This is a genomic window from Citrobacter amalonaticus, from assembly GCF_002918555.1.
Classification (GTDB): Bacteria; Pseudomonadota; Gammaproteobacteria; order Enterobacterales; family Enterobacteriaceae; genus Citrobacter_C; species Citrobacter_C amalonaticus_A.
The window spans coordinates 1-57,671 of sequence record NZ_PQMB01000003.1; the positions used below are offsets into that span (position 1 = coordinate 1).

General features: G+C 50.7%; 44 protein-coding genes, 1 rRNA gene, 1 other RNA gene, 6 pseudogenes and 1 other annotated feature. Of the genes and pseudogenes, 27 read left to right on the forward strand and 25 right to left on the reverse strand.

The annotated features are described in order from the left end of the window. From C3432_RS12555 to rluD, 4 genes are all read right to left on the reverse strand, one after another. Positions 1–207: ribosomal RNA gene (locus C3432_RS12555) — 16S ribosomal RNA — on the reverse strand; the annotation flags it as partial. Between the two features lie 464 nt (positions 208–671). Then, entirely contained in the window at positions 672–3,245 is a 2,574-nt protein-coding gene (clpB, locus tag C3432_RS12560) for an ATP-dependent chaperone ClpB (protein WP_103776972.1), read from the reverse strand. A 129-nt stretch (positions 3,246–3,374) separates the two neighbouring features. Then, positions 3,375–4,106, reverse strand: a complete 732-nt coding sequence (gene yfiH, locus C3432_RS12565; RefSeq protein ID WP_103776973.1) for a purine nucleoside phosphorylase YfiH — start codon at positions 4,104–4,106, stop codon at positions 3,375–3,377. After that, entirely contained in the window at positions 4,103–5,083 is a 981-nt protein-coding gene (gene rluD, locus C3432_RS12570) for a 23S rRNA pseudouridine(1911/1915/1917) synthase RluD (protein WP_103776974.1), read from the reverse strand. The genes yfiH and rluD overlap by 4 nt, the downstream gene beginning before the upstream one ends. 131 nt (positions 5,084–5,214) lie before the next feature. Here rluD and bamD point away from each other — a divergent pair, with 131 nt between their 5' ends. The 4 genes from bamD (at position 5,215) to pheA (ending at position 7,972) form a co-directional block, all read left to right on the forward strand. Then, a complete protein-coding gene (bamD, locus tag C3432_RS12575; RefSeq protein ID WP_103776975.1) occupies positions 5,215–5,952 on the forward strand; it encodes an outer membrane protein assembly factor BamD in 738 nt (245 codons plus the stop codon). 270 nt (positions 5,953–6,222) lie between these two features. Further along, positions 6,223–6,561 (forward strand): ribosome-associated translation inhibitor RaiA, encoded by a 339-nt coding sequence (gene raiA, locus C3432_RS12580; protein WP_103776976.1) that lies wholly within the window; start codon positions 6,223–6,225, stop codon positions 6,559–6,561. A gap of 102 nt (positions 6,562–6,663) precedes the next feature. Then, positions 6,664–6,789 (forward strand) — a sequence feature (Phe leader region). After that, complete coding sequence (pheL, locus tag C3432_RS12585) at positions 6,665–6,712, forward strand: pheA operon leader peptide PheL (RefSeq protein ID WP_100249759.1); 48 nt, start codon at positions 6,665–6,667, stop codon at positions 6,710–6,712. (Overlaps the previous feature by 48 nt.) 22 nt (positions 6,790–6,811) lie before the next feature. Next, the gene (gene pheA / locus C3432_RS12590) at positions 6,812–7,972 is read left to right on the forward strand and encodes a bifunctional chorismate mutase/prephenate dehydratase (protein ID WP_103776977.1); all 1,161 of its coding nucleotides are present in this window, start codon (positions 6,812–6,814) and stop codon (positions 7,970–7,972) included. A 52-nt stretch (positions 7,973–8,024) separates the two neighbouring features. Here pheA and tyrA read toward each other — a convergent pair whose 3' ends face one another. Beyond that, positions 8,025–9,146, reverse strand: coding sequence for a bifunctional chorismate mutase/prephenate dehydrogenase (tyrA, locus tag C3432_RS12595; protein ID WP_103776978.1), 1,122 nt, complete (start codon positions 9,144–9,146; stop codon positions 8,025–8,027). A 10-nt stretch (positions 9,147–9,156) separates the two neighbouring features. Next, entirely contained in the window at positions 9,157–10,227 is a 1,071-nt protein-coding gene (gene aroF / locus C3432_RS12600) for a 3-deoxy-7-phosphoheptulonate synthase AroF (protein ID WP_103776979.1), read from the reverse strand. A gap of 214 nt (positions 10,228–10,441) precedes the next feature. Between aroF and C3432_RS12605 the strand changes: the two genes are divergently transcribed. The 4 genes from C3432_RS12605 to C3432_RS12620 all read left to right on the forward strand — a co-directional run bounded on the left by C3432_RS12605 (position 10,442) and on the right by C3432_RS12620 (position 13,207). After that, positions 10,442–10,816 (forward strand): DUF2799 domain-containing protein, encoded by a 375-nt coding sequence (locus tag C3432_RS12605; protein ID WP_103776980.1) that lies wholly within the window; start codon positions 10,442–10,444, stop codon positions 10,814–10,816. Between the two features lie 158 nt (positions 10,817–10,974). Further along, positions 10,975–11,493, forward strand: a complete 519-nt coding sequence (locus C3432_RS12610) for a YfiR family protein (protein WP_103776981.1) — start codon at positions 10,975–10,977, stop codon at positions 11,491–11,493. Continuing rightward, a complete protein-coding gene (dgcN, locus tag C3432_RS12615; RefSeq protein WP_103776982.1) occupies positions 11,486–12,709 on the forward strand; it encodes a diguanylate cyclase DgcN in 1,224 nt (407 codons plus the stop codon). The genes C3432_RS12610 and dgcN overlap by 8 nt, the downstream gene beginning before the upstream one ends. Positions 12,710–12,724: 15 nt before the next feature. Then, complete coding sequence (locus tag C3432_RS12620; RefSeq protein WP_103776983.1) at positions 12,725–13,207, forward strand: OmpA family protein; 483 nt, start codon at positions 12,725–12,727, stop codon at positions 13,205–13,207. Between the two features lie 143 nt (positions 13,208–13,350). Here C3432_RS12620 and rplS read toward each other — a convergent pair whose 3' ends face one another. The 5 genes from rplS to ffh all read right to left on the reverse strand — a co-directional run bounded on the left by rplS (position 13,351) and on the right by ffh (position 17,051). Further along, the gene (rplS, locus tag C3432_RS12625) at positions 13,351–13,698 is read right to left on the reverse strand and encodes a 50S ribosomal protein L19 (RefSeq protein ID WP_000065253.1); all 348 of its coding nucleotides are present in this window, start codon (positions 13,696–13,698) and stop codon (positions 13,351–13,353) included. Positions 13,699–13,741: 43 nt separating this feature from the next. Then, complete coding sequence (gene trmD / locus C3432_RS12630) at positions 13,742–14,509, reverse strand: tRNA (guanosine(37)-N1)-methyltransferase TrmD (RefSeq protein WP_103776984.1); 768 nt, start codon at positions 14,507–14,509, stop codon at positions 13,742–13,744. A 112-nt stretch (positions 14,510–14,621) separates the two neighbouring features. Then, positions 14,622–15,170: a ribosome maturation factor RimM gene (gene rimM, locus C3432_RS12635; protein ID WP_103776985.1), complete on the reverse strand. Its 549-nt coding sequence runs from the start codon at positions 15,168–15,170 to the stop codon at positions 14,622–14,624. An 18-nt stretch (positions 15,171–15,188) separates the two neighbouring features. Beyond that, entirely contained in the window at positions 15,189–15,437 is a 249-nt protein-coding gene (gene rpsP / locus C3432_RS12640) for a 30S ribosomal protein S16 (RefSeq protein WP_042325918.1), read from the reverse strand. 252 nt (positions 15,438–15,689) lie between these two features. Further along, the gene (gene ffh / locus C3432_RS12645) at positions 15,690–17,051 is read right to left on the reverse strand and encodes a signal recognition particle protein (RefSeq protein WP_103776986.1); all 1,362 of its coding nucleotides are present in this window, start codon (positions 17,049–17,051) and stop codon (positions 15,690–15,692) included. 165 nt (positions 17,052–17,216) lie between these two features. On the opposite strand from ffh, the gene C3432_RS12650 reads away from it, so the two are divergent. Continuing rightward, positions 17,217–18,008, forward strand: a complete 792-nt coding sequence (locus C3432_RS12650) for a cytochrome C assembly family protein (protein ID WP_103776987.1) — start codon at positions 17,217–17,219, stop codon at positions 18,006–18,008. Positions 18,009–18,142: 134 nt separating this feature from the next. After that, positions 18,143–19,429, forward strand: coding sequence for an HlyC/CorC family transporter (locus C3432_RS12655; RefSeq protein ID WP_146050924.1), 1,287 nt, complete (start codon positions 18,143–18,145; stop codon positions 19,427–19,429). A gap of 59 nt (positions 19,430–19,488) precedes the next feature. Here the strand turns inward: C3432_RS12655 and grpE are convergent, their stop codons facing one another. Further along, positions 19,489–20,082 (reverse strand): nucleotide exchange factor GrpE, encoded by a 594-nt coding sequence (grpE, locus tag C3432_RS12660; protein WP_103776988.1) that lies wholly within the window; start codon positions 20,080–20,082, stop codon positions 19,489–19,491. Between the two features lie 122 nt (positions 20,083–20,204). On the opposite strand from grpE, the gene nadK reads away from it, so the two are divergent. From nadK to bamE, 3 genes are all read left to right on the forward strand, one after another. Next, positions 20,205–21,083, forward strand: coding sequence for an NAD(+) kinase (gene nadK / locus C3432_RS12670; protein WP_103776990.1), 879 nt, complete (start codon positions 20,205–20,207; stop codon positions 21,081–21,083). An 84-nt stretch (positions 21,084–21,167) separates the two neighbouring features. After that, positions 21,168–22,829 carry a DNA repair protein RecN gene (gene recN / locus C3432_RS12675; protein WP_103776991.1) on the forward strand — a complete coding sequence of 554 codons (1,662 nt, stop codon included), beginning with the start codon at positions 21,168–21,170 and terminating at the stop codon, positions 22,827–22,829. Positions 22,830–22,978: 149 nt separating this feature from the next. Next, complete coding sequence (gene bamE / locus C3432_RS12680; RefSeq protein ID WP_103776992.1) at positions 22,979–23,323, forward strand: outer membrane protein assembly factor BamE; 345 nt, start codon at positions 22,979–22,981, stop codon at positions 23,321–23,323. Between the two features lie 52 nt (positions 23,324–23,375). Here the strand turns inward: bamE and C3432_RS12685 are convergent, their stop codons facing one another. Both C3432_RS12685 and ratA read right to left on the reverse strand, forming a co-directional pair. Next, the gene (locus C3432_RS12685; protein ID WP_103776993.1) at positions 23,376–23,666 is read right to left on the reverse strand and encodes an RnfH family protein; all 291 of its coding nucleotides are present in this window, start codon (positions 23,664–23,666) and stop codon (positions 23,376–23,378) included. Next, entirely contained in the window at positions 23,656–24,093 is a 438-nt protein-coding gene (gene ratA, locus C3432_RS12690; RefSeq protein ID WP_219816727.1) for a type II toxin-antitoxin system RatA family toxin, read from the reverse strand. Before ratA ends, C3432_RS12685 begins: the two co-directional genes overlap by 11 nt. 170 nt (positions 24,094–24,263) lie before the next feature. On the opposite strand from ratA, the gene smpB reads away from it, so the two are divergent. From smpB to C3432_RS12740, 11 genes and pseudogenes are all read left to right on the forward strand, one after another. Beyond that, entirely contained in the window at positions 24,264–24,746 is a 483-nt protein-coding gene (gene smpB / locus C3432_RS12695) for an SsrA-binding protein SmpB (RefSeq protein ID WP_090048647.1), read from the forward strand. A gap of 801 nt (positions 24,747–25,547) precedes the next feature. Further along, the gene (locus tag C3432_RS12700; protein WP_103776995.1) at positions 25,548–37,031 is read left to right on the forward strand and encodes a BapA/Bap/LapF family large adhesin; all 11,484 of its coding nucleotides are present in this window, start codon (positions 25,548–25,550) and stop codon (positions 37,029–37,031) included. Positions 37,032–37,102: 71 nt separating this feature from the next. Next, positions 37,103–38,512, forward strand: coding sequence for a TolC family outer membrane protein (locus C3432_RS12705; protein WP_103776996.1), 1,410 nt, complete (start codon positions 37,103–37,105; stop codon positions 38,510–38,512). Next, positions 38,509–40,695 carry a type I secretion system permease/ATPase gene (locus tag C3432_RS12710; RefSeq protein ID WP_103776997.1) on the forward strand — a complete coding sequence of 729 codons (2,187 nt, stop codon included), beginning with the start codon at positions 38,509–38,511 and terminating at the stop codon, positions 40,693–40,695. Before C3432_RS12705 ends, C3432_RS12710 begins: the two co-directional genes overlap by 4 nt. 7 nt (positions 40,696–40,702) lie before the next feature. Then, on the forward strand, positions 40,703–41,866 hold the full coding sequence (locus tag C3432_RS12715) for an HlyD family efflux transporter periplasmic adaptor subunit (RefSeq protein ID WP_103777855.1): 1,164 nt from the start codon (positions 40,703–40,705) through the stop codon (positions 41,864–41,866). Positions 41,867–41,938: 72 nt separating this feature from the next. Beyond that, positions 41,939–42,301: a transfer-messenger RNA gene (ssrA, locus tag C3432_RS12720) on the forward strand. 165 nt (positions 42,302–42,466) lie between these two features. Beyond that, positions 42,467–43,696 carry an integrase domain-containing protein gene (locus C3432_RS12725; RefSeq protein ID WP_103777856.1) on the forward strand — a complete coding sequence of 410 codons (1,230 nt, stop codon included), beginning with the start codon at positions 42,467–42,469 and terminating at the stop codon, positions 43,694–43,696. A gap of 14 nt (positions 43,697–43,710) precedes the next feature. After that, positions 43,711–43,914: pseudogene (locus tag C3432_RS27980) on the forward strand (integrase); the annotation flags it as partial. A gap of 209 nt (positions 43,915–44,123) precedes the next feature. Continuing rightward, on the forward strand, positions 44,124–44,564 hold the full coding sequence (locus C3432_RS27985; protein WP_258041611.1) for an AAA family ATPase: 441 nt from the start codon (positions 44,124–44,126) through the stop codon (positions 44,562–44,564). Beyond that, entirely contained in the window at positions 44,497–45,354 is an 858-nt protein-coding gene (locus C3432_RS12735; protein WP_258041612.1) for an AAA family ATPase, read from the forward strand. Before C3432_RS27985 ends, C3432_RS12735 begins: the two co-directional genes overlap by 68 nt. Before the next feature lie 10 nt (positions 45,355–45,364). Beyond that, positions 45,365–46,018: a hypothetical protein gene (locus C3432_RS12740; RefSeq protein ID WP_103776998.1), complete on the forward strand. Its 654-nt coding sequence runs from the start codon at positions 45,365–45,367 to the stop codon at positions 46,016–46,018. Positions 46,019–46,455: 437 nt separating this feature from the next. On the opposite strand, the gene C3432_RS12745 is transcribed toward C3432_RS12740, so the two are convergent. Next, positions 46,456–46,767 carry a conjugal transfer protein TraD gene (locus C3432_RS12745; protein ID WP_103776999.1) on the reverse strand — a complete coding sequence of 104 codons (312 nt, stop codon included), beginning with the start codon at positions 46,765–46,767 and terminating at the stop codon, positions 46,456–46,458. Positions 46,768–47,572: 805 nt separating this feature from the next. Between C3432_RS12745 and mobQ the strand changes: the two genes are divergently transcribed. After that, positions 47,573–49,069: a MobQ family relaxase gene (gene mobQ / locus C3432_RS12750; protein WP_103777000.1), complete on the forward strand. Its 1,497-nt coding sequence runs from the start codon at positions 47,573–47,575 to the stop codon at positions 49,067–49,069. A gap of 88 nt (positions 49,070–49,157) precedes the next feature. Then, entirely contained in the window at positions 49,158–50,210 is a 1,053-nt protein-coding gene (locus C3432_RS12755; RefSeq protein ID WP_103777001.1) for a hypothetical protein, read from the forward strand. Positions 50,211–50,359: 149 nt separating this feature from the next. On the opposite strand, the gene C3432_RS12760 is transcribed toward C3432_RS12755, so the two are convergent. From C3432_RS12760 to C3432_RS12770, 3 genes and pseudogenes are all read right to left on the reverse strand, one after another. Beyond that, positions 50,360–51,010: a hypothetical protein gene (locus C3432_RS12760; protein WP_103777002.1), complete on the reverse strand. Its 651-nt coding sequence runs from the start codon at positions 51,008–51,010 to the stop codon at positions 50,360–50,362. A 16-nt stretch (positions 51,011–51,026) separates the two neighbouring features. After that, positions 51,027–51,242 (reverse strand): annotated as a pseudogene (locus C3432_RS12765) (DNA-directed RNA polymerase subunit beta); the annotation flags it as partial. Between the two features lie 18 nt (positions 51,243–51,260). After that, positions 51,261–51,542 (reverse strand): annotated as a pseudogene (locus C3432_RS12770) (integrase core domain-containing protein); the annotation flags it as partial. A gap of 1 nt (position 51,543) precedes the next feature. Here C3432_RS12770 and C3432_RS12775 point away from each other — a divergent pair. Next, positions 51,544–52,572 (forward strand): annotated as a pseudogene (locus tag C3432_RS12775) (IS110 family transposase); the annotation flags it as partial. Between the two features lie 199 nt (positions 52,573–52,771). Here C3432_RS12775 and C3432_RS12780 read toward each other — a convergent pair. From C3432_RS12780 to C3432_RS12810, 7 genes and pseudogenes are all read right to left on the reverse strand, one after another. Beyond that, positions 52,772–53,610: pseudogene (locus C3432_RS12780) on the reverse strand (IS3 family transposase); the annotation flags it as partial. A 79-nt stretch (positions 53,611–53,689) separates the two neighbouring features. Beyond that, a pseudogene (locus C3432_RS12785) lies at positions 53,690–54,049 on the reverse strand (DUF2514 family protein); the annotation flags it as partial. Next, entirely contained in the window at positions 54,028–54,576 is a 549-nt protein-coding gene (locus C3432_RS12790) for a lysozyme (RefSeq protein WP_103777004.1), read from the reverse strand. The pseudogene C3432_RS12785 and the gene C3432_RS12790, both read right to left, overlap by 22 nt. After that, positions 54,548–54,817 carry a phage holin gene (locus tag C3432_RS12795; protein ID WP_103777005.1) on the reverse strand — a complete coding sequence of 90 codons (270 nt, stop codon included), beginning with the start codon at positions 54,815–54,817 and terminating at the stop codon, positions 54,548–54,550. The genes C3432_RS12790 and C3432_RS12795 overlap by 29 nt, the downstream gene beginning before the upstream one ends. A 161-nt stretch (positions 54,818–54,978) precedes the next feature. Further along, positions 54,979–55,677, reverse strand: coding sequence for a hypothetical protein (locus tag C3432_RS12800; RefSeq protein WP_103777006.1), 699 nt, complete (start codon positions 55,675–55,677; stop codon positions 54,979–54,981). A gap of 538 nt (positions 55,678–56,215) precedes the next feature. Further along, complete coding sequence (locus C3432_RS12805; RefSeq protein WP_103777007.1) at positions 56,216–56,584, reverse strand: antiterminator Q family protein; 369 nt, start codon at positions 56,582–56,584, stop codon at positions 56,216–56,218. A gap of 162 nt (positions 56,585–56,746) precedes the next feature. After that, positions 56,747–57,460 (reverse strand): phage antirepressor KilAC domain-containing protein, encoded by a 714-nt coding sequence (locus tag C3432_RS12810; RefSeq protein WP_258041621.1) that lies wholly within the window; start codon positions 57,458–57,460, stop codon positions 56,747–56,749. Between the last annotated feature and the right edge of the window lie 211 nt (positions 57,461–57,671).

Consider the following 57,671-nt stretch of genomic DNA (forward strand, 5'->3'; position numbering starts at 1 on the left):
GGTCCCCCTCTTTGGTCTTGCGACGTTATGCGGTATTAGCTACCGTTTCCAGTAGTTATCCCCCTCCATCGGGCAGTTTCCCAGACATTACTCACCCGTCCGCCACTCGTCAGCAAAGCAGCAAGCTGCTTCCTGTTACCGTTCGACTTGCATGTGTTAGGCCTGCCGCCAGCGTTCAATCTGAGCCATGATCAAACTCTTCAATTTAAGTTTGATGCTCGTAGAATTAAACTTCGTAATGAATTACGTGTTCACTCCAGAGACTTGGTATTCATTTATTGTCCGAAGACATTAAGAATCCATGTCACTTTGAGTGCCCACACAGATTGTCTGATAAATTGTTAAAGAGCAGTGCCGCTTCGCATTTTCTCAGCAGCGCGGGGTGTGYATAATACGCTTTCCCGCTTGAGAGTCAAGCATTTATTTTGCTTTTCTCCGGTATCCGTCGGCGGCTTTCGCCGGGAGGACCCTGCTGACCCGGCGGCTTGCRTGCCGTTGTTCCGTGTCAGTGGAGGCGCATTATAGGGAGTTATTTCAGGCTGACAAGCCTAAAATACGAAAAAACAATCAACTGCTCACTTTCCAGGCAAAACATCGTTTAAAGCGGCTATTGCGCCTGGTTTTTAAACAAAAAAGGCCCCTGACGGGGCCGTTATTTATTTCATGCGGGTTTACTGAACAGCAACAATCCGATCGCCGTTAGATTCAAGGCGAATTGTTTTGCCTGGAATCAGCTCTCCAGACAGAATTTGCTGCGCCAGCGGGTTTTCAATCTGCTGCTGGATTGCACGTTTCAATGGACGCGCCCCATACACCGGATCATAGCCATTTGCACTCAGCAGTTTCAGCGCTTCGTCGGAAATGTGGATTTCATAACCACGCTCTTCCAGACGTTTGTACAGACGCTGCAGCTGGATCTGCGCAATAGAAGCAATGTGTTGTTCACCAAGTGGATGGAACACCACCACTTCATCTATACGGTTGATGAATTCCGGACGGAAGCTGTGGCTCACAACGCCCAGCACCAGCTCTTTCATATGGCTGTAATCCAGCTCGCCGAAACGCTCCTGAATCAAATCGGAACCCAGGTTAGAAGTCATAATGACCACCGTATTACGGAAGTCGACCGTTCTCCCCTGCCCGTCAGTCAGGCGTCCATCATCCAGCACCTGTAAAAGAATGTTGAACACGTCAGGGTGCGCTTTTTCAACTTCATCTAACAAAATGACAGAATAAGGACGACGGCGAACAGCTTCTGTCAGGTAACCCCCTTCTTCATAGCCCACATATCCTGGAGGCGCCCCGACCAGACGAGATACAGAGTGTTTCTCCATAAACTCAGACATGTCGATACGAACCATTGCGTCATCACTATCAAACATAAAGTTTGCCAGCGCTTTACACAGTTCGGTTTTACCTACCCCGGTAGGCCCAAGGAACAGGAAGGAACCGATGGGACGATTCGGATCGGCCAGACCAGCACGACTACGGCGGATAGCGTTCGATACTGCTTCAACAGCTTCATTCTGCCCAATCACGCGGCTATGCAGTTCCTGCTCCATACGCAGCAGTTTTTCACGCTCGCCTTCGAGCATTCTGGCAACCGGGATACCCGTCCAGCGTGCCAGCACTTCAGCAATTTCCGCATCTGTCACTTTATTACGCAGCAGACGCATAGTTTTACCTTCAGACTGGGTGGCCGCTTCCAATTGTTTTTCCAGTTCCGGAATTTTTCCGTACTGCAGTTCGGACATCCGCGCCAGGTCACCGACACGGCGTGCCTGCTCAATGGCGATCTTCGCCTGCTCCAGCTCAGCTTTAATGGTTTGCGTACCAGAGAGTGACGCTTTCTCTGCTTTCCACTCTTCTTCTAACTCGGAGTACTGACGTTCTTTGTCATCCAGCTCTTCGTTAAGCATATCGAGACGTTTTTTACTCGCTTCATCTGACTCTTTCATCAACGCCTGCTGCTCCAGTTTGAGCTGGATGATACGGCGGTCGAGTCTGTCCAGCTCTTCCGGTTTAGAGTCAATCTGCATACGAATGCTGGATGCCGCTTCATCGATAAGGTCGATGGCCTTATCCGGCAACTGGCGGTCGGCAATGTAGCGGTGAGACAGTGTCGCTGCCGCTACAATCGCCGGGTCGGTTATCTGCACATGGTGGTGCAGTTCATAACGCTCTTTCAGACCACGCAGAATAGCGATGGTATCTTCCACTGAGGGTTCAGCCACAAACACTTTCTGGAAACGACGTTCCAGCGCCGCATCTTTTTCGATGTACTGGCGATATTCATCCAGCGTCGTGGCCCCCACGCAGTGCAGTTCACCGCGTGCCAGCGCCGGTTTCAGCATGTTCCCGGCGTCCATTGCGCCATCGGCTTTACCCGCCCCAACCATGGTATGCAGCTCATCAATAAACAGGATGACATTGCCTTCCTGTTTCGAGAGATCGTTTAACACGCCTTTCAGACGTTCTTCAAATTCACCACGATATTTCGCCCCGGCCACCAGCGACCCCATATCCAGCGCCAGAACACGGCGGCCTTTTAAGCCTTCCGGTACTTCGCCGTTAATGATTCGCTGCGCCAGCCCTTCAACAATTGCCGTTTTACCGACACCAGGCTCACCGATTAACACCGGGTTGTTTTTAGTACGACGTTGCAGTACCTGAATGGTGCGACGGATTTCTTCGTCACGGCCAATAACCGGATCGAGTTTGCCCTGTTCGGCACGCTCGGTCAGATCGACCGTATATTTTTTCAGGGCCTGACGTTGATCTTCTGCCCCTTGATCGTTCACGCTTTCACCTCCGCGCATTTGTTCAATTGCCTGAGTGATATTGGCGGTTGTCGCCCCCACTGATTTCAGCAAATCGGGCAGTGTGCCACGAGACTCAAGCGCCGCCAGAACGAAAAGTTCCGACGAAATAAAGTTGTCCCCACGTTTTTGCGCCAGCTTGTCGCAAAGATTCAGCACGCGCATCAGATCCTGAGACGGCTGTACGTCGCCGCCGGTGCCTTCCACCTGCGGTAAACGGCTCAGCGCCTGATCGATGGCGGTGCGTAACTGACCAGCATTAATGCCGGCGGACGTTAATAAAGGACGTACCGATCCCCCTTCCTGATTCAGCAAGGCGCTCATTAAATGAAGAGGTTCGATGAATTGGTTGTCGTGCCCCAGTGCAAGCGACTGGGCATCGGCAAGAGCAAGCTGGAATTTATTAGTAAGACGATCCAGACGCATAACTCCTCCCATAACAGGTCAAAATTGCTACTGGAGATTAAATGAGGTCATCCCTCAATTATTCAAGGTTAATGACCTGAATTATGTGAAAAGAAAACGACGCGTACCGGATCGTCTTGATTCTATAGGTTATATCAGCCAAATAAAACTTGCCATACGACCGGTAGTCTTGTCGCGACGATAAGAGAAGAACATCTCACTTTCGCTAAACGTGCAGCGATCCCCTCCATAGATGTGCTCAACACCAACATTCGTCAGCCGTTGGCGCGCAAGTAGATAAATATCCGCCAGATATTTATCACCACGCGGCACAAAAGCCTGGTGAGCTTTTTCATCTTTCGCGATGAACGCTTCGCGCACTTCCGGCCCTACTTCAAACGCATCAGGGCCAATCGCCGGACCTAACCAGGCAATAATGTTTTCAGGTTTATCGGCAAAGCAAGCGAGAGTCTCTTCCAGTACACCTTCACATAATCCGCGCCAGCCCGCATGGGCCGCCGCCACTTCCGTCCCCGCACGATTGCAAAACAGCACAGGCAGACAGTCCGCCGTCATCACCGCGCAAACGGTGCCCGGCGTATTACTGTACGAAGCATCCGCACGTTTGGAGGCATAAGGTTCACCGATAAGTTTCAGCACATCCTTACCATGAACCTGTTCGAGCCAGACAGGTTTTGAAGGCAAATTTCCCGCAGCAAACAGTCGTTTGCGGTTCTCTTCCACATGTTCAGGGTTATCGCCACAGTGGGCGCCCAGATTCAGTGAGTCATAAGGCGGTAAACTCACACCGCCAGTACGGGTGGAACTGCACGCCGCCACACCTTGCGGCAACGGCCACTGCGGGACAATCAGCTTACTCATAACCAGTCCACTTCATCCTTATGCTCTTCAAAATCAGTGCGCATCACTTCAATAAGTTTCACCATATCCTGTGGAATTGGCGCATGCCATTCCATTTCGATACCAGAGACCGGGTGATACAGACGCAGCATAGTGGCATGCAGTGCCTGACGGTCAAACTGACGCAGCGTGGAGATGAATTCGTCTGATGCCCCTTTTGGTGGACGAGGACGGCCGCCATAGACCTGATCCCCCACCAGCGGGTGTGTGATATGCGCCATGTGCACGCGGATCTGGTGCGTACGTCCGGTCTCCAGACGCAACCGCAGACGCGTGTGCACACGGAAATGTTCCATAATGCGATAGTGGGTCACCGCAGGTTTCCCCATCGGATGTACCGACATATGGGTACGCTTGGTCGGATGGCGGCTGATTGGTTCATCCACCGTACCGCCCGCCGTCATATGCCCAATAGCCACTGCTTCATATTCACGGGTGATTTCACGCAGCTGCAAAGACTCCACCAGACGCGTTTGCGCCGGAACGGTTTTCGCCACCACCATCAATCCCGTTGTGTCCTTATCCAGACGATGCACAATACCCGCACGTGGAACGTCAGCAATTGGTGGATAGTAATGCAGCAGCGCGTTCAGCACCGTACCATCCGGATTACCCGCACCAGGATGTACAACTAAATCGCGCGGTTTGTTGATAACAAGGATATCGTCATCTTCGTAAACGATATCCAGCGGGATATCCTGCGGTTCAAAGCGAATATCTTCATCAATCTCCGCATCAATGGCAACCTGTTCGCCGCCCAATACCTTTTCTTTCGGTTTATCGCAAAGTTTTCCGTTGACCAGCACTCGCTGATCGAGGATCCATTCTTTTATTCGCGAACGTGAATAATCCGGGAACATTTCGGCCAAAGCCTGATCTAAGCGTTGACCGAGTTGTTTTTCGGACACCGTTGCGGTGAGTTGTACTCGTTGTGCCATATACAGCTTCTTCGTTTAACGTTGGGTTTTACGGCTTTGCCGTTTAATATAGTGTGCTATTGTAGCTGGTCTTAACCGGGAGCAGGAACAGAGAATCTCCCGTAAAACATTTTGAGGAAAGTCAAAACGTCATGACGCGCATGAAATATCTGGTGGCAGCAGCCACGTTGAGCCTGTTTTTGGCGGGTTGCTCTGGTTCAAAGGAAGAGGTACCCGATAATCCACCAAATGAAATTTACGCGACTGCTCAGCAAAAGCTGCAGGACGGTAACTGGAAACAGGCAATAACGCAATTGGAAGCGTTGGATAACCGCTATCCATTTGGGCCGTATTCTCAGCAGGTGCAGCTGGATCTCATCTACGCCTACTATAAAAACGCCGATCTGCCGTTAGCTCAGGCCGCTATCGATCGTTTTATGCGTCTTAACCCGACTCATCCTAATATTGATTATGTCATGTATATGCGTGGCCTGACCAATATGGCGTTAGATGACAGCGCGCTGCAGGGCTTTTTTGGCGTCGATCGTAGCGATCGCGATCCGCAACACGCACGCGCGGCGTTCAATGACTTCTCGAAGCTGGTGCGCGGCTATCCGAACAGCCAGTACACCACGGACGCCACTAAACGTCTGGTCTTCCTGAAAGATCGTCTGGCGAAGTATGAATATTCCGTTGCGGATTATTACACCGCACGTGGTGCATGGGTTGCCGTGGTAAACCGTGTGGAAGGCATGCTGCGTGACTTCCCGGATACGCAGGCAACGCGTGATGCACTGCCGCTGATGGAGAATGCTTACCGTCAGATGCAGATGACCACCCAGGCTGAAAAAGTAGCGAAGATCATTGCCGCTAACAGCAGTAATACCTGATCCACCAACAAACGTGAAACGGCAGCCCATGGGCTGCCGTTTTTATATCCGTTTCGTCATGCTACTGAACAGGTTTCAGTACAACACATCCCATCAAATATGGCTCCCTTTGCGCAATACCTCAAGGAAAACATCACCTCTTCCTGCGATTCCTCACAAAAAGGTTACCTTGACAAAAAGTGACAAAACAATGTGATTTAAATCACGTATTTTGACATTAAGAACGGTATGCTGGAATTACCAAGACGGGAAAGACAAGAGGTAAAATTTATGACAATGAACATTACCAGTAAACAAATGGAAATTACTCCTGCAATTCGCCAACATGTCGCAGACCGTCTCGCCAAACTTGAAAAATGGCAAACCCATCTGATTAATCCACATATCATCCTGTCTAAAGAGCCGCAGGGTTTCGTCGCTGATGCCACCATCAATACCCCGAACGGACATCTGGTGGCCAGCGCAAAACATGAGGATATGTATACTGCAATTAACGATTTGATCAACAAGCTGGAACGGCAGCTCAATAAAGTGCAGCACAAAGGCGAAGCCCGTCGTGCAACAACTTCAGTAAAAGACGCCAACTTCGTCGAAGCAGAAGAAGAGTAGTCCCTTACATTGAGTGTATCGCCAACGCGCCTTCGGGCGCGTTTTTTGTTGACAGGGTGAAAACAGTACGGGTACTTTACTAGCTCTGCCACAGGAAACTAAAATGAAACTAACGCCGTTTTTCTTCGCATTCTTTTTTACCTTCCCCTGAATGGGAGGCGTTTCGTCGTGTGAAAAAGAATGCGAAGACGAACAATAAGGCCTCCCACACCGGGGGGCCTTTTTTATTGATAACAAGAAAGGCAACACTATGACATCGGAAAATCCATTACTGGCGCTGCGCGATAAGATCAGCACGCTGGATGCAAAATTGCTGGAGCTACTGGCAGAGCGTCGTGAGCTGGCCGAGGAGGTGGGTAAAGCAAAATTACTTTCTCACCGTCCGGTTCGTGATATCGACCGTGAACGCGACCTGCTGGACAGACTGATTCAGCTTGGTAAAACACATCATCTGGATGCGCACTACATCACCCGTTTATTCCAGCTCATTATCGAAGATTCCGTTCTCACCCAGCAGGCGCTGCTCCAGCAGCACCTGAATAAAATCAACCCGCACTCCGCGCGCGTGGCTTTCCTGGGGCCAAAAGGTTCTTATTCACACCTTGCCGCCCGCCAGTATGCCGCTCGTCACTTCGAACAGTTTATAGAAAGCGGCTGTGCAAAATTTGCCGATATTTTTAACCAGGTCGAAACCGGACAGGCGGACTACGCGGTGGTGCCGATTGAAAACACCAGTTCGGGTGGTATTAACGACGTTTACGACCTGTTGCAGCATACCAGCCTTTCCATTGTGGGTGAGATGACCATTGCTATCGATCACTGCATGCTTGTCTCCGGCACCACGGATCTGGAGACGATTGAAACGGTATACAGCCACCCACAACCATTCCAGCAATGCAGTAAATTTCTCAATCGCTATCCGCACTGGAAAATTGAATATACCGAAAGCACGTCAGCCGCGATGGAAAAAGTCGCGCAGGCAAACACCCCACGTGTGGCGGCGCTTGGCAGTGAAGCTGGCGGTATGCTGTATGGATTGCAGGTATTAGAACGCATTGAGGCCAACCAGTCACAAAACATTACCCGCTTTATTGTGCTGGCACGTAAGGCGATCAATGTCTCCGACCAGGTTCCGGCGAAAACCACCCTGCTGATGGCAACCGGTCAACAGGCTGGCGCACTGGTGGAAGCGTTACTGGTACTGCGTAATCACAACCTGATTATGACAAAGCTGGAGTCACGTCCGATTCATGGTAATCCGTGGGAAGAGATGTTTTATCTCGACATCCAGGCCAACCTGGAATCACCGGAAATGCAAAAGGCTTTGAAGGAGCTGGGCGAAATCACCCGTTCGATGAAAGTACTGGGCTGCTATCCCAGCGAGAATGTGGTACCGGTGGATCCGAGCTAAAACCAAAAAAGCCAGTGGAATACACTGGCTTTTCTCATTACCGCGAATGAAATCAGGGGCGACTATCGTTAGCCTGACGCAACAACACCCGGCTTTCGCTCTGAAAGCGTTTGGCGTAATCACCAAACCAGTGCTCAACCTTACGGAAGCTGTCGATAAAGGCCTGCTTGTCTCCCTGCTCCAGTAAACCAATCGCCTCGCCAAAACGCTTATAATAACGCTTAATCAGCGCCAGATTACTCTCTGACGACATAATGATATCGGCATAAAGCTGCGGATCCTGAGCAAACAGGCGTCCGACCATCGCCAGCTCCAGGCGGTAGATAGGTGAAGAGAGCGCCAACAGTTGCTCCAGCTGGACATTCTCTTCAGCCAGATGCAAACCATAAGCAAACGTCGCAAAGTGGCGCAATGCCTGGATAAACGCCATATTCTGATCGTGCTCAACGGCGCTGATCCGATGCAACCGCGCTCCCCAGACCTGAATTTGCTCCAGGAACCACTGATACGCTTCCGGCTGACGCCCGTCACACCAGACTACCACCTGTTTAGCCAGGCTACCGCTGTCCGGTCCAAACATTGGATGTAGCCCGACTACCGGGCCATCATGAGCATTCAGCATAGCCTGCAACGGTCCATTTTTTACCGACGCCAAATCGACCAGAATACAGTCGGACGGCAAACGCGGTAGTCTGGCGATGACCTGTTCGGTAACGTGGATTGGCACGCTGACAATCACCATACCGGCATCTGCGACAATCTCTTCAGCGCGCTCCCAATCCTGCTGTTCAAGAATACGCACCTGATAACCAGACAGCGTGAGCATTTTTTCGAACAAGCGCCCCATCTGACCAGCGCCCCCCACGATAACTACCGGGCGCAGAGAAGGGCAAAGCGTCTTAAACCCTTTGTCGTTTTCACTGGAGTACGATTCACGCATAACCCGGCGTAATACATCCTCAATCAGATCCGGTGGTACGCCGAGAGTTTCCGCCTCCGCCCGGCGCGATGCCAGCATTGACGCTTCGCGCTCAGGAACATAAATCGGCAGTCCAAAGCGGCTTTTTACTTCGCCAACTTTGGCAACCAGCGTCAGGCGCTTAGCCAGGAGTTCCAGCAGCGCCTTATCCACTTCATCAATTTGATCGCGTAACGCGGTCAACTCAGCAACCATCACTCACCTCTTAAGCCAGGCGCGCCGCCAACTGGCCATTCAAATCTTTATTAATTTCGCTCAGCAGCGCATCCGTCATTTCCCAGCTGATGCAGGCATCAGTAACAGACACACCGTATTTCATTTCGCTGCGCGGCTGCTCTGAAGACTGATTGCCTTCATGAATATTACTTTCAATCATCAAACCAATGATCGAGCGGTTGCCGTCTTTGATTTGCGCCACTACGGACTCAGCCACTGCGGGCTGACGGCGGTAATCTTTATTGGAATTACCATGACTGCAATCTACCATCAGTGAAGGTCGCAGCCCTGCCTGCTCCATCTCTTTTTCACACTGTGCAACATCTGCCGGGCTGTAGTTTGGCGCTTTCCCGCCGCGCAGGATAACATGGCCGTCCGGGTTACCCTGGGTTTGCAATAGCGCAACCTGCCCCGCCTGGTTGATCCCAACAAAGCGGTGCGACTGTGCTGCCGCGCGCATGGCGTTAATCGCTGTCGCCAGACTGCCGTCGGTACCGTTTTTAAAGCCGACCGGCATTGACAGACCAGACGCCATTTCACGGTGCGTTTGCGACTCTGTAGTACGTGCACCAATCGCTGACCAGCTAAACAGATCGCCAAGGTATTGTGGGCTATTGGGATCCAGCGCTTCTGTCGCCAGCGGCAGCCCCATATTCACCAGTTCAAGCAGCAGCTGACGCGCAATTTTCAGGCCTGCTTCTACGTCAAAGGAGCCATCCATATGGGGATCGTTAATTAACCCTTTCCAGCCGACGGTGGTACGGGGTTTTTCAAAATAGACGCGCATCACCAGATAGAGGCTATCGCTGACCTCTGCTGCCAGGGCTTTAAATCGACGAGCGTACTCAAGAGCCGTTTCAGGATCGTGGATGGAGCACGGACCACACACCACCAACAGACGCGGATCGCGGCCAGCAATGATGTCAGAAATGGTTTTGCGCGACAGCGCTATTTGCTCCTCTTGCGCCAGGCTCAGCGGGAATTCCGCTTTCAGCTGTTCCGGAGTCAGCAGAACCTGTTCGTCGGTAATATGTACGTTATTCAGCGCGTCTTTTTGCATGATGGCGATCCTGTTTTAGCTCGTTTGCGATAGTTTTCCTCAGTGAGGATGGCGTAACGATAACACAACGAGTAAAGATTTCAATCCATAATCCGTAAATAATAATTTACATAAATCAATTTTATCGCCAATTTAGCCTATTGTTTCGTACACTTAAATTTACAGATTTTTTAACACAACCGGCTATGCTTTGAAAAACACGAAGGAACAAACAATGAAGCGAATCATCAGCACGATAATGATGTTATTTCTCAGTGGATGTCAGATCGACCCTTATACCTACTCACCCAACTGGACAGGCACTGACTGGTATGATGCCGGTATTGAGGATGCCATTGCCGGTTTTGCGGTTAAAGATAATGAGATGCTGGCCGATATGTTTAACGACCCGGACGTCAATCGGGAGCAATATCTGAAGGGGTATACGGAAGGACAGAGGAAAACCTGCCAACAAGATTTTGCGTATGCCAGAGGCCTGACCGGGAAAACATTTCCCGCCAGCTGCGATACCGTAGAAAACACTCGTCAGTTGCGCGAGGCATGGCAAAAAGGGGCTGATGAAAATGCTGCATCAACACGACTGAATTAATGTAGTAACCAAAAGTCAATATCACATAAGATTTAACTGAACATATGCATATTAACGCACCTGGTATAATGACGGTTTATCAAAATAATGGTATTTTGCTGCAAACAATCAAGGATGTATTTTGATGCTTTACGACCGTAGCTGGTGAGGACCCGTTAATGCCCTTTTCTCGCCGACTCATAATGATATTGGTGCTATTACTGGCAGGATCGCCACTTTTCGCCCAGGACGCTCCGGAAGCAGCCAAATCCGTACGTTCAATGGTCTCCGGCATCGTCAGCTATACGCGCTGGCCCGCGCTTTCAGGGCCACCAAGACTGTGTATTTTCTCATCGTCTCGTTTTACCAGCATACTTGGCGATAGCAGTAACGCATCCTTGCCTTATCTGCCAGTCATCGTCCATACAGAACAAGAAGCATTGATCGCCCGTTGTGACGGTTTTTATTTTGGCAATGAGCCCCCTGCGCTCCAGGTGGAATTAGCGAATAAATATCCGTCTAAGGCATTGTTATTAATTGCAGAGCAAAATGCCGAATGCATTATTGGCAGTGCCTTCTGCTTGATAATTAACAACAATGAAGTCAGATTTGCTGTAAATCTGGATTCACTGTCGCGCAGCGGCGTAAGGGTTAATCCGGACGTATTGATGCTCGCACGGAATAAAAAGCATGGATAAGGATCTTTCACCTGACACGCGTCCAACGTTTAAGCGAGCGTTGCGACGGATCAGCATGATTAGCGTTTTTGTCACCATGACGCTGATCTGGGTACTGCTGTGCGTTACCTCAGTACTGACGCTCAAACAGTATGCGCAAAAAAACCTCGAATTAACCGCGGCAACGATGACTCACAGTCTGGAAGCCGCCCTGGTTTTTGCAGATGATACTGCCGCCACAGAAACGCTGGCGGCGCTTGGTCAACAGGGGCAATTTTCCGCCGCTGAAGTCCGCGATAAAAACCAGAATGTCATTGCCCGCTGGCATTATACCGCTCAGGAAGCCGACGACAGGCTCAGCGATTTAATCAGCCACTGGCTCTTCCCGCACCCTGTTGCGCAACCGGTCTTGTACAACGGGGAGATCATCGGTGAAGTTCGACTGACCGCGCGTGATAGCTTGATTAGCCACTTTATCTGGCTTTCCCTGGGGGTTCTGACCGGCTCTATTCTGCTCGCCTCAGGAACAGCCATTATGCTTACGCGTCACCTGCACAACGGCGTCGTGGAGGCTCTACAGAATATTACCGACGTGGTGCATGATGTTCGTACCAATCGCAACTTTTCTCGTCGGGTCTCTGAAGAACGTATTGAGGAATTTCACCGTTTTGCCCTGGACTTCAACAGCCTTCTGGATGAGATGGAAGAGTGGCAGTTGCGTTTGCAGGCGAAAAACGCACAGCTACTACGAACCGCCCTGCACGATCCGCTGACGGGTCTTGCCAACCGTGCGGCCTTTCGCAGTAGCATTAACGCCCTGATGAACGATAATTCCGCCCGCAGCAGCTCGGCGCTCCTCTTTCTCGATGGTGACAATTTCAAGTATGTGAATGATACCTGGGGACATGCCGCCGGTGACCGCGTATTGATTGAAGTCGCGAAGCGGCTGGCTGACTTTGGCGGCAATCGGCATCAACCTTATCGTCTTGGTGGCGACGAGTTCGCGATAGTGCTTTATGGCGTGCATTCTGAATATGAAGTACAGCGCATTTGTTCGGCGCTGTCACAAGAATTCAACAGCCCTTTTGACCTGCATAATGGTCACCTGGCAAGTATGACACTGAGTATTGGTTATGCCCTGACATGGGAACACGCCTCTGCAGAAAAATTGCAAGAACTGGCCGATCGTAATATGTATCTGGCTAAACATCAGCGCACTGAGCGCTTGATTAAATAATAAGGAATAGCACACATGCTGAAGCGTCTTTTATCCCCACTCATTTTCGCCACGCTGATTCTGGCAGGTTGCCAGGCCCCACAGGGAAAGTTTACCCCTGAACAGGTTGCCGCCATGCAATCTTATGGTTTTATGGAATCCGGTGGCGACTGGTCTTTAGGGCTTTCGGATACCATCCTGTTTGATAAAAATGACTACAAACTGCGTGCTGAAAGCCAACAGCAGATTCAGACAATGGCAGCACGTCTGGCTGGCGTGGGCCTGACACATGCAAGAATGGATGGGCATACCGATAACTACGGCGAGGATAGCTACAATGAAGCGCTATCCCTGAAACGAGCGAACGTGGTGGCAGATGCCTGGACTGAAGGCGCTAAAATACCGCGCACCAACCTGACCACGCAGGGATTAGGGAAAAAATATCCTATCGCCAGTAATAAAACCTCACAAGGCCGCGCTGAAAACCGCCGCGTCGCCATTGTGATTACCACACCTTAAAATCCTGCCCGTCAGCCGGATAACGATCCCTGAGCATCTTATCCGGCATCGAATTTAAACCACATCCCGTTATTCTGATACGCATAAAAAAAGGGCCAGCCAATTGGCCAGCCCCTCTAACAGGATGTCGCCTGAGCGATATCTTAGTTAAGACGCTCTTTGATACGAGCAGCCTTACCAGTACGCTCACGCAGGTAGTACAGTTTAGCTTTACGAACGGCACCACGACGTTTAACAGAAATGCTGTCAACTACCGGAGAGTGAGTCTGGAAGACACGCTCAACGCCTTCGCCGTTGGAAATTTTACGAACAGTGAATGCAGAGTGCAGACCGCGGTTACGAATAGCGATAACCACGCCCTCGAATGCCTGCAGACGTTTTTTGGAACCTTCAACAACCCATACTTTCACTTCCACGGTATCACCCGGACGGAAGGAAGGTACGTCCTGCTTCATCTGCTCTTGTTCAAGTTGCTTAATAATGTTGCTCATAATTTAATCTCTTATCCTGGGTAAACTGATATTTAGGGGCGAATTACGCCATCCCATCATGTTTATGCTGCTGTTGTGCGTGTTCCTTTTTGAACTCCGCCAGCAACCTTGCTTGCTCTTCAGTCAGAGCCAGGTTTTCCAGAAGTTCAGGTCTTCTAAGCCAGGTTCGGCCCAGCGACTGTTTCAAGCGCCAGCGACGTATCTCAGCATGGTTTCCCGACAGCAATACCGCCGGTACTTCCATCTCTTCTAACACTTCAGGCCGGGTATAGTGAGGGCAGTCCAGTAATCCATCAGCAAAAGAATCTTCTGTTGCCGATGCTTCATGACCCAAAACCCCCGGGATGAACCGGGCGACAGAGTCAATCAGTACCATTGCTGGTAACTCTCCACCGCTGAGTACGTAATCGCCGATTGACCATTCTTCGTCAATTTCGGTTTGAATCACGCGCTCATCTATACCTTCGTAGCGACCACACACCAGAATCAGTTTCTGATTCGTTGCCAGTTCGCTGACGCCCGCTTGATCAAGCTTGCGTCCCTGAGGTGAAAGATAAATCACCTTAGCGCCTTCACCTGCCGCGCTTTTTGCTGCATGAATGGCATCCCGTAAAGGTTGCACCATCATTAACATCCCCGGTCCGCCGCCGTAAGGACGATCGTCCACGGTACGGTGCCGGTCATAAGTGAAGTCACGAGGACTCCAGCTCTGGATGCTCAGCAGGCCATTTTTTACTGCCCGGCCAGTTACCCCGTAATCGGTAATTGCGCGGAACATTTCAGGAAACAGGCTAATTATGCCAATAAACACAAGCCAATCCCCTCATACACTTCACCCTTCAAACCGCGTCTGTGTTGGTTGCCCTGACGCAATTTGAATGATTTTGTGCATAAATGCCATTTCTTACCGTGTATCCGGTGGTTTAAAAACCAGGATCCCAGTCTACTTCGATAGTACGAGTAGCGAGATCGACTTTCTTGATAACCTGCCCATCGAGGAACGGTACAAGACGTTCCTTGATACCAAACGCATCTTTCAGGTTTGCCTTAATGACGATTACGTCATTCGATCCGGTTTCCATCATATCGACGATTTTACCGAGATCGTAGCCTTCAGTGGTTACTACCTGGCAGCCCATCAGGTCTTTCCAGTAATAGTCACCCTCTTCAAGCACAGGCAGTTGCGATGAATCCACGACAATTTCGCAATTAGTCAGCAGATTCGCAGCATCGCGATCGTCAACGCCTTTCAGCTTGATGATCAGATCCTGATTGTGGTGCTTCCAGCTTTCCAGCTGTACTTGCTGCCACTGACCCGCCTTCTGGATAAACCAGGGCTGATAGTCAAAAATGCTTTCGGCGTCTTCGGTGGAGGAAAACATTCTGAGCCACCCACGAATACCGTAAGACGACCCCATTTTCCCCAACACGATGGGTTCAACAGGTGCTTGCGCGGTGAGTTGCTTGCTCATCATGACCACCGTGACAGATTAAGCTGCTTTGCTTACTTCTTTGATCAGCGTAGCAACGCGATCAGAAATAGTCGCGCCCTGGCCAACCCAGTGAGCGATGCGATCCAGATCCAGGCGAGTGCCTTCTTCTTTTTCGCTGGCGATTGGGTTAAAGAAGCCAACGCGCTCAATGAAGCGACCGTTGCGTGCATTACGGCTGTCGGTGACAACAACCTGGTAGAACGGACGCTTTTTAGCGCCGTGACGAGCTAAACGAATAGTTACCATAACATCCTCTTGTGTGAATAAAACAACCGGGCCCCATCGAGGAACGGAGCCCGGTGTCATATTAAAAGCCCGAAAATTTTACTGATTTCTGGGGAAATTGCAATCAGCATGTGATGTAGCTATATACCAGGGCGTTACCGTTGCAGCCAGTTTGGCGTCGGCATGCGCGCAGAAAGCGGAGCGTACACGCAGTGCGTGAGCATTTCGGGTACACCCCGGCGTCAAAATGGCAAATAAGGTAGCCCGATATATTTATCTACCAGGGAAACCTGGCGGCATCATACCCTTCATACTTCTCATCATCTTCGCCATTCCCCCCTTCTTCATTTTCTTCATCATGCGCTGCATGTCGTCGAACTGTTTCAGAAGGCGGTTAACGTCCTGCACCTGCATACCGCAGCCCTGGGCGATACGGCGTTTGCGGGAGCCTTTGATGATTTCTGGCCTGGCGCGTTCCTTCAGCGTCATCGAATTGATGATAGCCTCCATACGCACCAGTACTTTATCGTCCATCTGCGATTTAACGTTGTCAGGGATCTGCCCCATGCCCGGCAGCTTGCCCATCAGGCTCGCCATACCGCCCATGTTTTTCATCTGGCGCAGCTGTTCCTGGAAGTCGGTAAGGTCAAAACCGTCACCTTTTTTCAGCTTGCTGGCTAATTTCTCGGCCTGCGCGCGGTCAACCTTGCTTTCGATATCTTCGATCAGCGACAGCACGTCGCCCATGCCGAGAATGCGGGAAGCGATCCTGTCCGGGTGGAACGGCTCCAGCGCCTCGGTTTTCTCGCCGACGCCGAGGAATTTAATCGGCTTACCGGTAATGTGACGAATAGAAAGCGCAGCACCGCCGCGGGCATCACCGTCGACTTTCGTCAGCACCACGCCGGTCAGCGGCAGGGCTTCGTTAAACGCCTTCGCGGTATTTGCCGCATCCTGACCGGTCATGGCATCAACCACAAACAGGGTTTCTACCGGATTGATAGAAGCATGAACCTGTTTGATTTCGTCCATCATCGCTTCATCAACGTGCAGACGACCGGCAGTATCCACCAGCAGCACGTCGTAGAATTTCAGCTTCGCTTCCTTCAGCGCCGCATTCACGATATCAACCGGTTTCTGGCCGACATCTGACGGGAAGAAATCAACGCCAACCTGCTCTGCCAGCGTCTCCAGCTGTTTGATCGCCGCCGGACGATAGACGTCGGCGGAAACCACCAGCACTTTCTTCTTGTGCTTCTCGCGCAGGAATTTCCCCAGTTTACCGACGCTGGTGGTTTTACCTGCACCTTGCAGACCGGCCATCAGCACCACAGCTGGCGGTTGCGCCGCCAGATTCAGGGTCTGGTTCTCTTCGCCCATCGCCGCCACGAGTTCATTACGAACAATCTTGACGAACTCCTGACCCGGCGTCAGGCTTTTATTAACTTCATGACCAACCGCTTTCTCTTTTACGCGATTGATAAACTCACGCACTACCGGCAGCGCAACGTCAGCCTCCAGCAGCGCCATGCGCACTTCGCGCAGCGTCTCTTTAACGTTGTCTTCAGTAAGGCGCCCACGGCCACTGATATTGCGCAATGTACGCGACAAACGATCGGTTAAATTATCAAACATTGTCTCTCGCCTGGGGTGGAAACGGTCGGCCGCAACAGCGACACATCAACATAATTTTGCCGCAGTATAACATGAAGCCGCCTTTGTTGTTATGCAACGGTTGGAGCTACGGTCACGTAACGTTATACTGCTTCTCTTTCTCACTGGCCAACTGTCGACACAACTATGCCCGTTTTTGCTTTGCTCGCCCTTGTCGCCTACTCAGTCAGCCTTGCGCTGATAATTCCCGCTCTGCTGCAAAAAAACAGCGGCTGGCGGCGTATGGCCATTCTCTCTGCGGTTGTCGCGCTGGTGTGTCACGCCGTTGCCCTCGAGGCCCGCATCCTGCCGGGCGGTGAAAGCGGACAAAACCTGAGCCTGTTAAACGTCGGCTCACTGGTCAGCCTGATGATCTGCACGGTGATGACCATCGTCGCCTCGCGTAACCGCGGCTGGTTATTGCTGCCGATAGTCTACGCCTTCGCGTTGATCAATCTGGCCTTTGCCACCTTTATGCCGAACGAGTATATCACTCACCTTGAAGCAACACCGGGCATGATGGTGCATATCGGCCTGTCGCTGTTCGCTTACGCCACGCTGATAATTGCCGCGCTGTATGCGCTGCAGCTGGCGTGGATCGACTACCAGCTGAAAAATAAGAAGCTGGCATTCAGCAATGAGATGCCACCGCTGATGAGCATTGAGCGGAAGATGTTTCATATCACGCAAATTGGCGTGGTGTTGCTGACGCTGACTCTGTGTACCGGTCTGTTTTACATGCATAACCTGTTCAGCATGGAAAATATCGACAAAGCGGTTCTCTCTATTGTGGCATGGTTTGTCTATATTGTTCTTTTGTGGGGGCATTATCACGAAGGCTGGCGCGGTCGTCGCGTCGTGTGGTTTAACGTCGCAGGCGCGGGCATTCTCACAATGGCCTACTTTGGCAGCCGGTTATTGCAGCAGTTTGTAAGCTAAGCCCAAAATATACAAAATCATTTATGATGCTTTGAGGCGGCAAGCGATGAAATCCCATGAGCATAGAAACGGTGTGATCGGGATTTAAAAGTGCGGCCCACAAAAAAGGCAGCATGAAGGATAAGGAGTTTCCCCTGGAAGATATCTCTACCACCACGTTGATCGTCACACTGCTCATCATGGTGGTCATTTCAGCCTATTTTTCCGGTTCCGAAACCGGAATGATGACCCTGAACCGTTACCGCCTTCGCCACCTGGCAAAGCAGGGTAACCGCCCGGCAAAGCGCGTAGAAAAACTGCTGCGAAAGCCGGATCGCCTGATAAGCCTGGTGCTCATCGGCAATAACCTGGTGAACATTCTCGCCTCAGCGCTCGGCACGATTGTCGGCATACGTCTGTACGGCGATGCTGGCGTGGCGATTGCCACCGGGGTGCTGACGTTTGTGGTACTGGTCTTTGCTGAAGTCTTACCAAAAACCATCGCCGCGCTGTATCCGGAAAAAGTCGCCTACCCCAGCAGCTTTCTGCTTGCGCCGTTACAGATACTGATGATGCCGCTGGTGTGGCTGCTTAACACCATTACTCGTCTGCTGATGCGTATGATGGGCATCAAAACGGATATCGTCATTAGCGGCTCGCTAAGCAAGGACGAACTGCGCACTATCGTGAACGAATCACGCTCGCAAATCTCTCGTCGTAATCAGGACATGTTGCTGTCGGTGCTGGATCTGGAAAAGGTCAGCGTCGATGACATCATGGTACCGCGCAGCGAAATCATCGGTATTGATATCAACGACGACTGGAAATCGATCGTCCGCCAGCTGTCGCACTCCCCGCACGGGCGCATTGTGCTCTATCGCGACTCTCTGGATGATGCTATCAGCATGTTACGCGTGCGCGAGGCATGGCGGTTGATGTCAGAGAAGAAAGAGTTCACCAAAGAAACCATGCTGCGCGCCTCTGATGAGATCTACTTCATCCCGGAAGGCACCCCGCTCAGCACGCAGCTGATTAAGTTTCAGCGCAATAAGAAGAAAGTCGGTCTGGTCGTGAACGAATACGGGGATATCCAGGGGCTGGTGACGGTCGAAGACATTCTGGAAGAAATCGTGGGTGATTTCACCACCTCAATGTCGCCGACGCTGGCAGAAGAAGTCACCCCGCAGAATGACGGCTCAGTGATTATTGACGGTAGCGCCAACGTGCGGGAAATTAATAAGGCGTTTAACTGGCATCTGCCGGAAGACGACGCGCGCACTATCAATGGCGTAATTCTGGAAGCACTCGAAGAGATCCCCGTGGCAGGGACCCGCGTGCGCATTGGTCAGTACGATATCGATATTCTCGATGTACAGGACAATATGATTAAGCAGGTGAAGGTCTTACCCGTAAAACCACTGCGCGAGAGCGTGGCGGAGTAAGCGCGTCAGTGTTACAGGCCGGGGAAGGCGTCACGTCCCCCGGCACTCCAGGTAACGACTTAGCCTTTTGCTTTCGCCACCGTCACCATCGCGGCACGAATAGTACGACCGTTCAGCGTATAACCTTTCTGCATAATACCCAGCACGTTGCCAGGCGTAACGTCTTCAGACTCCACCATCGCAATGGCCTGATGCACGTTCGGATCCAGCGGTACGTTGGTATCGGCAATCACTTCCACGCCGAACTTACGCACCACATCCAGCATGGATTTCAGCGTCAGTTCAATACCTTCCACCATGGCGACCATATCCGGATTGGCTTTATCCGCCACTTCCAGCGCGCGATCCAGGCTGTCGATGACCGGCAGCAGTTCGTTGACGAATTTTTCCAGCGCGAACTTATGCGCTTTTTCTACGTCCAGTTCAGTACGACGACGCAGGTTTTCCATTTCCGCTTTGATGCGTAACACGCTGTCGCGTTCGCGAGTCTGGGATTCAGCAAGCTGAGATTCCAGATTCGCAATTTTTTCATCGCGCGGATCCACCTGTTCAACAGAAGCGTCTGATTCAACTGCTTCAACTTCTTCGTGCTGATCCATGATAATTTCTTCCGGGGCTTGCCCCTCAGGCGTTTTCTGTTCTTTACTACTCATGAATTTCTCCGCGTTTTTTTCGCATTCATCTCGCTAACTTCGCTTATTATGGGGATCAGATTCAGGGATTCAAGGGAAGCACTCACATTGTCATCAATCTTCGCTACAAGGACCTCGATAAAATGAATAATCATTTCAAGTGTATCGGCATTGTGGGACATCCACGTCACCCCACAGCACTTACGACACATGAAATGCTCTACCGCTGGCTGTGTACCAAAGGTTACGAGGTTATCGTGGAGCAGCAGATCGCTCATGAGCTCCAGTTGAAGAATGTGAAAACCGGTACGCTTGCGGAGATTGGGCAGCAGGCCGATCTCGCCGTTGTGGTCGGCGGTGACGGCAATATGCTGGGCGCCGCCCGAACCCTGGCACGTTATGACATCAAGGTTATCGGCATTAATCGCGGTAATCTCGGTTTTCTGACCGACCTGGATCCGGACAACGCCCTGCAGCAGCTCGCGGACGTGCTTGAAGGCCACTACATTGCCGAAAAACGCTTTTTGCTGGAGGCGCAGGTCTGTCAACAGGACTGCCAGAAGCGCATCAGCACGGCAATTAACGAAGTGGTGCTCCATCCGGGCAAAGTTGCGCACATGATTGAATTCGAAGTCTATATTGATGAAATCTTTGCGTTCTCACAGCGTTCTGATGGTCTGATTATCTCTACGCCTACTGGCTCAACCGCCTATTCGCTCTCAGCAGGGGGGCCTATTCTGACCCCTTCCCTGGATGCAATTACCCTGGTACCGATGTTCCCGCATACGCTCTCGGCACGTCCGCTGGTCATTAACGGCAACAGCACTATCCGCCTGCGCTTCTCGCATCGGCGCAGCGATCTTGAGATCAGCTGCGACAGCCAGATTGCGCTGCCTATTCAGGAAGGCGAGGATGTGCTGATTCGGCGCTGCGATTACCATCTGAATCTGATTCACCCAAAAGATTATAGTTATTTCAATACATTAAGTACCAAGCTGGGATGGTCAAAAAAATTATTTTAATTTCAGCCCGCCTCTTTACTGTATAAAAAACCAGTTTATACTGTATGTAATTACAGTTATGGTTTTTCATACAGGAAAACAGCTATGTTGGCACAACTGACCATCAGCAATTTTGCTATCGTTCGTGAACTTGAGATCGATTTCCAGAGCGGGATGACCGTCATCACCGGTGAAACCGGCGCGGGTAAATCCATTGCGATTGATGCGCTCGGCCTGTGTCTCGGTGGCCGTGCTGAAGCCGACATGGTACGTGCTGGCGCCACACGCGCCGACCTGTGCGCCCGCTTTTCTTTGAAAGACACGCCCGCAGCCCTGCGCTGGCTCGAAGAAAATCAGCTTGAAGAGGGGCGCGAATGCCTGCTTCGCCGCGTCATCAGCAGCGACGGACGCTCCCGTGGCTTTATCAACGGTACCGCAGTCCCGCTGTCGCAACTGCGCGAGCTGGGGCAACGGTTGATTCAAATTCACGGCCAACACGCCCATCAACTGCTGACCAAATCTGAGCACCAGAAATCCCTGCTCGACGGGTATGCCAATGAATCCCTCCTGATGCAGGAAATGGCGGCACGCTATCAACGCTGGCATCAGAGCTGCCGTGCGCTGGCGCAACATCAACAGCAGAGCCAGGAGCGTGCGGCGCGGGCAGAGCTGCTGCAATACCAGTTGAAAGAGCTGAATGAATTTAACCCACAGGCCGGTGAGTTTGAGCTTATTGATGAAGAATATAAGCGCCTGGCGAACAGCGGTCAGTTGCTGACCACCAGCCAGAACGCGCTGGTACTGCTTGCCGATGGCGAAGATGTGAACCTGCAAAGTCAGCTGTATACCGCAAAACAGCTGGTCAGCGAGCTGGTAGGGATGGACGGCAGGCTCTCCGGCATTCTGGATATGCTGGAAGAGGCCACCATTCAGCTCAGCGAAGCCAGCGATGAATTACGTCACTATTGCGATCGGCTGGATCTGGATCCCAATCGTCTGTTTGAGCTTGAACAGCGGATCGCCAGGCAGATCTCTCTGGCGCGTAAACATCACGTCAGCCCCGAGTCGTTACCGCAATTCTATCAGTCACTGCTTGAAGAACAGCAGCAGCTCGACGATCAGGCGGACTCCCTGGAAACCCTGACGCTGACGGTCAGTAAGCATCACCAGCAGGCACTGGAAACCGCCAAAGCGCTGCACGAGCAGCGCCAGCATTATGCACAGGAGCTGGGGCAGACGATCACCGACAGCATACACGCGCTGTCCATGCCTCATGGCCTGTTCACTATCGATGTGAAGTTTGATGAACATCATCTGAGCGCTGACGGAGCAGATCGCATCGAGTTTAAAGTCACGACCAACCCAGGACAGCCGATGCAGCCTATTGCAAAAGTGGCCTCTGGCGGTGAACTGTCGCGAATTGCGCTGGCAATTCAGGTCATCACCGCCCGGAAGATGGAAACCCCGGCGCTAATTTTTGATGAAGTCGATGTCGGCATCAGCGGTCCAACCGCTGCGGTTGTGGGTAAACTGTTACGTCAGCTCGGTGAGTCTACGCAGGTGATGTGCGTTACGCACCTGCCGCAGGTCGCGGGTTGTGGTCATCAGCACTTTTTTGTCAGCAAAGAGACGGATGGCGCAATGACGGAAACGCACATGCAACCACTGGATAAACGCTCGCGTTTGCAGGAGTTAGCACGCCTGCTTGGCGGTAGTGAAGTCACGCGTAATACCCTCGCAAATGCGAAAGAACTGCTGGCCGCATAAACTTTTTTTCACCTTAAGAGTCAGAGTAGACAACAAAAACGCCGTCAGACCGGACAGCAAAAGGTTTTAAAGTGGTGAAAGGTCTATTATCATCGGCATATTACATATGAGCCACGTACTGCTCGGGCCCGAAAAGGAATCAAATCACTATGCGCTGTAAAACGCTGACTGCTGCCGCAGCAGTACTATTGATGTTGACCGCAGGCTGTTCCACTCTGGAGCGAGTGGTTTACCGCCCTGACATCAACCAGGGGAACTACCTGACCGCTAACGATGTATCCAAAATCCGTGTTGGCATGACGCAGCAGCAGGTTGCCTATGCGCTGGGTACGCCGCTCATGTCCGATCCTTTTGGTACAAATACCTGGTTCTATGTGTTCCGCCAGCAGCCTGGACATGAAGGTGTGACGCAGCAAACGCTGACGCTGACCTTCAACAGCAGCGGTGTGTTAACCAATATCGATAACAAGCCTGCGTTAACCGATAACCAATAAGCTTGTCTTGCGGTATTAAAAAAGGTGCTTTTGGCACCTTTTTTATTGTCTGCTATTTGTTCGCGGATTTCTCTGCCCGTTGCCTGCGCAACTCTTTTGGATCGGCAATCAATGGTCGGTAAATTTCAACCCGATCGCCGTCGTGAACCACATCAGTAAGTTTTACCGGACGGCTATAAATACCCACTTTATTTTTGCTGAGATCGATATCCGTACGCAGCTCCAGCAATCCGGACGCACGAATTGCTTCTTCTACCGTCGCCCCCTCCTGCAACGTCACTCGCTGCAAATACTGTCTCTGCGCAAGTGCGTACGCCACCTCAACAACAATCTTAGCCTGCACTGTAAACCTCTTTCGCTCGCACCGTGAAAGCCTGCACCATGTTGGACGCCAGCTCTTTGAAAATACGGCCAAATGCCAGCTCTATCAGCTTATTGGTGAATTCAAAGTCGAGATGAAACTCAATCCGACACGCCTCATGGCTCAGAGGGGTAAACTTCCAGCCGCCGATCAGTTTCTTAAACGGACCATCGACCAAATGCATCAGGATGCTCTGATTGCTGGTCAGCTGATTACGTGTGGTGAACGTTTTGCTAATCCCGGCTTTGGATACATCCACCGCCGCGGTCATCTGTTCCGGCGTCGATTCCAGTACGCGGCTGCCGGTACAACCCGGTAAAAACTGAGGATAGGACTGAACGTCATTCACTAACTGATACATCTGTTCCGCACTGTAAGGCACTAAAGCGGTCCGGCTAATCTGAGGCATAGCAATTTCCATCAACAAAAATCGAACAAATAATACCATTTATCATCCATTAAAAAAAACGCTATACCGGGACCGGGTAGCTTCTGCTTCATGCTAAGATAGTCCCTTGTCCCCCACTGGATGAAATGGGGTGTTTTCGATCTCAGATTACCAATGACTTCACGACACTTATGACGAAGAAAAAAGCACACAAACCAGGCTCTGCCACAATCGCGCTCAACAAGCGTGCACGACACGAATACTTTATCGAAGAAGAATTCGAAGCGGGGCTCGCCCTGCAGGGCTGGGAAGTGAAATCCCTGCGCGCGGGTAAAGCCAACATCAGCGACAGCTACGTAATCCTCAAAGACGGTGAAGCTTATCTGTTTGGTGCCAATTTCACGCCAATGGCGGTGGCATCCACACACGTTGTTTGCGATCCAACCCGGACGCGCAAGCTGCTGCTAAACCAGCGCGAACTGGACTCACTGTATGGTCGCGTAAATCGTGAAGGTTACACCGTGGTTGCTCTGTCCCTGTACTGGAAGAACGCCTGGTGCAAAGTGAAAATTGGCGTGGCGAAAGGCAAGAAACAGCATGACAAGCGCTCTGATCTGAAAGAGCGGGAATGGCAGCTCGACAAAGCCCGTATCATGAAAAATGCGGGGCGTTAAGTTTCCACCACTCATGCCGTTTTGTGACCAGTCTCACCGTTTCGAGGCTGGTCTATTTGTTTCAGCGTTAATAATCAAAAATATATTCTTAATGGTCATTTAAATTATATCACTGGAATATTTAATATATTAAAGAATATATTCTTTAAATAATTCGAGTGCGGGACAAAACGCGTAGTCGTTTTGAACAGCGCTTGCGCTGGCCCCGAAGGGGCGAGGCCGAAGACCGAGTAACGCGGCAACGCAGCGAGGCCCAGAGATGGGCCGAGTAATAAAGCCAACGCACCCGCAACTTGAAGTATGACGAATATATTCTTTAAAGACTTCCCCCTCCCCTATAGCTGAATATCAACAGACTTCAAATAAATAAATTTAATTTTTATCAACTCGCAATACCTGCACTATTTATGATGATAAAAAACACTCTCCCTTCTGGCCGGAGGAACATAGTTACATTAAAATCAATAAGATAAAAATACGATTCAAAACCGCCCCCTTAACATTCTGCCTGGTTTAACGCCAGGCTAGAAACAATTCAGATATCCTAACGCTAATTTCAATATTGCTTAATTTGCAGAAAATTTTCTTTCTGACTATATCATCTAATACAGAAGTACCAGTTAACCCTCGAAAATCACAGGTTATTCGACGAAATAGAGAACAACGCCAGCATTAACCAATAATTAAGATCGCTTATGACAATTCATCCGTATCGATGAATGGGAGCACTCGTCTGCTCATTATTCCCTGACTCATCGTTCTTGCAATGAATACACATAGCAAAGCCATCAGGAGTGAACTATGCGTCAACTTGCTGTTATATCTAAATTGACAGGTGTTTCTACTAACCTTGAAACGTCTGAGGTCACCATTAGTCACCCTTCCATTGTGAAATTGTCAGTCTCACGCGAAGAAATCAGCCAGATGACGCGTGTCAATCAGGATCTGGTCATTACGCTCCGGTCAGGCGAAGCAATCACGGTCAAAAATTTTTATGTCACGAATGACCAGGGGGCGAGTCAACTGGTACTTGAAGAGGGTAACGGCACGCTCTGGTGGGTAGAAAATCCCGGTACAAGCCTGCATTCTGAGCAAATCACCAGCATTAACGACCTGCTGGTCGCCTCCGGCGGCTCTCACGAAGGTGGCGCGATCTGGCCGTGGGTGCTCGGCGGCGTGGTTGCAGCAGGAGGCATTGCGGCTGTCGCCTCGTCGGGCGGCGGGGGTGGGCATCATGATAACCACAATGGTTCTGGAAACGGCAATCCCGGTGTGTCAACGCCAGGCGGCACGGACCCTGGCGGTACAGATCCGGGAGGGACAGATCCCGGAGGCACGGATCCGGGAGGCAATAATCCAGGCAAGGATACCACTCCGCCAACGGCCCCAGGCGCATTAGCCGTTTCCCCGGATGGTAAGACGTTGACCGGTCTGGCAGAGCCAGGAAGTAACGTCATCATCAAGGATGCGCAGGGCAACGTTATCGGTCAGGGAAAAGCGGGTAGCGACGGCAAATTCACAATCGATCTTAACGCCCCAAAACTCAGCGGCGAACATCTGACCGCAACGGCAACTGACGCGGCGGGCAACGTGGGCCCCTCCGCCGGAGTCAACGCCCCTAATATTCCTCTGCCCAGGGCGCCGGTCTTTACCGATGCCGTAGACGATCATGCCCCGGCAACCGGGACTGTCGCGAATAATCAATTTACGAATGACAATACCCCTACGCTTCAGGGAACCGGTAGTCCCGGCTCGCTGATCCATATTTACGTTGACGGAAAAGAGACGGGTACCGTCCTGGTCGGCCTCAACGGGAAGTGGAGTTACGCCATCACTACCGCCCTGACTGACGGAGCGCACAGCTTTACTGCGATAGCCACGAACATTAAAGGCAGCAGCAGCGAATCAACCCACTTTATTCTGCATGTTGATACCCAGGCCCCACAGGCACCTGAACTTGATGCTTTCACCGATAAAACCGGTTCCATTACCGGCCCACTCATCAATAACGAACGTACCGATGAGGCCAGGCCCACCCTTTCGGGGATCGGTGAGGCCGGAAACATCATCACCATTCGTGATGGAACCACCATTCTGGGAACCACCGTTGTCGATTCCAGCGGTCACTGGAGCTTTACACCGACAGCGGCGCTGAGCGACGGCTCGCACACGTTCACGATCCAGCAAACCGACAAAGCTGGAAACGTCAGCGGATTAACCACAACGCCAACGATCGTGGTTGATACCACCCCGCCCGCCGCCGCCGTGGTTGATTCGGTTTCAAAGGATGGCACCACCGTCACGGGTCATGCAGAAGCGGGCAGCACCGTATCAATTTACGATGCGGATAATAATTTTCTCGGTTCCGCTGTCGCCGCTGAAGATGGCACCTTCAGCATTACGCTAAACCCAGCGAAGACACACGGTGAAGCGCTGGAAGCACACATCCATGATGTGGCAGGTAACAACGGTCCGGCCTATGAATTTACCGCCTCAAACTCACAATTTCCCGCCCAGCCTGTCATCATCACCGTCTCGGACGATGTGGGCACGGTGACCGGGGTACTGAAAAACGGTCAGGCCACGGATGACAACCGGCCGACCATCAGCGGCACCGCTGAGCCAGGAAGTATTATCACCATTAATGACAATGGCGTCCCCATGCCCACACTCCCACCGGTGATTGCTGACGGTGACGGTAAGTGGAGTTTCACCCCATCGCTCCCCCTTCCCGATGGCGATCACCTCTTTACCGCAACCGCGACGAATAACTTTGGCACCAGCGGACAGTCCATCAGCTTCGCAGTAGATATTGATACCCAGCCTCCGGTTCTCGAAGACCTGGAGGTGATTAATCAGGGTGCCACCCTGACGGGTTCCACCGAAGCGGGGAGTACGGTGGTGATTAAAGACAGCCAGGGGAATGTGCTGGGAAGTGGTCAGGCAGGCAGCGATGGAACCTTTGCAATCACGATCGCCCCGGCGAAAACCAATGGCGAAACGCTGACGATATCGGTCACCGATAAAGCCTCGAATTCCGGTCCTGTTGAAAGCCTGAAGGTTCCGGATATCACCCCACCCGCCTCACCTTCCGGGCTGGTTGTCGCTGCTGACGGTGAATCCGTCAGCGGTCAGGCCGAACCGGGTTCCACGGTCACCATCAAAGATGCCACGGGTAACGTGCTGGGAACCGGCGTCGCTAACGCTGGCGGACAATTTATCGTCCCTCTGACCTCACCACAAACCAATGGCGAAGCATTGACTGCAACGGCAAAAGACGCCGCCCAGAACGTAAGTCAGCCATCAACCGTGCTGGCGCCGGATACCACTGCACCGCTTGCTCCCGATGACGTAACCGTCAGCCCGGATGGTTCCAGCGTGACGGGGACTGCCGAACCCGGCAGTACAATCACCATTACCGCACCGGACGGCAGCACTATTGGTACGGGTAAAACAGGAGGCGATGGTCACTTTACCGTTCCCGTTTCACCGGCGCAGACCAATGGAGAAACCGTCAGCGTAACCGCCACGGATAATGCCAAAAACGTCAGCCCACCGCAGACCGCCGTCGCACCGGATACTACCGCACCGGATAAACCGGTTATTTCGCAGGTGCTGGATGATGTCGAAGGCGATACCGGACCTCTCACCAGTGGGCAAACGACCAACGACAACCGTCCGACACTCAGCGGCACGGCAGAAGCTGGCTCCAGCGTGGAGATATTTGATAACGGTCAATCCCTAGGCTTCGCCGTGATGCAACCCAACGGCAGCTGGAGTTTCACTCCCCAGACAGGCCTGGGAGAAGGAAAACATCAGCTAACGGCTGTCGCCACAGATGCCAAAGGCAATGCCAGCCCGGCAGCCGCATTTGAACTGGTCGTTGACACGCAGTCCCCGCAAATGCCAGCTATCACCCATGTGACAGACGATATGCCAGCAATAGTGGGTTCTGTCGCCAACAACGGTCTGACCAATGACAGCACGCCTACCCTCAACGGAACGGGCGAACCAGGCTCGATTGTTCATTTGATGCGTGATGGACAACCGGTGGTGGATATTACAGTCGATAACACCGGGACGTGGAGCTATACCCTCCCGCAGGCGCTGGCCGATGACACTTATGAGTTCACGGTAACGGCCAGCGACAGCAACGGCAACACAACGTCTGCGTCCGCCGGATTTACCATCACCATTGATACCACCCCACCTGGCGCACCGGCGTTTTTTGGGGCACTCGATGCCGACGACAACCCTATCGATAACAATCAGTCAACGAACACCTCTCAGCCACAATTAACCGGCAGCGGTACCACAGGCGACATCATCACCCTCTATGACAACGGTAAACCGATTGGCGAAACCACGGTCGGTGCTGACGGAACCTGGGAATTTACGCCGCCAGCCGCACTGGGCGACGGGAAACACATCCTTACCGCAACGGCCAGCGATGGGGCGGGTAACGAAGGTTCGGAATCAAACAGCTTTACCCTGCTGGTTGATACGAATGCGCCAAACGCCCCGCAGATCCTGTCTGCGACCATTGTCGTTGGCACAGATAACGTGGTCCTGGCCAACGGCAGCACTACCAACCAGGAGACTCCGCTTCTGAGCGGCACCGGCGAACCGGGTGCAACGATCGCCATTTACAATAATGGAGTCGAACTGGACACCGTACAGGTCAATTCACAAGGGAAATGGACCTGGCAACCTGCGAACGATCTGGCGGAAGGATTAAACGTCCTGACGGCCACCGCAACCGATGCGGCAGGCAACGTCAGCCCGGTATCCGGCGTCTACTCCATTACTATTGATACGGTTCCACCCGCGCAACCAGACGCCCCGCTGGTCACGGATAACGTGGCCCCCGTTGTCGGCAACGTCGCCAGCGGCGGCGCAACCAATGACACCACGCCGACCTTTAGCGGGACGGGTGAAGTGGGTAGTACCATCATTATCTACAACAACAATGTCGAGATTGGGCGGACCACGGTCGGTGATAACGGCGCCTGGAGCTTTACGCCTGACGCCTTAACACCGGATACCACCTATGTCATCACCACCACGGAAACCGACATTGCGGGTAATATCAGCCAGCCGTCCGATCCGGTAACGCTGACCATCGATACCACGGCGCCAACGGACCCGACGATCGGTTTTGCGACCGATGATGACAGCAATCCCACGTCAAACTTCAACAGCGGCGCAACCACGGATGACAGCACCCCCGTAATTCACGGCACCGGTGAAATCGGCAGCATCATTACCCTTTTCAATGGCAGTACGATTCTGGGGCAAGTCACTGTCGACGGCACCGGAAACTGGACTCTGCCCGTTACCAGTCCCCTGTCCGACGGCACCTGGACGCTCACTGCCGTGGCGAAAGATGCCGCCGGAAATACCAGCGGTACCTCAAACACCTTTACCTTTACCGTTGACACCGTTCCCCTGCAACCGCCTGTGGTGACGGAAATCCTTGATAACGTCACTCCGGTCACCGGGACGCTGGTCGATGGTTCGTTCACTAACGACCAGACGTTAACCATCAGCGGTACCGGTGAATCCGGAAGCACGGTCACTATTTACGATAACGGTACGGCAACAGGAACCGCGGTCGTCATTGATGGAAAATGGACCTTCACCACGCCCGTACTTTCAGAAGACTCCCATGCGCTGACGTTCAGCGCGGAAGACGGCGCCGGAAATACGACGGCACAAACCCCGGCCATCAATATCACGGTAGACATTACGCCTCCGCCTGCGCCCACCATTCAGGTTGTTGCAGAGGATGGTACCCGGGTTTCCGGTCTGGCCGACCCTCTCGCCACCGTCGAAATTCGCAATGCGTCAGGCACGGTGGTGGGCACCGCTACCGCTAACAATTCCGGCGAATTCTCCGTCACCTTAAGCCCGGCCCAGACCAACGGCGGGGAACTCACCGCGACAGCGACCGATCGCGCGGGGAACGTTGGGGCGGGTGCAACATTTGATGCCTCCGACAGCGGACTGCCGGATGTGCCGGTCATCAGCGCCATTGACGATAACATCGGCAGCGTTCAGGGTAATATTCTCACCGCGGGCGGCAGAACGGATGACACCACGCCAACGCTGCGCGGTACCACGGAAGTCGGCTCCACGGTTGAAGTCTTTATCAATGGCGTCAGTGCAGGTCAGGCGACCGTTGATGCCAGCGGCAACTGGATATTCGCGGTTACCACCCCGCTTGGCGAAGCGACGTATAATTTTACCGTTCAGGCGACTAACGCCAGCGGGACGGGTGGGCTTTCCGCTCCCGTCACGGTGACTGTCGATCTGACGGCCCCGCTCCAGCCCGCTATCACCAGCGCCACCGACGATGTCCCCGGCTTAACCGGCACGCTGGCTAACGGGGCGTTAACCAACGATCGGCAACCCACGCTCAACGGTACCGGTGAAGCCGGCGCCACGATTACCCTCTTCGATAATGGTAATCAGCTGGGTACCACCACAGTGGATCAAAACGGTAACTGGAGCTTCACGCCAGGCAGCAATCTCAGTAGTAGCCAGCATGTTTTCACCGCGACCGCGACGGATAGCGCAGGGAATACCGGAGCCGTTTCGGGCAATTTCACCCTCACCATTGATGCCATCGCACCTAATGTTCCGCTCATTACATCGGTCATTGACGACAATAATCTGCCGAACGTTTCCGTACTACCCGGCCAGACAACTGACGATCGTCAGCCAGTGCTCAATGGGACAGGGGAAGCGGGGGCGACAATCAACGTCTTTGACAATGGCGTGCTCCTCGGCACTGCCGTTGTGGGAGACGGGGGAACCTGGAGCTATACGGTTACCAGTAATCTTTCCGAAGGCAGCCACAATCTGACCGTAAGCGCCACCGACCCGGCAGGCAACACCAGCGCCGCCTCCTCCGCGTGGAATATCATCGTGGATATCACGCCGCCTGCCGTGCCCACGCTCACTTCCGTGGTCGATGACCAGCCCGGCATCACGGGCAATCTGGTCAGTGGTCAACTCACCAACGACGCCACGCCAACGCTGAATGGTCGCGGAGAAGCCGGAGCCACCATCAATATCTGGCTGGACGGTGGAACAACGCCAATTGGCACCGCCATTGTTGATGGAACGGGAGCATGGAGTTTCACTCCCGGCACGCCGCTGCCTGACGGGAATCATACCCTGACGCTCAGCGCGACCGATCCCGCAGGCAATACCAGCGCTCTGTCAGGCGGGTTTACGGTAAATATCGATGCCACCGCGCCTGTCGCGCCGGTCATCACCAGCGTTGCGGATAACACCGCACCGGTGATTGGCGTCGTACCCAATGGCGGCAGTACCAACGAGACAAGGCCCACGATCACCGGTAGCGGTGAAGCCGGTTCCACGATCTCAATCTACAACGGCAGCACCCTCGTCGGCACCACGCTCGTTCAGGCTGGCGGCACCTGGAGCTTTACCCCGGCGACACCGCTTGCCGCGGGTTCGTGGAACCTGACCGCGACAGCCACAGATACTGCAGGCAACACGGGTCCGGCATCAGATGTCCGCTCGTTCACCATTGATACCACCGCCCCCGTTGCTCCGGCGGTGACGACGGTCTTTGACGATAAGGGTCCCATCACCGGCAACCTCAGCAGCGGTCAGATTACGGATGACACTCGCCCAACGCTCAGCGGAACCAGTGAACCCAACGCCACGATCCGCATATTTGATAACGGCACGCTGTTAAGCGAATTCTCTGCCAACGGCAGCGGCAACTGGAGCTATACGCCAACGGCCGATTTGGCAACAGGTAATCATGTCATCACCGTAACCGCCGTCGATGCGGCAGGCAATGTGAGCCCGCCGTCGAATAGCTTCACATTTGTGGTGGATACCACTGCCCCGCTGGTTCCGGTGATCACCCTGGTGACCGATGATGTGGCGCCTGGCACGGGTGCGTTGACGAATGGACAAAGCACTAACGATCCGACCCCCACCTTTAGCGGTACTGGGGAAGCCGGAGCAACCATCACCCTGTATGAGAATGGTACCGCCCTGGGCACCACCATGGTCCTGGCCAACGGCACCTGGAGCGTCGCCACGTCGACGCTGGGAAGCGGCACGCATACCATTACGGCAGTGGCAACCGACGCCGCGGGCAACGCCAGCGCAGCAACCGGCGGCTTTACGCTGACGGTCGACACCACGACTCCGGTCGCGCCGGTACTGACCACCGTGGTGGATGATATCGCAGGCGGCGTGGTCGGTAATCTGACCAGCGGTCAGGTGACTAATGACAGTCGTCCAACCCTGAGCGGAAGCGCGGAAGCCGGAAGCACGGTGAGCATATATGATGGCGGTTCGTTGCTGGGAACAACGACGGTTGGAGCCGGTGGGGCCTGGAGCTTTACCCCCGGAAGCGCGCTCAGCGACGGCTCGCATACATTAACCGTCACCGCAACCGATGCGGCGGGTAATATCAGTCCGGCGACCGGCGGCTTTGTGGTTGTGGTGGATACCACGGCCCCCCTCGTTCCGGTCATTGTCAGCATCATTGATGATGTTCCCAATATCACTGGCGCAGTGGGTAATGGTCAGTCCACCAACGATACCTTACCGACACTAAACGGCACCGCAGAAGCCAACAGCACGGTCAATATCTTTGACAATGGCACGCTGGTCGCCTCCGTCACGGCAAATGCCAGCGGAAGCTGGACATGGACACCCACAGCGGCGCTGGGACAGGGAACCCATGCTTATACGGTGACCTCCGCAGATGCTGCGGGTAACGTGAGCGCCACTTCTCCCGCCTCGTCCATTGTGGTGGATACCCTCGCCCCCGCAGCCCCGACAGGTCTTGCGATCAACGCAACCGGAAACCGGGTGACCGGGACGGCTGAAGCTGGCAGCACCGTGACGATAACTTCCGGCACCGGAACTGTACTGGGAACCGCCACCGCTGATGGCGCGGGCAACTTTGTGGTAACGCTCTCCCCGGCGCAAACCAGCGGGCAAGCGCTGCTGGCGTTTGCCCAGGACAAAGCGGGCAATACCGGCGTTTCGGCGGGATTCACCGCTCCGGACACCCGCGTGCCGGATGCCCCGACAATCGTTAACGTGGTGGATGATGTCGGCATTTATACCGGCATTATTGCAAATGGACAGGTCACCAATGATGCGCTCCCGACCCTGAACGGGACTGCGCAAGCGAATGCCACGATCGCCATCTACAACAACGGGACGCTGCTTGGCACCACAACGGCGAACGCCAGCGGAGCGTGGAGCTTCACGCCTGGCAGCAACCTGACTGAGGGCACGCATGCCTTTACCGCCACGGCGACCAACGCCAATGGTACAGGCGCGGCATCGACTGCCGCGACGGTGGTTGTCGATACGCTGGCGCCAAATACGCCATCCGGTACCCTGAGCGCAGATGGCGGCTCGCTTACCGGTCTGGCGGAAGCAAACAGCACCGTCACAGTGACCATTCCCGGCGGAGGAACCTACACCACCACGGCAGGCAGCAATGGCGTCTGGTCGTTGACGTTACCCACCAAACAAATTGAGGGGCAGCAGTTGGGCGTAACCTCAACCGATGCCGCGGGTAATACGTCAGGGTCACTCGCCATTACGGCCCCGACGCTCCCCCTTTCGGCTAACGATAACGTCACCAGCCTTGCCCTGACGACTACCGCAACGACCAGTACACAGAACTATTCAGACTACGGTCTGCTGCTGGTCGGCGCATTAGGAAACGTCGCCTCTGTCCTGGGGAGTGACATCGCGCAGGTACAGTTCACCATTGCCAACGGTGGAAGCGGGAACGTCACGATTGATGCCGCCGCCACGGGCATCGTGCTCTCGTTGCTGAGCACCCAGGAGATAGTGGTACAGCGGTTTGATACGACGCTCGGCACCTGGACCACCATCGTCAACACGTCGGTCGGGGATTTCGCTAACCTGCTGACGTTGAACGGAAGCGGCGTCAGCCTGAATCTGACCGGCCTGACGGGCGGGCAGTATCGGGTGCTGACGTATAACACCAGTCTGCTGGCAACCGGTTCTTACACCAGCCTGGACGTTGACGTTCATCAGACCAGCGCCGGGGTTATCAGTGGGCCAACGGTCAACACCGGTAACGTGATGGCTGATGACACCACCCCAACCGGAACGTCGGTCACATCGGTCACTAACGCCAACGGGCAAACGACAACCGTGGGCGCTGGCGGGGTGGATATTGCAGGCCAATATGGCACCCTGCATCTCAACCAGGACGGCAGTTATACCTACACGCTGACCAACACCAGCGCCGCGGTATACGGTCAGAAGGAGAGTTTCACCTATACCATCACTCAGGGCAGCAACAGCAGTTCGGCGCACCTGGTGATCAACCTTGGCCCTGCCCCGGCGGCCAGCACCGTGGTCGCGGCGGACAACAACGCCGCCGTGGTATTTGATACCAGCGTCGGCTATGTCAACAATGGGCCATCGGTACAAAACGGCCTGACGGTATTAAGCGTCGGGGTTGGCAACGTGCTCAACGCCAACCTGCTGGATGACATGGCCAATCCGATCATCTTTGATGTGGAAGAGGGTTCAACACGCACGCTGACGCTGCAAGGGGCGGTCGGCGGCGTGACCCTGGCCTCTACGTTTGATCTCTATATCTACCGCTTCAACGATACCATTCAGCAATATGAGCAATACCGGGTGCAAAAAGGTTGGATCAACACCCTGCTGTTGAACGGCAGCTCACAGCCGTTGACGATAACGCTGCCTGGGGGTGAGTACCTGTTTGTCCTCAATACCGCCAGCGGGATCAGCGCACTGACGGGTTACACGCTCAATATCTCGCAGGATCATACCTACGTGGTGGATAGCACAACCGCCAATACCTCCGGCAACGTGCTGACGAACGATATTGCCCCGGCAGACGCCGCGATCGTTGAAGTCAACGGCGTGGCTGTCTCCTCAACCGGCAGTACCACTATCAATGGTCTGTATGGCACGTTATCCATTGATGCAAAAGGTAATTATACCTATACCCTGAAAAACGGCGTGGGGGCGGATAGCATTAAAACGCCGGACAGCTTTATCTATACCGTACGGGCGTCAAATGGCGATACCGACACCGCCTCGTTAAATATCACCCCAACCCCGCAAGCGCTGAATGCTGTCGATGATCTCAGCAGCATCATGGTGATAAATACCGTTCAGGACTCGGCGGCATTTGGCAGCGGCGCGCTGGGGACGGCAACGATCCCCACGCTGGGGAATAAAGCGAGTAGCTCAGGTTCGTTTGATGTTGCCACAAATGACGTTCTGAAAAGCGCCACGCTTAACTTCAACATTGGAACAGTCATTACCGTTGGCACATTGGGCGTGACCTGGACGATTACCGGCCCCAACGGATTTAGTCTTTCAGGCTCGGTTCCCGCCAGCTCCATCAGTCTGCTGGGCAGTTCAATTGCCGTCTCGCTGGGTAATGCCGAACTGACCGCAGGCCATTACACCGTGAACTTCACGGGGACGATGGGGGGTCTGGCGGTTGGCGATGTCACTATCACTCCCAACGTTACCGGCACAACCTGGCACCTCAATACCTGGGACGTCAACACCGCCACCGTTAATGGCAACATTTTTGATGGTAGCGATGCGGCGGGTGCGCACGATCAGCTTTCTACCGTCCATACATTACTGACCGTTAATGGCTACAACGGCAGTACCGCCACGCTCAATCCGACGGGCAGCACCAGCAGCGCGACGATTCAGGGTCATTATGGTGCGCTGACCATGAATCTTGACGGTTCATACACCTACACGCTGAAGCCGGGTACCACCGTGGCATCGATGACAACCAAAGAGACCTTTACCTACACCCTTAACGATCAAAACGGGCATACGGATACCGCCACGCTGACCATCAACATGAACCCTCAGCTGGCCAGCTCCTCGCAGCATGACGTGATCACCGGTTCCGCCTACGGCGATACGCTGATCTATCACCTGCTCAATGCCAACAATGCGACAGGAGGTAACAACAGCGATAACTGGACCAACTTCTCCACCGCCCAGGGCGACAAGATCGATATTCACGAGCTGCTGACCGGCTGGAACCATCAGGCCTCTACGCTTGGGAGCTATGTTCAGGTCACCACCAGCGGAGCGAACACCATTATCTCTGTAGACCGCGATGGTACTGGCGGGACTTACCAGTCCACCAACCTTGTCACCCTGGAGAACGTCAACACCACGCTTAATGAACTGGTACAGAACAATCATCTCATCACAGGTGGTTGATACATAAAGCCCCGGACGCTACGACGTCCGGGGCAACAGCCGTAACTGCTGTATTTTGAAAGGGATTAGATATGGGAAAAGTCATGCCTGTCGCTTTACTGTTGGCATCAGCCCTCTGTTGCGCAGGGGCTGAGGCTGAAGATGAACCGCAAGTGATTACCTCCGAGGGGCTGGCATCCGATCAGACGCTACCGTCGCTGGATGGTTCTGCCGCTGAGTTACCCCTCAGCGCCGCCGCGCCGGGAAATCTCACCGTTAACGACGCGGTAAACCGTGCCGTTAACTGGCACCCTTCTATTCGCGAAGCCATCGGCAAACTCCTGTCGCAGAATGAACAGATCGACGTTGCGAAATCCAGATACTACCCGCAGGTCACCGCGGGAATGAACAACGGCTACAGCAACACCTACACTGACCACGGCTACAGCCCGTCGCTGGTGCTCTCGGTGTCGCAAATGCTGTATGACTTTGGCAAGGTTTCAAGCCAGGTTCGCGCCGAGACCGCCGGGGCGGCTCAGCAGCAGGCAAATGTCTTACTGAGCATTGATACTGTCGCCCACGAAACGGCGACGGCAATGGTTCAGGTGCAAACGTGGCAGCAGATGGTCGATGCCGCCGAAGAGCAGCTCGTCGCCCTGAACGGCATTGGCAAGCTGACCCGCGAACGTAACGACGAAGGGGCAACCTCTCTCTCAGATGTGGTGCAAACCGATGCCCGTATTGAGTCGGCACGTTCTCAACTGGCACAGTATCAGGCCAATCTTGACAGCAGCAAAGCCTCGTTAATGAGCTGGCTGGGGTGGAATTCGCTTAACGGCATCAGCAATGCGTTCCCGGCAAAACTCGACAGCAGCTGCGATATCGCCAAACCGGACGATCGCCTGGTACCCGCAGTGCTCGCCGCCTGGGCGCAGGCCAACGTTGCGCAGGCCAATCTGGACTACGCCAACGCGCAGATGACGCCCACAATCTCGCTGGAGCCGTCCGTCCAGCACTACCTCAACGACAAGTATCCCAGCCACGACGTGCTGGATAAAACGCAGTACTCCACCTGGGTAAAGGTGGAGATGCCGCTTTATCAGGGCGGCGGGCTTACCGCCCGACGCAACGCCGCCAGCCATGCGGTGGAATCAGCGCAATCCACCATCCAGCGCACCCGACTGGACGTTCGTCAGAAATTACTGGAATCGCGCAGCCAGGCCATGAGTCTGGCAACCGCACTACAAATTCTTCGCCGCCAGCAACAGCTGAGTGAACGCACCCGCGAACTTTATCAACAGCAGTATCTGGATCTGGGCTCCCGCCCGCTGCTCGACGTACTTAACGCAGAGCAGGAAGTGTATCAGGCGCGTTTCGCCGAGTTGCAGACCCAGAGCCAGCTCCGCCAGCTGCAGCTGAACTGCCTCTACAATACCGGCACGCTGCGTCAGGCATTTACGTTAAACAATCGCCGCATTCAGTCCGTGGAGATACAACCATGACCCGCGCCGCACCAGAGACAGAAGCAACCATCGACGATCGTGCGCTGAGCCAGTGGGCACGGGCGATTGCGCACATTGCCCGCCACTACCGGTTGGCCTGCTCTCCCGGCACGATCCAGGCCAGTGCGCCCTGGTTTCAGGGGAAGAATAAAACCCTCGCGTTAACGCAGCTTGCTCGTCAGGCCGGGCTCTCCTTCCACAGCGGGAACGCCTCCGGCCAGACGTTCAGCCAGTGGCGGCTGCCCATCATTGCCGAACTGAAGGATGGACAACTGATCGTCATTGAACATTTTAACGGCGAGGACGCACTGGATATTTTTGTCATTGAGGAAGAAGGACAACGCAATCGCCTGAGTCTCGCCGAACTGTTGCCAGAAATTGCCTGCGTTGCGGCGCTGCGGCCATTATCAGCGCTAAAAGACAGCCGGGTAGACAGCTATGTTTCACGCTTTAAACCTGACTGGATGCGTGAACTGGTGTTACAGGATCTTCGCCCCTATCTGCCGGTCATGGTCGCCGCCTTTCTGATCAACGTGTTGTCTCTTGCCGGAATCGTTTTTTCGATGCAGGTGTACGATCGGGTGATCCCCGCTCAGTCTTATCCAACGCTGTACGTCCTCTCCACCGGCGTACTGGTGGCGGTGCTGTTCGGCTTTCTGCTTCGGGAAGCGCGCACTCATATTATGGATGTGCTCGGCAAGCGCGCCGATATGCGGATCTCCGACCGTGTTTTCGGCCACGCCCTGCGTCTGCGCAACAGCGCGGTCCCCCGCTCTACCGGCAGCTTTATCTCCCAGTTACGTGAGCTGGAGCAGATCCGCGAGATGATCACCTCCTCGACTATGTCGACGATTGTCGATCTGCCCTTTTTCTTCCTGTTTATTGTCGTACTGGCGATTATTGCCCCGCCGCTGGCTTGGATAGCGCCGGTCGCCGCACTGTTGATGATCCTGCCAGGGCTGCTGTTACAGAAGAAACTGGCCGTCCTCGCTAATCAGGCGGCGCATGAATCAACACTGCGTAATGCCGTGCTGGTTGAGAGCGTGCAGGGCCTGGAGGATATCAAGCTGATGCAGGCAGAGAACCGCTTTCTGCAACAATGGAACAGCTATATCCGCATTACCGGGGAGTCGGGATTACGCACCCGCAAGCTGACGCAGGGGCTGATTGGCTGGGGAATGTCGGTGCAAAGTCTGGTGTATGCGGCAGTGATCATGTTTGGCGCCCCCATGGTGATTGAAGGCACGATGACCACAGGCTCGGTAGTGGCGGCGTCGATGCTCGGCTCCCGCATGATAGCGCCAATGGCTAACCTGTGCGGCGTACTGGCACGCTGGCAACAGGTCAAGGCCGCCAAAATGGGGCTGGACAGTATTATGCAATTACCCACCGAAACGCAGCGCGACGAGAGCCTGGTGCATCAGGAGATCTTCCACGGCCACTACCTCTTCGAAAACGCTCATTTCCGCTATCACAATGACGATCAGCGCGTTCCGCTGCGTATCTCGCGGCTGGAAATTACCCCCGGCGAGCGGGTGGCCATCCTCGGGCGTAACGGGGCGGGTAAATCAACCATGCTACAGGCGATGGCGGGAGGCGTGGAGCTTATTCAGGGTGATGTTCGCCTCGATAACCTTAGCCTGACGCAAATCGATATGGCCGATCTGCGGCGCAATATCGGTTTTCTCAGCCAGAACGCACGGCTCTTTTTCGGCACCCTGCGCGAAAACCTGACCCTCGGCGCGCCGCACGCCAGCGACGAGCAGATTTTTGCGGTGCTGGAGGTGAGCGGCGCGGCAGCTTTCGTCAAACGCCTCTCTAAAGGGCTGGACCACCCGGTAATGGAGGGTGGAAACGGACTATCGGGCGGGCAGCGACAGTCGATCCTGCTGGCGCGGATGCTGCTGCGCTCGCCCAATATCGTGCTGCTCGACGAACCCAGCGCCTCGCTGGACGAACATACGGAGCGGGAGTTTATCCAGCGGCTAAACCAATGGCTTGGCAACCGCACGCTGATTGTCGCCACTCACCGCGTTCCGGTACTGGAGCTGGTCGAACGTGTGGTGGTACTGAAAGAGGGACAGCTGGTGATGGATGCCCCAAAAGCGCAGGCGCTTAGCGGCGCACGTGCTCCGGCACAGGCCAACGGTCGGGAGTGGAAAAATGAAAACCAATCCGCATGATGCCGCAATGGAAGACCTCGACATGCGTCGTGAAAGTGAATTTTCCGGCGCAAGCCGTATTATTCTGCTCTGCACGCTGCTGTTTATCATCTTTGCGGTCTGGGCATGGTTCGGCAAGCTGGATGAAGTCTCCACGGGCAATGGCAAAGTGATCCCCAGTTCCCGCGAGCAGGTTTTACAGTCGCTGGACGGTGGGATCCTTGCTGAACTGACGGTGCGTGAGGGTGACAAAGTTCAGGCAAATCAGATCGTCGCGCGGCTCGATCCTACCCGTTCCGAATCCAACGTTGGAGAAAGCGCGGCCAAATACCGGGCTTCGCTGGCCTCCAGCATCAGGCTGAACGCCGAAGTTAACGATCTGCCACTGAGTTTCCCTGCATCGTTAAAAGGCTGGCCGGAGCTCATCGCTTCCGAAACCCGACTCTACAAAAGCCGCCGGGCACAGCTTGCAGATACCGAGGCTGAACTGCGGGATGCACTGGTGTCTGTCAATAAAGAGCTGGCCATCACTCAGCGGCTGGAAAAAAGCGGGGCCGCCAGCCACGTGGAAGTGCTGCGCCTACAGCGGCAAAGAAGCGATCTGGGATTAAAAATTACCGACCTGCGCTCGCAGTACTATGTCCAGGCACGCGAAGCGCTTTCTAAAGCAAACGCAGAAGTCGACATGCTTTCCTCCATCCTGAAGGGGCGAGAAGATTCAGTAACCCGATTAACCTTACGCTCGCCGATGCGCGGCATTGTGAAAAATATCCAGGTCACGACCATTGGCGGCGTTATTCCGCCCAACGGCGAGATGATGGAGATAGTACCGGTCGACGATCATCTGCTGATTGAAACCCGCCTGTCGCCGCGTGATATTGCGTTCATTCATCCGGGCCAGCGGGCGCTGGTGAAAATCACTGCCTACGATTACGCCATCTACGGCGGGCTTGAAGGTGTGGTGGAAACCATCTCCCCGGACACAATTCAGGATAAAGCGAAGCCAGAAATATTTTACTATCGTGTTTTTATTCGTACGCATCAGGACTATCTGCAAAACAAACTGGGGCGCCGTTTTTCCATTGTGCCGGGGATGATTGCGACAGTGGATATAAAAACAGGTGAAAAAACTATCGTCGACTATTTAATCAAACCGTTCAATCGGGCAAAAGAAGCGCTACGCGAGCGGTAAATGGTTGAGGATTAGCGGGACTGGGGGCTGGTCACGCGTGTCACAAGTCTGTTATACTCGCTCTGACACATTGGGGCTGATTCTGGATTCGACGGGATTTGCGAAACCCAAGGTGCATGCCGAGGGGCGGTTGGCCTCGTAAAAAGCCGCAAAAAATAGTCGCAAACGACGAAAACTACGCTTTAGCAGCTTAATAACCTGCTCTGAGCCCTCTCTCCCTAGCTTCCGCTCTTAAGACGGGGATCAAAGAGAGGTCAAACCCAAAAGAGATCGCGTGGATGCCCTGCCTGGGGTTGAAGCGTTAAAACTAATCAGGCTAGTCTGGTAGTGGCGTGTCCGTCCGCAGGTGCCAGGCGAATGTAAAGACAGACTAAGCATGTAGTACCGAGGATGTAGGAATTTCGGACGCGGGTTCAACTCCCGCCAGCTCCACCACTTTTTAGTTGTTTGAAGTACAATGAAGTCTACTAAGCCCGCACAGCACAAGCTCTGCGGGCTTTTTTACGTCTATTGTCGTCCAGTGAGAATTGCTGAGAACTACGAGTTATGGCACCCTGAATGGGACCCACTAAGAAGGGTCCAAAAACCGAGGGCCCCAAAATGGCAAAAATCGCTAAGAAGCTCACTGACACTGAAATCAAAAGTACCAAGCCAGCCGATAAAGAAATCAACTTGTTTGACGGTGATGGTTTGATTCTACGAATCGCTCCTTTGGCGAAAGGAGGCAAGAAAAATTGGTATTTCAGGTATGCAGTACCAGTGAGCAAGAAAAGAACCAAAATGAGCCTTGGGACATATCCTCACCTTACCCTTGCAAGAGCCAGAGCCTTACGTGATGAATACTTGTCGTTGCTTGCAAATAATATCGATCCGCAGATTCACAACAACGATAAAGCCAACGCCCTTAAGGATGCTACTGAGCACACGCTGCAGGCGGTTGCTAGGAAATGGTTAGATGAGAAGGTTAAGACCTCTGTTATCTCTCCAGACCACGCAGAAGACATCTGGCGGAGCCTTGAACGAAATGTCTTCCCCGGTTTAGGCAACGTTCCTATCAAAGAGATCCGTCCCAAGCTCTTAAAACAACACCTTGACCCCATAGAACAACGAGGCGTATTGGAAACCCTGCGCCGCATCATTTCACGTCTAAATGAAATTTTCCGTTGGGCTGCGACAGAAGAACTTATTGAGTTTAATCCTGCTGATAACCTCGGTCAGCGATTCAGTAAACCCAAGAAGCAAAACATGCCAGCTTTACCACCGAATGAACTCCCCCGGTTCATGCTCGCCATATCTAACGCTTCCATACGGCTCGAAACACGTCTTCTAATTGAGTGGCAGCTCCTTACGTGGGTTCGTCCGGGAGAAGCAGTCCGTGCTCGTTGGAGTGATATAGACGAAGATAATCGGTTCTGGAATATCCCCGGTGAGTTCATGAAGATGAAGCGCCCTCACAAGATTCCTCTGAGCAAAGAAGCTATGCGCATTCTTGAGTCAATTAAACCGATCAGTGGTCATAGAGAGTGGGTTTTCCCAAGTATTAAGGCCCCTCTTAACCACATGCATGAACAAACAGCCAATGCTGCAATTATCCGTATGGGATTCGGTGGTGAACTGGTTGCTCACGGAATGCGCTCTATAGCAAGAACGGCTGCTGAAGAAAGTGGTAAATTTAGAACAGAGGTGCTTGAATCAGCCTTAGCTCATACTAAGAACAACGAAATCATAGCCGCTTATAATCGTGCCGAGTATCTAGCAGAACGAGCAACACTAATGCAATGGTGGGGTGATTATGTTCAGAAACAGAAATTTAAGGCTCTAGCGGCGTGATAATGAAAATACTGCATGGATTTAGGTCAACATGCCGAGATTGGGCAGGTGAAAAATCCGGTACTCAACGTGAAGTCATTGAACATGCCTTAGCTCACCAGTTGGCAGATAAGACTGAAGCAGCATGTCAACGTGGGACATTGTGGCCTAAACGTGTTGCATTGATGGATGTATGGTCGTGGTATTGCACAGCGCCTAACTCCGTCAAAGCAGAATAATTCTATGGTAAACTATAATTCCCTCTGTTAGATATAAGCCACACTTATGCTTTAGTGAACCTTGATTCAGTAGGTAAAACTGAGAGCGTTCATATCATGGATCGAATTAATAGGTTAATTTTGGTTCCATACCGTTTCAATTAAGAAAAAAGATGGTAAAATTTTCAAATTTCTGATCTACTCACATCTATCTTCATAAAGGACATTGTATGCTTTGTAGCATTTCTAAAATAAATATACCAATCCCATACTCTAGAAAAAAAGTTAATATACAGTTGGATGGAAGAAGTCTGATTATCACCGGTGGTAATGGTTGTGGAAAAACAAGTTTCATAACAGCCATTTATAACTATTTAAAAAAGGGAATAGATGACCCTAATAATAATAGCATCGAATATTTGATGAATCAGATAGATAATTACAAACGCCAAATGGAAAACATTGGGCGAGATGGCGGACATTACAATTACTATAAGAATGAGTTAGAGAAAAATAAAGCTAGATTAGAAGAAATTAATAATTTTAATATCGAAACAGATTCTATTGACAACAAAGACATTCGATCTTTGCTCAGATTCCATAGTGCTACAAGACAGACAATCCGCAATCTCATCACCAAATCAAGCGCCAAAACACTCTGTTCTTATTGAGGAAAATAAGCATTTCCCTAATGATAAAGATGGCAGTCAATTTTTTGAAAGCTATTTATTGAGTTTAAAGAAAAACCAAAGCTATGCAATAGCTTTCGATAAAGATGAAAATGAAGCAAAACGTATTAACCTATGGTTTGACAAGATACAGTTAGATCTACGCTCATTATTTGAAGATCCACATTTAGTTCTAGAGTTTGATACAAAAGATGAGAAGTTTTATTTAAATCAAGATGGCAAGGACAGATATACCTTTCAGACGTTATCAGCTGGATACTCTTCAATACTAAGTATCTATACTGATTTAATAATGAGAGTCGAAATGTGGGGGGTCTCTCCTGATAATATACAGGGAATTATTTTTATTGATGAAATTGATGCTCATCTACATGTGTCATTACAAAAACAAATATTAAGATTTTTCATTAAATCGTTTCCAAAAATTCAATTTATTGTGACAACTCACTCTCCTTTTGTAGTTACGTCAGTGACAGATTCTGTTATTTATGATCTTACAGCTAATGAGCAAATCATAGATGTTTCTTCTTATTCTTATGGTGTAGTAATGGAAGAAATTTTTGGCGTTCAACCAGATTCTCATGCATTAACAGATAAGCTTACACATATAGAAAATTTAGTCCAAAATATAAGCAAAGAAAATATCTTTGAATTAGAAGAAACTATATCATCTTTGGCATCTAATAAGGATAATATGAGCGATAATATTCAAGCTTTCCTTGACTCAGCACAATTAAAACTAATCAAGAAAAAGAAAAGTATTAGTGAGTAGGGAGAGAACTATGTTTAATGTGATAAGATCAATACCTGCCCCTGCTTCGCTGGCAGGCAATAAAAACTATGATGGCGATGATGTTCATTCAGCTCTACAAGAATGCTTTCATGAAAAATGTTATTTATGTGAAACGAAGAAACCATTGGATATAAATATTGAGCATTTTGTTCCTCACATGGGTGATGTAACTAAAAAATTCTCATGGACTAATCTATATTTAGTATGTTCACGATGCAATAATATAAAGCTGACAAAATATAAAAATCTTCTTGATTGTTGTTCAATAAGCGTTTGGGATAGAGTAAAGCTAACTCCCGGATTTTCTCCAAAAGCTAAAGAGTTTATTATCACACCACAGTTTTGTGATGAAAAAACATTTGAAACAGCAAAACTACTAAACGATATTTACAATAATGATAATACCATCAATAAACGGCTTACAGCACGTTCTCTACGAACACAAGTAGTCCAAACCACACATAAGCTAACACAGCACATGATTGTATATTATAGCGAAGACTCTACAGATGAAGACAAAGAAAACGCCATAGAAAAAATAAAAGTTATGATTAAAAAATCTTATCCTTACTCTGCATTTTGTCGCTGGATGATAAAAGATGATGAAGATTTGGATAAATTATTAACACCACTAATGGACTAACCTCATGTTTAGGCAAAGGGCCTTTCGGCCCTTCCTTTTCTCTTAAGAGGCAACGCAATTAGCACATTGGACTGTAAACAACTCCCAATATATATAATATTAAACATCGATTATCAATTTTATTTAACTGATTTAAAAAATCATCATAACCACCAATCAAAAATCAATTTAATTCTCCATAAAATTCTGTAGAATCAAACCAAGTTCCTGACACCTTATCTATTTTATATCTCATGTTATATTTCTGAATGTCAGGTCAAGGTATATAACAACCAGAGAGAATTTTAAAAGTTTGCCATTAGCTGACACACCTTTCCCCATCGCTTTTTCCTATAAAAGAGCCAGAGTTAGATAATAGCATTTTTATTTATATTTTATTCACTCTGGATCGATCGGCTCACTGGTTATTAATGAGGTTTCTCACGGCTATAGGTACTTCACTTCTGCCTCCCAACCATATCCTCAAGAAACCTTTTTCCTCGTAATTTTAATCTTGCTTTATCTTCAATGCTAATATTCGATGATTGTAATATCAGTCCTAATATTAACTCTTTATCCACTTCGTCTACTTTACAGCCCACAGCTTTAGCTACTTCAGCACCAAGGATGATCTTCAGGCGTGTCTCAGCACTCTTGGACAAATATTTCTCTTTGGTCTTGAGGCGATTCAAACGCATCTGCGCTGATGCTATTTTTTGGTTAATGCTTTTTTCTGTTCTTGGCTTTCTGTTTTTATCATTATCACTCATAATTACTTCACCTTTTAGTTGTTAAAAACATGAAATACAATTAAAAAAGGAAAAGGTCAAACCATAGGCAGAAGGTTGAGCAGCGCTAGATGATTGTTCCAGACAATCAGTTGCCGAACAGGCTTTCCCTGTTAATGATGGGATTTATCCCGAAAAATAGTGTTTTGGTTTTAAAAACAACACACCAGTAAGCCAAAAATAAAATTTTGCAACACAGACGAGTGCAACCACTAACGTAAAATACCTGATACTCTCCCCGTTACTTATTTTATCAGAACAATGAAAAAAAATTCACTTGCTGTTTTTAGTCTCTGCTTTCTGTTCTTAACCTGTGAATTGTGCAACATGGAAAAGTGTCTGCTATTTTCACTGTTTTATCTAAATTTCACTTTCCCTCCTTACGGCGGGAGTGAAAATAAATTCTTTTGCCCTTACGGGCGTTATCTAAAACACAAAAATGCAATATTATTATCCTACCTCAGCCGTTCATCCGATTCTTACCCTGTTAAGTTAACAGATACTGGAACTAGTGTTATTAATTAAGAGTAAGAAAACTTTTTACATTGTCGTTATTTATAGCTCCTTTAGGAGATATAAAAATAAAGCAATGCCCACCTATACACTGCTACGCAGTGTGTGGGGTCTACCGACGGTTGCCTGCCGCAGGCTAACACCGTTTCCTTCGGAAACAAGGTCAACGTCAACACCAAAGTTTTTCTTACGAAAAACTAAAACCAGCATAGTCGCACTGGAGATTTATATTTTGGTTTGATATTTAAATTTATATTGAGATTGTTTTTATTGTATGGCTATTTTTCATCTTGATTTTAAAATTGTGAAACGTTCAGAAGGTAAGTCTTCCGTTGCGAAGGCTGCTTATCATGCTCGTACACGCATAACCGATGAAAGAAAAGGTGATACATATGATTATAGCCGCCGTACTGATTTATGCGGGCATTTCATATTAGCACCAGTTAATGCTCCTCGACATATTGTAAAAGACTCTACAGAGTTGTGGAATGAAGTAGAACGAGTTGAGCGTCAAAGTAATGGTCAAACATCCCGTTATTTCCATGTCGCCATTACTGCCGAGTTAAACAATGACGACAAGAAAAAGCTTGTTCTTGAATACTGCCAGAAAAATTTCGTTGATAAAGGCATGATTGCCGATATCGCGTTTCATGATCTTGATAGCGATAATCCTCATGCTCACGTTATGTTGACATTAAAAACCATAGGCCCGGAAGGTTTTGGTAAAAAAGAAAGAAGCTGGAACGACAGAAAAATGTCTGTGTTGTGGCGTGAATCATGGGCATCTATGGCTAACAGCTACCTCGCTGCCGCTGGCTCGTCAGAACGTATTGACCATCGCTCTCTCCAAGCCCAGCATGAGGAAGCATTAGAGAAAGCAGCGGTTACTCTGGATAATGAAGAAAAAGCGTTATGGCTTGCTAAAGCCGCTGAAACAAATCGCCCTGCAATTAAACGTATCCACAGCGCTAAATGGTGTAGTAAAGCAGCTCAGGAACAAAGAGCCGCAGAGCAGACTGTTCGTGATGCTACCAAACTGGAAGCGGTTGAAGTCTATAAGACATTCAGGGAACTTGATCTTGAAATCGTTGTTGATGTCAGAAGCTTTACTGTGGCTGTTCTTGCTGAACCAGAAGAGATTATATTGGTTGATACCCTCTCAAATACAGCAAACAGCAGAGAAGCCATTACCACTCAGCCGGCTCCAGTTTCACAGAGAAGACCAGCTGTGAAGTCATACCGTAATCCTGATAAGGTCAGTCAGGCTAACAGAGACCCCAAACCGTCACTGGTGATCCCACCATCACCTCGTACTAAACTGAAAACCCCCTCTTCTCCAACAACTGGAGCGATTAAACGCGCTCCTGTTAAAAGTAAGAGGAAGCAGGTTAAACCCCGTCAGGATGGTATTTTCAAACGTTTCACGGCCTACATTGTCGATTTTTTCAAAGAAAAATTTGTCTGGGCCAAGAAGAAACCTGTTCCCGTTTCTGTCGATGCTGAACATGATAAGCGTATAGCCGAAAACTATGTGTTCGATGAAGTGCTGGGCATCTATGTATCACGCGCTGAGTATGAAAGACGTGCCAGATTTAACAGTGACAGTTATAGTCCAACACCAGATGAGATCAGGCGTTTTCCAAGTCGTCCGAAAGCAGAGCAACACAAAAAATATAATGTTCTGGACTATACCCAGACTTCTCCGATAGTATCAGGTAAAAGAGTTAATTATCCATCATTGAAACCATCATCATTCGATAAAAATGAATAACCTCTAAATTATTCTAAAGTTTAACTTTATTGCATAATAATATTTGATATAATATCAAACTAGTTCCATCCGTTTTTTAGGAGTCCATATGAATATAAGCAATAAAAATAAAGCACTGATTAAAATTTTTGGCTACTTAGTAAAAGACACAGGAAAACTATTATTAGATCCATACATTGGGAATGTCTCATCTATAATAGAAGGGCTAGTGATAAATAGTAAAAATTTCTATGATGAGATGAACAAGAAAAAATTATATGAGTTATACATGGGCATTGAGCAATTAGATGACGATACAGAAAAGAAATTCACAAGAGCGAATTTGGCATTTTTGATTAAAAAATTCATGCAAGATGACGAAGATAATAAGACTCACCTTTATTCTAAGTTAGCAATAAACATATCAAAAAGTGATATTCCTGATGAGCAAAGAATTGATTTTATATCAATGCTAAGTGCTCTCACAGTCTATGATATTAATTTCATGAAGAAAGTATATATATACGATATTTTTGATATTAAGGGATTCAAGAACACTGCGGAGCAATTATTAAAAATTACTGAATCGCAAGAAGGACGGGAAATAAAATCAATCAACAAATTATATGCAAATGGACTCATCTTTGAACCTAACAAGGGTAAGGCCGCTGGTCAGTATTATAAACCAACAGAATATTTAAAGAATTTTATCTTAATGCTATTTGATAGCCAAGAACTAACCCCTGACGCTATAGGAGAACATGAAAAAAACAAATCCGACATTTTCTTTATGAAAAATTCAGAATATATGTCAAAGAAAGAGTATTATGATGAATTAGTTATTAACTCGCTAGAAAGCCTAGGATATTCACTAATTATTAATACTGAAGTCTATGGGCCTTACAATGATAAGTCCAGTATATACATGTCAATAGATAACGACAAGGCGCTAACAAAAGGAGAGAATGGAGAACTTTTTTTACAACTAATAATAAAAACCAATGAGGATGTATTCTTTAATAGAAAAAACATATCGCCAGACAGATATTTACTATCCCTTGATGATTTCAACAAAAGAAAAATGGATAATGACAAGGACACTAATGAAATCAAAAAAATCTTGCGTTCCATTATAGAGGAATTAAAAAACCAAAATTATTAACATCAATTACATATTGATTACGTCATCTTTGCATAAGTATTGAGTAGAATGAATACAGTATCCATTCTACTCAATTTCATTCAAACTTAAACACCACAATACATTATTAAATCTATTGTCTAAACACAACATTATCAGAGAGTGTTGCCTTACCAGCTATCATTATTTCGCTTTTCAATAGCATCCCGATAACGCTGTTGTTCCACAATATCTAGATTTGGATCGAATAACACACTTGACCCCTTCACAGCAATATCGGTATCAATCTCTGATTGGGGCGCATAGGCTTTATGACCATTAGGCTGCACAGTGGCTGGAGAAATATATGTCCCACAGTTTTTGCTATTCCCAGAACAACCGATATAAGCCAACAGGAAGGCAAGCAGGAAGAAGAATGTCCATACTGTATTGTAGCCGTTAATCGTATATCCACTTCCATTAACATCTGAAAACACGCCATGAAACCTGACGGCATAGACAATCAGGAATGATGAGAGGATAACAGCCCTGCTTTTACCTACGGTTAAATGCTTGCGAATGAATTTCACCGTTGGAAGCAGTGTGACCAAAAACAGCCCAATAGCAACAACGACCAGCCATACAGGAAACAGCCCGTATTTTTGTGTGGTGTTCTGCGATAGCGTCACAAGGGACAGCACCAAGAAAGCGTTAAGCAGAAACAGTCTGAATGCCAGCGATACCTTCACCTTCTTTGAAATCTTATGTAGAAACAGCATCGGAGTCAGTGATGGTATGTTCATCAGCAGACCGATGATAAGCACCCAATAGATAGAGTTCATAGCGTTCTTCCTGTAATTACCGGGCTTGCCAACCTTTATTGGTCTTCACCAGAACAATTTTGGATTCTTCTGGTTCAGACATCCCTTTCACGCCAGAGAAGGCATTTTTATCAACCCAGCCCGGCACGCCATCCAGTTTCCACGTATAGGTCACTTCCGTCATTTTAACGCCATTACCCTCACTCGGTTCAGTCCAGCTTTTAACCTCAGCAACAGCACGATGACCAATACAGGTGTAAATAGACCCGTTTTAGTTCCATGCATTTTTTGAGATCCCGGCCAAATAATGGGGCTGTCGGTATTCCTCCGGTGTCATATTGTTCAGTGATTCATGCGGGCGTTCACAGTTATATTCTGACAACCATTTCTCCGTGATTTCCCGCACTTCATTCAGCGTTCTGAACAGATAAAAATCGAGTATTTCTGTACGGTATGTCCGGTTAAAGCGCTCAATGAAAGCGTTCTGCGTCGGCTTACCTGGCTGGATAAATTCCAGTTTTACTGCATGTTTCTCTGCCCATTCAGCCAGTGCTCATGATGCAAAAATTAGACACCCGGATGGACGAACATCTTACCTGCGTATTGAAAATACACTGGAAGGGTTCAACCGATTGCTTGCGCTCACCGCTTCCCCCCATGATGATATTATCGCGGCCTTTGAACCTACAGCTGATTATCACCGCAACATTGCATGGTGGTTACATAAGCAGGGAGTAAAATGCCATCTTGTTTCATCTGTCAGATGTGCGCGAGCTCGTGAGATGCTGTTTAAGACATGGGATAAAAATGATCGCAAAGATGCCAGTGTCATTATGTATTTGCTCGAACAGGGATTATCTTCACCATTTTATGATCCTCTGGCGAATGGCATTATCGATATACAGGAGATATCAAACACATACCATCAGGTTACTCTGGCTCGAACCCGATGCCTGAACAGCCTGGTTAACCACTATCTGACCCTTTATTTCCCTGAGGCTGAGCAATTTCTGCATATGTCCCGGGCAGAGTGGTTCTGTCAGTTTTTACTTCAATTCCCTACACCGTCTTGTATTACATCATTGAACCGGGATTTGTTTGTAAAACAGTCATGGGATGTTGTTGGCAGGAAACAGTATAAAAAGCAGTTTCTTGAACATCTCTATGATGTTGCTGCGGATTCCATTGCATTACCGTTGTCAGAAGATTCTCTGGCAGTGACCACGTTCAGATTACAACTTCATCGTTATGTCGGGCTTCATTACCGGCAGTACCTCAACTTTTGCGGTTTTAATCTTTCCGCCAGCCAGAGCGGGCAAAAGCACAGTGGTTACAGATTGTCGAAACGTGGAAATGCGCGATTAAGATATGCCTTCTGGCTTGCCGCCACCGTAGCCGTAAGAACGAGAGAAAACAGCTTCCGCTACAAATATGAACGTTATATTCGGGAAAATGGAGATAAGCCAGATCAGAAAAGAAAAGCCATGACGGCTGTAGCAACAAAAGTCGCCAGAGTGGCGCATGCAATAGTAAAGCAGGATATTGATTACAAAGGGTATTATGAAATAAGCCATGGGACGTGATTCAACGGGCCGTAAGGCGCATCGCGACCATTAGATAATGCTCAACGCCCATGGTTTCCCAAAATGCTGTGTTAAGTCCTGTCGGGCCATTCGGACCCTTGTATGTCATGGTAAGCATATTTATAAGCCGAAAGGAGATGAGCGATATCGGATACAAAAATGAACCATCGCCTTTGTATTAGATGGCAGGATCCTTGTGCGCAAAAACTGTTGATTCAAACGGTAGTCCGTTATCCATGCGCAGCATGACCGGATACCCGCGATTTGCCGCGATCCTGTCGAGTACACGGACCACTCGCTGAGCTGGCAGATTCAGATCGATTTCAATCGACAACGCCTCACGGTTAAAGTCATCAACGACATTGAACGTGCGAAAACGACGGCCACAGATCAGGGCATCATGCATAAAGTCGACAGACCAGCTCTGGTTCAGCGCTTCCGGTGTGGCCAGTGGCGAGGGATTACGCACCGGCAACCGCTGTTTGCCCTTACGACGAAAGTTCAGCTTCAGCAGACAGTAAATACGGTGGATCCTTTTGTGATTCCACGGGTATCCCTGCCGCCGCAAAACCTGAAAAAGTTTCGGAAAACCGTATCGTGGGTATCGCTCGGACACTACCTGCAACGCGACAATAACGGGTTTGTCACGTGTGGTATCCGGGCGGTAATGGTAAACCGTTCTGCTCAGGTTCAGACTCCGGCAGGCCTGACGGATACTGAGTCCAAATGTCGTTATCAGATGAGTGACCAGCTCACGCTTACAGGCTGGTTTTAAAGCTTTTTTTCGATAACGTCTTTCAGCGCCCGGTTCTCAAGGCTCAGGTCGGCAAACATCTGTTTGAGACGCCGATTCTCGTCCTCAAGATCCTTGATCTTTTTAATATCAGAAGCCTCCATGCCGCCGTATCTGGACTTCCAGTTATAGTAGGTGGCTTCAGAGATACCGGCCTCCCGGCAGACATCTTTAACGGTTCGTCCAGCTTCAACCGACTTAATCACAGCGATGATCTGATGCTCAGTAAAACGGGCTTTACGCATAGCGATCTCCTTCGTTGGCAGATTGATTATGCCGGATGAGCTCTAAATGTGAATGGCACGATTATGCGGGATACTTACATTTGCTTCTGACGGCAGCGGCAGGATCTGCGGTGTACTTTGCGGCGTCCAGGCGAGTGGCGAGTTTTGCTGCTTCGTCGCGCAACTGGATAACAGTGGCAGACAAGCCAGCAGCAGTGGCAGCATCTTTGGCGGCTTTCGCTTGTGCATCTTTAACAGCCTCATCGCGGGCAATAATGCGCCCCTGTTCAATCATCCGGGCAGCAGTTTGAGCATTCACTTCCTGAGAATATTCAGCGCTATTTCGGGCCGCCCACTTTTTTTCCCAGCCCCTGTCACACCAGACGTTCCCGGCAATAAACGAACCAACGACCAGCAACGATACGACAACAGAGTTATTCACTGGTCGATCCCCCAGCACGTCAGCGCGCTTTCCTGGTCGCGACGCTCCACCTGACCGTAACAGCCGTTCTTTTGACCTTTCGTCAGGCGACAGTCACGACCACCGTCTTTTATCCACCAGCGAATCGCTTCACAGGCACCTTTACGGTCACCAGTATTAATGCGCTTATAGAACGTGGACGGGAAACATTTTCCGGGACCGATGTTGTATGGGCAGAACGACGCGATCCCCACCTTCTGAGGTTCGGTCAGCGGTACTTTGATATTGCGTTCCACCCATGCCAGCGCTTGATCACGTTCAACGGCGTTCACGCGATCACACTGCGCTTTCGTTGCGGTCATTCCTTTGACGACGCGCTTACCCTCAACGATCGTGACACCACGACACAAGGACCAGACCCCGCCTGGATCCCTCACAGCCACCAGCGTGTTACCTTCTTTCTCGTCAATGAACTGATCAAACAACACCGGAGCAGAGGCGCCAGCAGCAATAAGTGCCAGCATAGCTGCGCTGAGTTTATTTCTGTTTACCGTAGAAATTGCCATTCAGACGGTCCTCCCGTTCCTTGCGCCGGTAATACCAGTTAACGGCACAGGTAATAATGGTGCAGGCAATACCGACAATGATCGCCCAGTCACTCAGGCTTAAGCCTGTAATTTTGTCGGCCAGCATCCACGACACCTCTTTAGTCGTACCAGCATATGCCTTTGCAGAGACGCCACAGCCGGTAAGGGTTGTCCCTGTTCCATACGAAAGTCTGCTGTATAGGGTGCTCATTCTGGTCATAGCCTCACCTCCGATTTAACGGAGTCGCTTGTTTGAAAGAATTAAGGACGCCAGACATGCCCGGCCTGAGACAAGCGATGCCTTTAATCGTTTATTCGGAAATTTGAGGGAATAAAACACTGAGTCAAAGGCATCAGACTGATGCCTTTTGCTAAAGGTTTTTAACCTACCTGAACATTCCCATTTTCGAAGATGTACGGCGTATCTGCCGAAATACCCTCCTCACCCTCACGTACCACCGTTACCTTCTTGTCATTGCCGTCTTTCCAGCAAAAGACAGCGACTGAACCGGTGCCAAAACTGAAGCTGCATTTGTTACTGGTGACAACGACCATCGCGTTTTCACCTGCAGTGACGTCAGCTTCATTACCGGAACAGACGAGGGTGTTATCACAACCTTCATCGTGAATCAGACTGTTTTCGCCGGATGCAATCAGCACACTACTTTTGACGTAATTGCGGGCAATAATCCGCGAGGCGTAACCAGCGACGTAAGCTTTAGCTCCACTCAGATCGAAATCAGGAACGGAGGGCTCAGTCATGTAATTGAGTTCAATTTCTGAATTGTCACCCAGCGCGCTTGAACGCGACATATTGCCCGCCCAGATTTTACTTTCATAACCGGTGATACTGATGATGCCATCCTCCCCTGGTATGTAATCATCCTCTTCTGCTCTCAGGTCGCCTTCAGCACGAACGACATCGTCATACACCGTTGCATAGTTGCCACAGTGAACGATACGTACAGGGGATGATTTTCCCACCACATGCGGAAAGCCATCTGAAAAAGCCATACCACCGTTACCTACGGTACCGCCAATCATTACTGCGCCTTCAATAGGTGCGTTGACAATGGACATGATTACTCCTTTTTGGGTTTTGTTAATAAAGCAGGTCAGGCTTCACGGGCTGGATTTTCAACAAAGCACGTAGTGATTGATTCCCGTGAGCCTGAATACGAAAAAGGCTACCCGGAGGTAGCCTGTGAGCAGATAGTTAATATTGAAGATTGAGCCCGTCCCCCACCGGGGTGGGATAATAAGCCGGGCGGTTCCACAACAATCAGGTTAATTGAGTTATCAGAGAGAGACGATATAACGCAAGCAGTCTGGGTTGACCTCCACCAGTCGCCCATATTCACGGCAGTTACAGGCTGCGGTTGAATTCTGCAGCTATAAAAATGCACTTCAATTAAAGGTCTTCAGCAATCGGCGAAGTAACTATTCTTAACATGATACCGGGAGTTTTACGATCGTAAACGTTTTTTTTAGTACAAAGGTAAGCGGGTTATATCTAAACCTGAAGTCAAACTGGCAACGCCAGGAACATGCAGCAATTAACATTAAATGGTGCATAGTTCTATGCACCATTTTCATACTAAAAAATACATCCATCAGGTTAATGCCTGTCCATTTCAAGCTGAATATCTAACATCATCAACATACCATCAACGATCCCTTCCGCTTTCTGTAGACGCTTCCCAATATATGTATCAGAGCAGGAGTATCTCTTTGCAAGAGACATAAATGTCATGCCTTCAACATAGTAGTCCACCAATAAATCATGAAGAATGCTGTCATTCTTTTTTAGTCTGGCCATGCATCCACAGATAACCATCGCATCATCATCGCAGCACTGTGGACGGGATTTAACTTTTGATGGAATAAGCCCTTTAAAGCCAGCGGCAATATGCGACCAGGCCACATCTTCATGATTATTAGCCGCCCACGCCCCCCAGCGTTCAAGTACCATTTGAATGTCACGCATTAACTTTCTCCACTAAATCAGGCCAGCGCACCGATGCCAGCGCGCAATCAATAAACGAAATAGCCACTCCAGCCGGGAACCGCATTTCTCTTCCTCTGCCCATGGTTGAACGGCGGTCAGCGCCGGACCAGAAAAGGACTATTTGCGGAGCGGGTAACGCCCTCACGCTGTCGGCTCCTTAGCGATATGTTTCGCCCATAATCCGGCAATCCACTTGATACCTTTGGGGGTGAAACATGCCTGGCTGAATGCGTGGTTTGATGTGGTCGACGTACCTGTCTTAAATTCAAACCGGCCTGCGTTGATGTGATGGTGGCGCGGCGTCATCGCGCCACCAAGGCGATACATCACGTTGCTCTCGATTAGGAACAGCCGGAATTCTGTCTCTTTGGCGCTCAGCAGTTTTGCTACCTGACGAAATGACATTGAACCTTTCGCCGTACAGTAACGATCCACAAACTCGACCTTTGACGCCGCAGCTGCCAGTTCCTGTGCCAGCCGCTCTTTTTCCTCAGCAAGATCGGCAGCAAGACGTAAAGCCTCCGGCAAAGTCTGGGGAACCGCCCTCTTCTGGCCGCTTTCCAGCTCCTGCCAGCGATCAACAACAGCCGCGGTAAATTCAGGAGACAGTCTGGCAACAAGGACCAGAGAGTCACGCTTGTTAAATCGGTACTCCTGATACACGTTGCCGTTATGTTCAAAATCGAACAGTGCCAATGGCGCGGTTAAAAGTCCACCCGCCACAAGACGCTCAGCCGAACGCTTCACATCACTGTGTTTGCTCTGTACCAGTAACGCAATCTCCCTGCTGGACATCATCATTTGCTGACCGGTTACCGCAGCATGACGAGTCGGGCAATGTATCGTCGGATTCATATGATTCATGCTCTTTCTCCACTTATCAGGCGGCTGCACCCGCCCCCGGTTCAAATCTGGCGCTCCTGATTTCCACTTTCCCATTCGGGATAACCGGCTCTCACTCCACCAGCATTCCTTTTACCTGGCTGTCGTCCTCCCCTGTCGCCAACGTCTTTCAACTCATGGGCTGATGCGCTGCGCCGTTCTGCCGGCACCCGGCAATATTTGT

Bases quoted from the DNA above. Each gene is read 5' to 3' on its own strand.
- C3432_RS12790 (WP_103777004.1), bottom strand. From the start codon at position 54,576: ATGGCAATTTCTACGGTAAACAGAAATAAACTCAGCGCAGCTATGCTG.
- mobQ (WP_103777000.1), top strand. From the start codon at position 47,573: ATGGCTATTTTTCATCTTGATTTTAAAATTGTGAAACGTTCAGAAGGT.
- C3432_RS12605 (WP_103776980.1), top strand. From the start codon at position 10,442: ATGAAGCGAATCATCAGCACGATAATGATGTTATTTCTCAGTGGATGT.
- C3432_RS12805 (WP_103777007.1), bottom strand. From the start codon at position 56,584: ATGCGTGACATTCAAATGGTACTTGAACGCTGGGGGGCGTGGGCGGCT.
- C3432_RS12710 (WP_103776997.1), top strand. From the start codon at position 38,509: ATGACCCGCGCCGCACCAGAGACAGAAGCAACCATCGACGATCGTGCG.
- C3432_RS12700 (WP_103776995.1), top strand. From the start codon at position 25,548: ATGCGTCAACTTGCTGTTATATCTAAATTGACAGGTGTTTCTACTAAC.
- C3432_RS12705 (WP_103776996.1), top strand. From the start codon at position 37,103: ATGGGAAAAGTCATGCCTGTCGCTTTACTGTTGGCATCAGCCCTCTGT.
- C3432_RS12800 (WP_103777006.1), bottom strand. From the start codon at position 55,677: ATGTCCATTGTCAACGCACCTATTGAAGGCGCAGTAATGATTGGCGGT.
- C3432_RS12650 (WP_103776987.1), top strand. From the start codon at position 17,217: ATGCCCGTTTTTGCTTTGCTCGCCCTTGTCGCCTACTCAGTCAGCCTT.
- C3432_RS12755 (WP_103777001.1), top strand. From the start codon at position 49,158: ATGAATATAAGCAATAAAAATAAAGCACTGATTAAAATTTTTGGCTAC.
- C3432_RS12620 (WP_103776983.1), top strand. From the start codon at position 12,725: ATGCTGAAGCGTCTTTTATCCCCACTCATTTTCGCCACGCTGATTCTG.
- raiA (WP_103776976.1), top strand. From the start codon at position 6,223: ATGACAATGAACATTACCAGTAAACAAATGGAAATTACTCCTGCAATT.
- dgcN (WP_103776982.1), top strand. From the start codon at position 11,486: ATGGATAAGGATCTTTCACCTGACACGCGTCCAACGTTTAAGCGAGCG.
- nadK (WP_103776990.1), top strand. From the start codon at position 20,205: ATGAATAATCATTTCAAGTGTATCGGCATTGTGGGACATCCACGTCAC.
- C3432_RS12795 (WP_103777005.1), bottom strand. From the start codon at position 54,817: ATGACCAGAATGAGCACCCTATACAGCAGACTTTCGTATGGAACAGGG.
- recN (WP_103776991.1), top strand. From the start codon at position 21,168: ATGTTGGCACAACTGACCATCAGCAATTTTGCTATCGTTCGTGAACTT.
- grpE (WP_103776988.1), bottom strand. From the start codon at position 20,082: ATGAGTAGTAAAGAACAGAAAACGCCTGAGGGGCAAGCCCCGGAAGAA.
- C3432_RS12610 (WP_103776981.1), top strand. From the start codon at position 10,975: ATGCCCTTTTCTCGCCGACTCATAATGATATTGGTGCTATTACTGGCA.
- C3432_RS12745 (WP_103776999.1), bottom strand. From the start codon at position 46,767: ATGAGTGATAATGATAAAAACAGAAAGCCAAGAACAGAAAAAAGCATT.
- C3432_RS12715 (WP_103777855.1), top strand. From the start codon at position 40,703: ATGGAAGACCTCGACATGCGTCGTGAAAGTGAATTTTCCGGCGCAAGC.
- rplS (WP_000065253.1), bottom strand. From the start codon at position 13,698: ATGAGCAACATTATTAAGCAACTTGAACAAGAGCAGATGAAGCAGGAC.
- bamD (WP_103776975.1), top strand. From the start codon at position 5,215: ATGACGCGCATGAAATATCTGGTGGCAGCAGCCACGTTGAGCCTGTTT.
- pheA (WP_103776977.1), top strand. From the start codon at position 6,812: ATGACATCGGAAAATCCATTACTGGCGCTGCGCGATAAGATCAGCACG.
- smpB (WP_090048647.1), top strand. From the start codon at position 24,264: ATGACGAAGAAAAAAGCACACAAACCAGGCTCTGCCACAATCGCGCTC.
- clpB (WP_103776972.1), bottom strand. From the start codon at position 3,245: ATGCGTCTGGATCGTCTTACTAATAAATTCCAGCTTGCTCTTGCCGAT.
- bamE (WP_103776992.1), top strand. From the start codon at position 22,979: ATGCGCTGTAAAACGCTGACTGCTGCCGCAGCAGTACTATTGATGTTG.
- ratA (WP_219816727.1), bottom strand. From the start codon at position 24,093: ATGCCTCAGATTAGCCGGACCGCTTTAGTGCCTTACAGTGCGGAACAG.
- C3432_RS12810 (WP_258041621.1), bottom strand. From the start codon at position 57,460: ATGAATCCGACGATACATTGCCCGACTCGTCATGCTGCGGTAACCGGT.
- yfiH (WP_103776973.1), bottom strand. From the start codon at position 4,106: ATGAGTAAGCTGATTGTCCCGCAGTGGCCGTTGCCGCAAGGTGTGGCG.
- C3432_RS12740 (WP_103776998.1), top strand. From the start codon at position 45,365: ATGTTTAATGTGATAAGATCAATACCTGCCCCTGCTTCGCTGGCAGGC.
- C3432_RS12725 (WP_103777856.1), top strand. From the start codon at position 42,467: ATGGCAAAAATCGCTAAGAAGCTCACTGACACTGAAATCAAAAGTACC.
- C3432_RS12760 (WP_103777002.1), bottom strand. From the start codon at position 51,010: ATGAACTCTATCTATTGGGTGCTTATCATCGGTCTGCTGATGAACATA.
- aroF (WP_103776979.1), bottom strand. From the start codon at position 10,227: ATGCAAAAAGACGCGCTGAATAACGTACATATTACCGACGAACAGGTT.
- rpsP (WP_042325918.1), bottom strand. From the start codon at position 15,437: ATGGTAACTATTCGTTTAGCTCGTCACGGCGCTAAAAAGCGTCCGTTC.
- tyrA (WP_103776978.1), bottom strand. From the start codon at position 9,146: ATGGTTGCTGAGTTGACCGCGTTACGCGATCAAATTGATGAAGTGGAT.
- C3432_RS27985 (WP_258041611.1), top strand. From the start codon at position 44,124: ATGCTTTGTAGCATTTCTAAAATAAATATACCAATCCCATACTCTAGA.
- rimM (WP_103776985.1), bottom strand. From the start codon at position 15,170: ATGAGCAAGCAACTCACCGCGCAAGCACCTGTTGAACCCATCGTGTTG.
- ffh (WP_103776986.1), bottom strand. From the start codon at position 17,051: ATGTTTGATAATTTAACCGATCGTTTGTCGCGTACATTGCGCAATATC.
- rluD (WP_103776974.1), bottom strand. From the start codon at position 5,083: ATGGCACAACGAGTACAACTCACCGCAACGGTGTCCGAAAAACAACTC.